Origin of the sequence: Dactylosporangium maewongense, from assembly GCF_039531485.1 — a bacterium.
Taxonomy (GTDB): Bacteria; Actinomycetota; Actinomycetes; order Mycobacteriales; family Micromonosporaceae; genus Dactylosporangium; species Dactylosporangium maewongense.
Genome location: NZ_BAAAQD010000030.1, coordinates 1 through 56,040 on the forward strand (window position 1 = coordinate 1; position 56,040 = coordinate 56,040).

Below are 56,040 nucleotides of genomic sequence, written 5' to 3' on the forward strand. Positions count from 1 at the left end.
CGACCTCGGCTACCGCAGCCCCGACGAATACGAGACCGCCTGGCAGACCCACACCGGGCCAGACAACCTCACCCCTGCCCCGACCGGAGGCAGGTAACCACCGCTCCATCAAAGCGGGGGAAGCTCACTGGTCCCGGGCGCTTGATCGAAGGACAACCCTGGCCGCCCACACCGCCAGATCCGTCCTTGGATCATGCGGTCCGGTGCACATCGCGGCGGCGCGGTCGCCGGTCTTGAGCGCTTGATCGAAGGACGGTCATGGCCGTGGGCCTGCTCAGCGCCGCCGGTCCATCCGGATGCCGACGGTCACGGCCGTTGCAACATCCGGCATCGACAGCACCACGGCGGCTCGGCCAGGACCCCGCGACAGACCCGAGCTCGAAGCGCGGCCCAGCCCTACCCGGCCCGGCTCGGCCAGGACCCCGCGACAGACCCGAGCCCGGAGCACGGTCCAGCCCCACCCAGCTCGGCCCGACCCGGAAACTGCACCACCCAAGCCGCGCCGCCCGAAGGCCACACCATCCGCAACCACACCGCCCGAAGTCGCACAGCATAGAGCCGCACAGCGTGGAGCCAGACAGCCCGAAGGCCCCGATGCCCCGCTGCCATGCCTCAGCGGCGGCGGGCAAACTCCCACCAAGGCGGAGCCGTCAGCCGGCTGGACGACGCGGGTCGCTCACTTCAGCAGCAGGGTGCCCATCCGGCGGCTGGCCATCGTCAGGCCGACCGCGGCCAGCGCGGCCAGGTACGCCACGTGCCACAGCAGCGTCCAGTCCGGCGAGCCCGTCGTGATCGCCCGGAGCAGGGCGACGCCGTGATACAGCGGCGTCAGCTCGATCAGGACCTGCAGCGGCGCGGGGAAGTCCGACGGTGGGGAGAACGTGCCGCTGAACAGGAACAGCCCGAACTGGGTCACGTTGATGTAGTCGAAGTCCTGCCAGGAGCGCAGCAGCGTCGACAGCCCCATCCCGAGCGCCCCGAACGCGAACCCCACCAGCAGCGTCACGGGTAAGGCCACCAGCGCCCACCCCCACGTGGTGAGGTCCAGCGCCGCCATGACCAGGAGGAAGACGGCGGAATACATGCCGCCGCGGCACATCGCCCAGACGAGCTCGCCGACGGAGACCTGCATGGGCGTGATCGGGGTGGCGAGCGTCGCATCATAGATGCGCATGAACTTGAGCTTGCCGTAGAAGTTCATGGTGGTCTCCGCGAGCGCCCCGTTCATCGCGGAGGCGGCCAGCATCGCCGGCGCGACGAACTGCGCATAGGTCACGAGCCGGCCGTCGGGCAGCGCGATGTCCCCGACGAGCCGCCCGACGCCGACGCCGATCGACAGCAGGTACAGCAGCGGCTCGACGAAACCGGACAGCAGCACCCACCAGTACGCCGCATGTCGGGCCGCCGCGAGGTTACGCGCGGTGACGGAGAGGGCCCCGGAGGCGCGGTGGTCGAGACGGGACATCGCCCGCGGGAAGATCAGTGTCGTGACCATCAGTCGCCCAGCTTCCGGGTGAACGAACGCACCGCCAGCACATAGCCCACCGCGCACCACACCGCCAGGACCGCGACATGGGCCGGCATCCCCCAGGCGGTCGTGGTGCCGAGCGTCGCGGCCCGGGAAAGCTCCACGCCGTGCCACAGCGGCGACACGTACGCCAGCAGCCGAGCCGCCACAGGCAGGCTCTCCACGGGGAAGAACACGCCGGCGAAGAGCGTCATGGGCACCACCGCCACGCGGAACAGCACCGCGAACGCCCCATCGGTCTCGGTCCGCGCCGCGAACGCGAAGCACGGCGCCGCGCACGCCACGCCCAGCAGCATGGAGACCAGCGGGGTCGTGAGCGCCCACCACGAGTGCAGCGCGCCGAACAGCGCCAGCACCACCAGGAACCCGATGCTCGACAGCGCGACCCGCAGCGTGACGAACGCCAGATGCCCCCGCAGCACGTCACCCACCGTGAGCGGCGACGCCCGCATCGCGTGGTAGACCCGTGTCCAGTTGAACCCGCCGAACACCGGCCACGTCGAGTCGGCGACCGCGACCTGCAGGGCGGTCGAGGCGAGCAGCCCGGGCCCGAGATAGTCCAGGTACGGCACGCCGATCGACGTCGACCGCTCGTCGATGTAGTGCCCGACGGTGATCCCCATCGCGACCAGAAACATCGCCGGCAGCGCGAACGAGCTGAACACGCTCGCCCGCCAGGTGCGTTTGTAGGACACCAGGTGGTATTCGAGCGCCAGGGCGGTGCGGTGTGCCATCAGTCCACCAGCGTCCGGCCGGTGAGCTGCAGGAACACGTCTTCGAGCGACCCGCGCCGGACCAGCACGCTCGACGGCGTCAGCCCCCGCGCGTGGACCTGCGCGGCGGCCGCGTCGCCGTCGCCGGTGTAGACCAGGATGCGGTCGGGCAGCACCTCGGTGCGCTCACCGATGCCCTCCAGCTTGCCGGCCAACCCGTCGAGCGGCTCGTTGCCGAACCGCACCTCGAGCACCTCCCGCGTCGAGTGCCGCTCGATCAGCTCGCGCGGCGAGCCCTCCGCGACGATCCGGCCGCCGTCCATGACGACCAGGCGGTCGCACAGCTGCTCCGCCTCGTCCATGTAGTGCGTGGTGAGCACCAGCGTGACGCCGCGCTGCTTGAGCCGGAACAGCCGCTCCCACACCAGGTGCCGCGCCTGCGGGTCGAGGCCGGTGGTCGGCTCGTCGAGCAGCACGATCTCGGGCTCGTTGACCAGGGCCCGCGCGATCGTCAGGCGGCGCTTCATGCCGCCCGACAGCGGCTCGACCTTGTCGCCGGCGCGGTCCGCCAGCTGCACGAACTCCAGCAGCTCCATCGCCCGCGCCCGCGCGACCCGGCGCGGGATGTTGAAATACCGCGCATACACCGTCAGGTTTTCCAGCACGGTCAGCTCGAGGTCGAGCGAGTCCTGCTGCGGGCACACCCCGAGCCGCGCCCGGATCGCCGAACCGTCCCGCGCCGCGTCCATGCCCAGGATCCGCAGCGAGCCGCCGGTCGGTCGCGACACGCAGCCGATCATGCGCATCGTGGAGGACTTGCCCGCCCCGTTGGGCCCGAGGAACCCGAACGCCTCCCCCGCCCGCACCCGCACGTCGATCCCGCCGACCGCGGTGAAGGCACCGAACTGTTTCACCAGCCCGGTCGCCGCGATCAGCGCTCCGTCATCAGCCACGTGGCGACACTAACCCGGGGGTCTGACAAAAATCGGTCCGATTTGCCGCCGGCGACGGCCGGTTGGCACCATGTGCTGGTGAGCGTCAACCCGCGCTGGCTCGGGCTGGCCGCTTCCGTCCTCCTCGCCACCAGCGGTTTCCTGGCCGGCAAGCCGGTGCCGCGCGACGGGGCGTGGCTGCTCGGTGTGATCGTGTGGTTCGTCGCCCTCGCGATGCTGATCCGCGCCTGGTGGACGCTGCGCGACGCGACCGACCAGCGCGGCCTGCTGGTCACCGCCGCGCTCTGGAGCGTCCCGCTGCTGGTCGCGCCGCCGCTGGGCAGCCACGACATTTACGCGTACGCCTGCCAGGGCCAGCTCTTCGACGCCGGCTCCGACCTCTACGAGGTGGGGCCCGCCGCACTGCCCTGCACGTGGCTGTCCGACGTGCCCGAGCTGTGGCGCGAGACCCCCACGCCCTACGGTCCACTGTGGATCGCCGTGGAGGGCGCCGCGGCCTGGCTCGCGCACGGCAGCCTGCCCGCCGCCGTGCTGTTGCTGCGCCTCGCCGCCGTGCTCGGCCTGGTGCTGTGCGTCGCCGCCGTGCACCGCCTCTCCCGCGGCAACGCACTGCTCGCCGCCAGCCCGCTCGTCCTCGTCCACGTCGTGTCCGGCGCTCACAACGACGTCGTCCTCGCAGGCCTGGTCCTGGCCGGTTTCGTCGCCGCGAGACGGCCCGGCTTCGCGGCGGCCGCCGCGTCCGGGCTCGCCTTCGGCCTCGCCGTCGCCGTCAAGGTCACCGCGCTCGGCGCCGTGCCGTTCGCCCTCCTGTTGGTGTTTTTCGCCGGTACGACCAGAGCCCGCTGGACGAGCACCCTCACCTTCGGCGTGACGATCGGAGCGACCTACGCCCTCCTCGCGGTGCTCACCGGCCACGGCCTCGGCTTCCTGCACGCCCTCGGCTCGACCAGCACCATGGTCCAGTGGCTCTCCATCCCCACCGGCGTGGGCATGGCCGTGGGTTACGTGCTGCGCTTGCTCGGTCACCCAGAGTCGTTCGCGACGGCGGTGGCGGTCGCGCGGGCCGTGGGACTGCTAGCGTTGGCGGTGATCCTGCTGGGGCTGTGGTGGCGGACCGCGACCACCTTGGCCTCGCTCAAACGCGCCGCCCACCCCGGCGGCGCACCGATCAACAGCGGCAGCGCGACGGGCCCCGAGCCAGGGGGCAGCGTCACCACAGGCCGCGATGCCACGGCCGACCGCGCGACGGCCAGCAGCGCGACGGGCGGCGTGACCGGCGGCGACGCGGCTGACGGCGTGACCGGCGGCGCGGCTGACGGCGGCGCGACGGGGCGGCGGGCGCAGGACGTGGTGCTGACCGCGGCGGGGTGCGGCATGCTCGCGGCCGCGGTGCTCGGCCCGGTGTTCTACGCCTGGTACGCGATCGCCGGCATCGCCCTGCTCGCGGGCACGACGCTCACCGGCCGGCTGCGCACGGTCGTGCTGGTCGCCGCGGCCGGGTTGCCGCTGCTGACGCTGCCCGACAGCCTGGGGCTGGCGACGAAGACGAAGGTGCCCGGGGCGTTCCTGGACGTCGCGCTCGTCACGGCCGCCGCCGTCCACCTGGTCCGCCGCCGTCGCCGATCCGCGCCCCCGCCTACCGCACACTCGACCCAGGGCACACCCGCCGTCAGCGGGCCGGCCACCGACTGACCGACCCAACCAGCCAGCACCGCAGCCACCCCTCACCGCAGTCCGCCCAAGCGACACTCCCACCCTCAGCGGACCAGGCTCCCGACCGCCCACACAGCGTGGCAACCGCCCCCGTCGCGAGCCACCCAGATGGCACCCCACCGTCGGCGGACCAAGCTCCCGACCGCCCACACAGCGTGGCAACCGCCCCCCTTCGCGAGCCACCCAGATGGCACCCCACCGTCGGCGGACCAAGCTCCCGACCGCCCACACAGCGTGGCAACCGCCCCTCGTCGCGAGCCGCCAAAATGGCACTCCACCGTCGGCGGACCAGGCTCCCGACCGACCGACCGACCAGCCAGCGCGGCAACCATCCCACGTCGCGAGCCGCCCAAACGGCACCCCACCGTCGGCGGACCAGGCTCCCGACCGACCAGCCAGCGCGGCAACCACCCCACATAGCGAGCCGCCCATGCAGCATCCCACCATCAGCAGACCAGGCTCCCGACCTGCCACTCCGACCAGCCAGCGTGGCAACCACCCCACGTCGCGGGCGGCTCAGCGGCACCGCCGTCAGCGGACCAGAGGACTCTCCCAACCGTTCAGCGGCGCGGGCGACCCACGTTGTGAGCTGCCCGGTGGTATCGGCGACAACGGGCCGGGGTTCGGGTCGGGTGCTGGGTGGCGGACCGTCCACCCGAAGGGCCGGCCGGGGCGAAACGTTGCGGGCGCGGGCGCCGTCGGGGGCAGGTGGGTGGGGTCAGGCAGGGGTGCCGATCGACTGGCGGGCGGCGGCGACCAGGGCGGCGGTCTGTTCGGTGACGGCAGGGGCGGTGGGGTCGACGCCTTCGTCGTAGCGGACGGTCCAGCGCAGGCCGTCGACGCCGCTGACGCGGCGGGCGACGACGCGGACGCCGAAGCCGGTGGTGAGCGGGTGGTGCGAGGTGTGCGCGATGGACTTGTTGACCCGGGTGCGGACCTGATCAGGCACCCTGTCGGGGTCGAGCAGCGTGATGACCAGCGGCGTCAGGTCCTCCATGACGACGTACCCACCAGGGCCGTCGACGGGCAGCTCCCGGGCGGCGATGAGGGCCAGCTGCCGGCCCGACCACGTGGCCTTGTGGATCTCGTGCCAGCCGAGCCGCTCGCCCGCGCCGGGGAGCCAGAGGCCGAGGTTGGTGACGACGACCACCGTGTCGCCGGTCGCGCCCGCCCACGACACGACGCGCTCGTCGGCGGCGAGGGCGGGCCGCTGCGCGGGCGGCAGCCGGCGCTTCTTCAGGAAGCCGAACACGACGCTCTCCTTCTGTCGGACGACCGCAGGACCAGACCCCGGCCGCACCCCACCGACCTGCTACCCACCACGAACCGGCCACGCACCACCGCCGGCAACCCGCCGCCGACCACCGGACCCCCGCCGCGAGCCGACCCCGAGCCGGCCACCACAAACCCGTCGCAAGCCGACACCGCACCGACCACCAGCGGCGACCGCCCGCCTGCGCCGAAGCGGCCACGAGCGCCAGAACGGCCACGAACGCCGGAGCGGCCAGGGGCTCCGGGACACCCGCCCAGCACGCGCACGGTCACCAGCGGCTGGCACTGCGGTCGCGCAGCGCCCTCGCGTGCTGCTCCAGGGAGACGAGCTCGCTGAAGAGGCGCAGGTACTCGTCGGCGTGGGTGACCGGGTTGATGCGCTGCTGCTTGGACTTGAGGTCGGCGATCCGGCGGTTGAGGGCGGGCAGCTGCAGCCGGACGATCGTGGCCTCGACATAGCGGGGGTCGGGCTCGCCGTCGAGGCGGAGCGGCTCGACGGCCAGCTCGGTGACGAGGGCCGCGGCGGCCGGGTCGGGGCACGCCTCGCGGACCCGCTCGATCCAGACGGCCCCGCCGGTCGCGGACGAGGCGCCGCCGGCGTCGGCGATCGCGGCGCGCAGCGCCGTGTAGGTGGGGTGGGCGTAGATGTCGGCGCCGATGACGTCGAACATGGGGCCGGCGAGGGCGGGCTGCTGGAGGGCGAGCTTCAGCGCCTCGCGCTCGACAAGGGCCTCGGCGCTGTCCGGCGCGAGGATCTTGCGGGTGGAGGCGGCGGGTGGGGGCTCGACGACGCCCTTCGCGGCGGCGCCGACGGCGCGCTGGACCGTCTCCAGCTCCATGCCCAGGTCGCCGGCGAGCTTGCGGGCGTACTCGGGGCGCAGGGTGCGGTCCTTGATCTTCGCGACCAGCGGGGCGGTGGCCTTGAGGGCGCCGACGCGGCCCTCGGCGGTGTCGAGGTCGAAGCGCTGGATGACGGAGCGGAGGGCGAAGTCGAGCAGCGGCTGGCGGTCGGCGACGAGGTCGCGGACGGCGACGGGGCCCTTCGCCATGCGCAGCTCGCACGGGTCCATGCCGTTGGGGCCGACGGCGATGAACGTCTGCGCGACGAACCGCTGGTCGTCCTCGAAGGCGCGCAGCGCGGCCTTCTGCCCGGCGGCGTCACCGTCGAAGGTGAAGATGATCTCGCCGCCGTAGCCGTCGGCGTCCAGCAGCAGGCGGCGCAGGACCGCGATGTGGTCGGCGCCGAACGCGGTGCCGCACGTGGCGACCGCCACGGGCACGTCGGACAGGTGGCAGGCCATCACGTCGGTGTAGCCCTCGACGATGACCACCTTGCTCTGCTTGGCGATCTCGCGCTTGGCCTGGTCCACCCCATACAGGACGTGGGACTTCTTGTAGAGCGGGGTCTCGGGCGTGTTCAGGTACTTCGGGCCGTCGTCGTCGTCGAACAGCTTCCGCGCGCCGAAGCCGATCACGTCGCCGGAGATGTCCTTGATCGGCCACAGCAGGCGGCGGCGGAACCGGTCGATGAGGCTGCCCGAGCGGGCCTCCTTCGACAGCCCGGCGGTGATCAGCTCCTGCGCGGAGAAACCCTTCAGCCGCAGGTGCTTGCTCAGCGGGTCCCAGCCCTCGGGCGCGAAGCCGCAGCCATAGCGCTCCGCCTCCTCGCGGCCGAAGCCGCGCTGCGCGAGGAACTCGCGGGCCAGCCGGGCGCCGGGCGAGCCGAGCTGCTCGGCATAGAAGCGGGCCGCCTCGGCGTGCGCGGCGATGAGCCGCTGCTTCTGGCCCGTCTGGCGGACCGGCGCGCTGCCCGCCTCGACATACTGCAGCTGCAGGCCGGCGCGGCCGGCGAGCCGCTCGACCGATTCGACGAACGTCAGGTGGTCGTGGTCCATCAGGAACTTGATGGCGTCGCCGCCGGCGCCGCAGCCGTGGCAGAAATACACGTTGCGCGCGGGCGAGACGTTGAACGAGGCGGTCTTCTCGTCGTGGAACGGGCAGAGCCCTTTCAGGTTGCCGCCCCCGGCCGACTTCAGCGTCACGTGCTCGGAGATCACATCCGCGATCGCGGTGCGCTCCCGTACCAAGGCGATGTCCTCGTCCTTGATCTTGCCGGCCACCCGACGCCACCTCCCCAACCCGAGGCCTACATCCTGCCTCGCGCCTACGACAATTTACGACCTCACCCGTGCAACACCACACCGGCCACGGCCTCGCCCGGACAAAACCACACAGCCACGGCTTCACACGGCCAACACCACACGGGCACCATGGGCGCACATCACCGTGCGATGCTGGCCGCCATGCCGAAACTGCGGGACGAGCGGGTCGCCTGGCTGGCCGTACAGGACCAGCTGCGGCGGCGCAGTCGGCGGCTGGGGCCGTGGGGCTGGCTGCTGACGATCGCCACGCTGGGCGCGTGGGCGGTGCTGCGGTCCCAGAGGCGCGGGTCGGCGCGGATGGCGGCGTATTCGCTCGCCGTCGACCACGTCACCGGCTACCTCGACGACGACGAGCGCGAGACGCTGCGCACGCACGGCACGGTGCCGCCGTGGTTCCTGTTCGAGGTCGAGCGGGCCAGGTGGGCGGCGCGCGACAAGCAGTCGCTCCCCGCCGGCCGCGAGACCCGGCTGGAGCGGCGCCGCCGGATCCTGCTCAGGGTCGTCCTCACGGGGACCGTCGCGGCCACCGTCCTCGTGTTGTCACCGACCGTGTGGGTACGGGCGGCCTCCCTCGGCCGTATCGGTCCCGCCTCGACGGCCCCGGAGGCGGGCGTCGCGATCGTGTTCGGGGCCCAGGTCGCGCCGGGCGGGCAGGAGCCGATGCCGTTCCTCAAGGGGCGGCTCGACGTCGCCGCGCAGCTGCTCACGTCCGGCAAGGTGAAGGCGCTGCTCATCTCCGGTGACGCGCAGGGCGGATCCGGAGATGAGGTCCGGGTGATGCGCGACTACCTGGCGGGCAAGGGCGTCGATCCGGCCAGGATGGTCGTCGACCCGCACGGACTCGACACCTATGACACGTGCCGCCGTGCCCGCGACGTGTACGGCGTGACGAAGGCCATACTCGTCAGCCAGGAGCTGCACCTGCACCGTGCGGTGACGCTGTGCCGGCGGCTGGGCGTCGACGCGTACGGGGTGCCCGCCCTCTGCGAGGGATGCCAGCAGGTGACGATCTGGTACAACACGGCCAGGGACGTCGCGGCCGGGCCGAAGGCCGCCTGGGAGGCCCTCCGGCACCGACAGGCCGCAGTCGTGTCACCACCGGATCCATCCCTGCTGCAGGCGATGCGCTGACCCGCCCACCATCGTGGTTTTGGGCACGTCCGGCAGGCACCGGCGGCATACTTGACCCGTCCACGGCGCCGACATCAGATCGGCGCTTGTCCATGCCTGGCCCGATGGGTGGTGCGTTACCGGTGATGATCCCGCGTCCGGGGGTTTCCGGCTGATGGTCACCGTGCTGCGCACCGTCGACGACGTCCTCGCATGGGCGGAGCTGCTGGTCGGGCCGCCGCTGCGCACCGCCGTCGGGCGCCTCCCGGAGCCGTCGCGCGAGGTGGCCGAGCTGCAGCTCGGCGGGCTCGACGAGGATCCGCCCGCCGCCCGTACGCGCGCCGCACTGACACTCGTCTGCGCGGGCGCCGTCGGTGGTGACCCGCACGACGCGGTGGCGGGCGCCGTCGCGGTGGAGCTGGTGCACCACTGGTCGGGGCTGCAACGGGACCTGTTCGACGGCGACCTGACCCGCCTGCACCGGCCGACCGCCTGGAGCGTGGTGGGGCCGCACCCGGCGACGCTGGGCGGGCAGGCCATGCTGGCGCTCGCGTTCGACGTGGCGGCGACCGGCGACCCGACCAGACGCGTGCCACGCCCGCTGCGCCAGGCCAGCCGCGCCACGCCCGACACCGCGCCGTCCGCGCCCTCCAGGGAGCCGGTGCGGCAGGACCGGGCGACCCGGGACAGGTTCACCGAGCAGCACGGCACCCCCGACCCGTGCGCCGACGCGCGGCGGCAGTCCGGGGCGGCATCCGTCGACCGGGCCGGCGTCCGCATCCTCGGCGACACCGTCCAGCAGCTCCTGCACGGCCAACACACCGACCTCAGCACGGCCCTGGACCCCGTGCTGCCCCGGCACCGCTCCGGCAACGACCTGCTCCGCACGTGCATCTCCGCGGTCGAGCAGCGCAGCGGCGCCCTCTTCGGCTGCGCGTGCGCCCTCGGCGCGCTCGCCGGCGGCGGCGACCCGGCACGGGTCGAGCAGCTGCGGCTGTTCGGGGTGCGGCTCGGGCTGGCCGTCCGGTTCGCCGAGGACCTGCAGGGCATCTGGGGCGACCCGGCCGTGACGGGCCGCCCGGCGTTCGCCGACCTGCGCGGCCGCCGCCGCTCGCTGCCGGTCGCCGCCGCCCTCGCCGCGGGCGCCGACGAGCTGGCCGACCTGCTGCACCGCGAGACCCGCCTCAGCGAGGCCGACCTGGAGCGCGCCGCGAAGGTCGTCGAACGCTCCGGCGCCCGCTCCTGGTGCGCCCAGCAGGCCGACGACCTCCTCGCGCAGGCCCTGGTCGCCCTCGACCTGGCGATCCCCGAGCCGGCCGCGGTCGCCGAGCTCGTCGCCCTGGCCCGCTGGGCGACCCGCCACCCGGCCTGACCAACACCCCCGCCGGCGATCCACAAACCCGCGCCTGACCGGCGGCCCATGAACCCGGCGCCTGACCGGCGCGACCCGAGAAGGCGCGCCGGCCGGGTGCGGGTGAGCGTCAGGAGAGGGCGGCGACCACCTGCTCCGCGCGGGTGGCGTGCTTCTGGTACGCGCCGGGGAACGCCGACCGCTGCACCGCCTGGGCCGCGGCGGTCACGCTCATCCGCTGCCAGCCCTCGACCCGGTTGAGGGCGTTGTAGAAGAGCATCGCGGAGTGGGCGGGGTTCATCAGCTCGGCGACGGTGCCCCAGCCCTGGCTGGCCCGCTGCTGGAAGAGCCCGACCGAGTCGTGGTCGGTCGAGGTGCCGTCGTGCGGCAGCCCGAGGGACGCGGGCACGGCGGAGCTGGCGACGTTGTACAGGTCGCTCTCCTGCATCGCCGTCGCGATCGCCACGACCAGGGCCCGGTCGGGCATGCCCTGCGCCCGGCCCTGCTTGACGATGATCGCGGCGTTGTCCATCTGCCGCTGGTCGAGGCCGGCGACGGGCTTGACGACCGGCGGCGCCGGCGGCACGGGCGCGGCGGGCACCGCGACGGCCAGGGGCCCCGTCGCGGGCGCCGGCGCCGCGTCGGCGGAGGGCGCGGACGACGGCCCCGAAGCGGACAGGGACGACGGCGACGGCCAGGACCAGGCGGCCGCGGACTCGGCATACGCGGGGCCGGTGAACATCGACGCCGGCGAGTCAGCCGGCAGGGTGCCCAGCAGCGTGGCGGACAGGACGGCGACCGAGACGGTGCCGGCCCTGGCGCCGAGCACGGGCACCAGTCGGCGATGTCGCGGGTGGAACTGGCGTGGCAACACCTTCAATATGGGCTTCACTACTGATGTTTTCCTTCGTTGGCAGGCAGAAGACATGCGGCATCGGCACGCCGCCTGAGGACGGCATGCTGGAAGGGGGGAACCAGTGGTGAGGTGTTACGAGGGCGCGCGGGCGGCCGGCATCGACGCAGACTCCTTCCGGTGCCGCCTACCGGGTTAGCTGACGGGTTCGGGCGGGAAGTTTCGCCCTACCGCGGCCAGGCCGCGGATACACCCCAGAGGACGCGCATGGGTCCCCGGCTCGCGAAGATCGCGACTCGACGGCGCCCGCCCGGCAGCACCGATGCGGTGCAGGTCGACCGGAGCGGACTCAACGACCCTACTGGGCCGTCTCGGGCCGGGCCAACCGCAGCAACGGCAATCCACCCTGAGCACCCGGACGCTCACCGAACGCCGTCACCCGTCTGGTCACCTCACCGGCGTGACGACCGCCCTTGACCAGGTACATCGCGCGGTCGGCGGCCCGCAGCGCGGCGCCCGCGTCCTCGACCGTGTCATCGATCACGGCCACGCCGACGCTGACCCTGACCCGCATGATCTGCCCCTGGTGCGTGACGGGTGCGCAGACGGCGCGTTCGAGGCGGTCGACCAGCACGCCGAGGTCGCCGGCGGCGACGTTGCCCATGAGGACGACGAACTCGTCGCCGCCGAGGCGCGCGACGGTGTCGGTGGGCCGCACCAGCGACTGGAGGCGCTGCGCGACGGCGACGAGGACCGCGTCGCCGGCCTCGTGGCCGAGGGTGTCGTTGACGATTTTGAAGTCGTCGAGATCGCAGAAGAACAGCGCGCTGATCACCTGCTCGGTGCGGGCCCGCCGGATCGCGGCCGCGAGGGGTTCGGCGACGGCCTCGCGGTTGGCCAGGCCGGTCAGCGGGTCGCGGGAGGCCCTGCGCACCAGGTCGGCCTCGGTGGCCTTGCGGCTGGTGATGTCCTGCACCTGCGTGATCGCGAACGCGGGCGACCCGGCGACCACCGACATCGTCGCGGAGATCCAGATCGTCTCGCCGTCGCCGCGGACGCAGCGCACCTCGTAGTCGCGGATCGTGCCGGCGCCGCCGGCGAACACCTCCCGGCTGCGCTCGAAGTCGTCAGGGTGGATGAAGTCGCCGAAGCGCATCGAGACGAGCACGTCCTCGTCCCGCCCGAGCAGCTCGCACAGCGCGGGGTTGACCCGGACGAGGCGGGTCATGTCGGCTCCCGCCAGGCCGATCATGCACATGCCGGTGCCGGCGCCGTTGAACGCGAGCCGGAACGCGGCCTCGCTCGCCTCCAGGTGCTGCCGCTCCCGGCGCAGCGCCTCGACCAGGTTGGCGTTGTTGATCGCGATGCCGGCCTGCGCGGCGAGCATCTCCAGCAGCTCGCGCTGGAACGCGCCGGGCCGCCTGCCGTCGGCGGGCAGGTCGACGCTGAGCACGCCGACGAGCGAGCCGTCGGGCGCGCACAGCGGCGCGAACAGGGCGTCGAGGGGGTGCCAGCGCTCCTCCTCCGGGATGCCGTCCGCGCCGTCGGGGGCGGCGGGGATCCAGGACTGGATGCCGTCGTTGTGCCGCTCGTGCGGCAGGAACCGCAGCTGCCCCCACTCGTCGGCGGCGGCGAGGTGCGCGTCGAACTCCGCCGCCGGGTACCGGACGCCGAGCAGCTCCGCCCGCGCCTCCTCGGACCCGGCGATGGCGACCGCCTCGTACACACCCTCCGGATGCAGGTAGTTGACCACGGCGGCGCCGAACCCGACGTGCTCGACGACGGCGTCGGCGATCCGGTTCAGCGTCTCGACGACGGTGCTGCCGGTGTTGATCCGCCCCGTGATCCGGTAGACGGAACGGATGGCGGCCATCGCCATGTCCCGATCTCGATCCACGGCTCGCCTACCCCGATCCGGCCGACCCTGCAGCCCTCACATCGACGCAACGCCTCCGATCCTAAGCAATTGCGGGCGCGGTCCGCCGCCACGCGGACCCGGGTCAGCGCCGCGGCTGACGACGGCACGGCGGCGGCCGGCTTACGGTTCCGGCTCGACATCCCGTCGAGCCACACAAAATCGCCTGAAAGGTCGCTATGCCACACAAACTCCGCCGCCTCGTCGCCGGGGGCTGCCTGGTCGCCGCCCCGCTGGTGTACGTGGCGGGCCTGCTCACCGACCCCGCGCTGCGCGCCGGCGACGCCGCGGACGGCGCATACGGCCGCCACCCCGGTCAGGTCTCGGTGAGCGCCGCGCTGCTGCACTGGAGCTGGGTCCTGCTCGTGCCCGGCATCATCGGCATGATCCACCTGGTCCGCCGGCGCGCCGTGCTCTTCGGGCACATCGCCGGGCTCGTCGCGCTGCTGGGCGTCGTCAACTTCTCCGCGCTGATGCTCGGCGACTTCTTCTACGCCCGGCTCGAGGCGGACCTCGGCACCGCGGCGGGCGACCGCCTCGCCGACGCCGCCTTCGCCGCCGGCGGGGCACAGTGGGGGTTCCAGGTGCCGGGCTTCCTCGGGCTGCTCGGGGTGCTCCTGCTGGGGTTGGCGCTCGCGTACGACCGGCGCGTCCCCTGGTGGGCACCGCCGGCGATGCTGGCCGGGATGCTGGCCGGCCCCGTCTACCCGATCGCCATGATCGCCGGCAGCCTGCTCTACATCGCGGGCTCGGGTGTGATCGGCGTACGGATGCTGCGGATGACCGACGCCGAGTGGGCTCAGGAGCCGGTGGCGGGCGGGACCGCCGCGGCGCCGCCGAGCGGGAACGTGGCCGCGACGGTGTAGCCACCGCCGGGCCGGGGCCCCGCGTGGAGGGTGCCGCCGTGCAGGGCGGCCCGCTCCCGCATCCCGGCGAGCCCGTGCCCCGTGCCGGCGACCGTGGCCGACCCGTCGTCGCTGACCTCGACGGTCAGCGCGGGCGGCGGGAAGCCGATCGTCACCTCCACCGTCGCGGCCCGGGCGTGCTTGAGCGTGTTGGTCAGCGCCTCCTGGACCACGCGGTAGGCGGCCAGCCCGAGCGCCGGCGGCACCGGGCGCGGCGTGCCGGTCGTGCCGATCCTGACCTCGAGGCCGGCGGCGCGCAGCGGCGCGGCGAGCCGGTCCAGCTGGTCGAGGCCGACCGGCGCCCGCCCGTCACGCAGGACGCCGAGCAGCATCCGCAGCTCCTCGACCGTCTCCCGGCCGGCCCGCTCGACGCTGTGCAGCAGGTCGCGTTCCCGTTCGCGGGCGGGGTCGCCGGCCAGCAGCATCCGCACCCCGCCGGCCTGCAACGTCATCAGGCTGACGTGGTGGGAGATGACGTCGTGCAGCTCCCGCGCGATGCGGGTGCGCTCCTGCGCGGCGGCGACCGCGGCCCGCTCGGCCATCCGGATCGTCCGCTCCGTCTGGCGCCGCAGCAGGACGCCGCTGCCGTACGCGACGCCCATGAAGATCGCGCCGATCAGTCCCTCCGCGAGGTCCTGCCCCGGCAGCGTCTGCAGCAGGGCGTAGGCGGCCAGGACGGTGGCGGCGCCGGCGGCCCGGGCCCGCCGCCCTGACGCCGCGCTGCCCACGGTGTGCACGAGGATGAGATTGGAGTAGAACTGCCAGGCGGTGAGCGGGTAGTCGTCGTCCAGGACCGCGAACCGGAACAGGGCCGACAGCACCGTCAGCACGGCGAGGGTCGCGACCGGGAACCGGCGGCGCGGCAGCAGGATCACGCCGGCGAGCAGCGCCCCGGCGGCGACGAGCCCGGGCCGGTGCACCTGCCCCGGGCCGGCACCGGCCCGCCCGTACGCCTCGACGACACCGGCCCCGGCGACCGCGAGCGCCAGCACGGCGTCGAGCCAGGACGGCCGCGACGGCCCGGGAGCGCCGGTCATCCGCCCGGCCGGACGAGGCCCGCCTCGTAGCCGTACACCACGGCCTGAATCCGGTCGCGCAGCCCGAGCTTGGTGAAGATCCGGCCGACGTGGGTGCGGACCGTCGCCTCCCCCATCAGCAGCCGCGCGCCGATCTCGGCGTTGGACAGCCCGCGGACGAGCTGCTCGAGGACCTCCCGCTCCCGCCCGGTCAGCGTGTCCAGCGCGGGCGGCGCCACGGGCTCGGGGCGGGCGGCGAACGACGCGATCACCCGGGTGGTCACCGCCGGGTCGATGAGCGCGTCGCCGGCCGCCGCGATCCTGACCGCGTCGACGAGCTGCTCCGGCGGTGACACCTTCAGCAGGAACCCGCTGACCCCGAGCCGCAGCGCCGCGTGCAGGTGCTCGTCGGTGTCGAACATGGTGAGCAGCACGACCTTCGGCGGCCGCGGCCCGGCGAGCACCTCCCGGGCCGCGGCCAGCCCGTCCAGCCGCGGCATGGCGATGTCCATCACGAGCACGTCGGGCCGCAGCCGCTGGACGGCCGCGACCGCCTCCACGCCGTCGGACGCCTCGCCGACGACGGTGATCGATCCGGCGGCCGCCGTCTCCACGACCAGCCGCAGGCCGGCCCGGATCATCGCCTGATCATCGGCGATGACCAGCCTGACCTGCTCAGACATACCTGCAGGATAGCCAGCGCGGGCTAGCCCAGCAGCTCGCCCAGCGGCACCTTCGGGTCCTCGAGGCGGACCAGGTCGACGGTGGTGCCGGCCCAGCCGGCGCGGACGAGGGCCTGGATGTCGTCGGTGACGTCCCAGACGTTGACGTTCATGCCGGCGAGGACGCGGCCGTCCTGGACCCAGAAGGCGATGAACCCGTCCGCGACCGAGGTGCCGCCGCGGAAGACGACCCGGTCGTAGCCGCCGGGTGCGACGAAGCCGGAGTACTCCATGCCGAGTTCGAACTGGTCGGAGTAGAAGTACGGCACCCGGTCGTAGGTGGCGTCGCCGAGCAGGGACTTCGCCGCGACCTTGCCGCCGTTGAGGGCGTTGGCCCAGTGCTCGACGCGGATGCGCCGGCGCAGGCCGGGGTGGTCGAGGTTGACGACGTCACCGGCGGCGTAGATGTCGGGGTCGGAGGTGCGCAGGGCGGCGTCGACGAGGATGCCGTTGTCGACCTCGAGTCCGGCGTCGACGGCGAGCTCGGTGTTGGGCTGGATGCCGACCCCGACGACGGCGACGTCCGCGGGCAGCTCCGTGCCGTCGGCGAGCACGACCGACCGCAGCTTGCCGTCGGCGCCGCGGAACTCCGCCACGGAGGCGCCGAAGCGGAACTCGACGCCGTTGGCGCGGTGCAGGTCGGCGAAGACGGTGGCGACCTCGTCGCCGAGGACCCGCTGCAGGGGCAGGTCGGCGACCTCGACGACGGTGACGGTCGCGCCGTGCTTGCGGGCCGCGGCGGCGGTCTCCAGGCCGATCCAGCCGGCGCCGACCACGACCACGCGCTCGGCGCTGCCCAGGTGCGCCAGCAGCGCGTCGGACTCGTCGACGGTGCGCAGGTAGCGCACGCCGGTCAGGTCGGCGCCCGGCACGTCGAGGGTGCGGACCCGGGAGCCGGTGGTGAGCAGCAGCTTGTCGTAGTGCAGCTCGTCGACGCCGTCGAGGGTGACGGTGTGCGCGGACGGGTCGACGCGGGTGACCCGGGTGGCGAGGCGCAGGTCGACGCCGTTCTCGGCGTACCACGACTCGGGGTGGACGAACGCCTTCTCACGGGCGTCCTTGTCGCCCTGGAGGTAACCCTTGGACAGCGGGGGCCGCTCGTAGGGGCGCTCGGTCTCCTCGCCGATCAGCACGATCCGGCCGGTGAAGCCCTCGGCGCGCAGCGTCTCCGCCGCCTTCGCCCCCGCGAGGCTCGCGCCCACGATCACAAATGTCCGCTCGTCAGCCATACGTCCCAGCCTTCCCTACCGGTCCGCGATCCGCCAAGGGTTCACACGCCCGCGGAGCCCGCCGGATCCAGCAGCCGCTGGTGCCAGGCCGTGGCGGACAGGTCGGTGAGGCTGGCCACCTGGTCGATGACGACCCGCAGCCGGGCCGCGTCGTCGGGGGCCGCCCGCCACATCGGGGCGAAGACTGCGTCGAGGCCGTCCGGCGCACGGTCCGCCAGTGCGGCCACGAGTTCCTGGAGGACCGTGACCTCCTGCGCGTAACGCTGCTTCGAGCCCGGGCGGCGCATCACGTACCGCAGTGCCATCCCCTTCAGCAGCGCGCACTGCGCCCGCACGACGGGCGGGACGACCAGGTCGGCCTCGTAGCGGCGGACCGGCGCGTCGCCGTGCGCGGCCCGGGTGGCGGACACGGCGGCCGCCGCGAAGCGCCCGGTGAGCACGCTCGTCACCCGCTTGAGGGCGACCTGCGCGGCGTGGCTGCCGTCGTAGTGGCCCAGCGGCACGAGGACCGGGTCGGCGAGCAGGTCGAGCAGGACGGTCTCCAGGTCCGCGGCGCGCTCGGAGGAGTACGCGGCGGCGACGTCCTCGCACAGCGCGGCCCGCTCGCCGCCGTCGGCGCGCAGCGTGGCGAGGTTGACGTAGCCGCCGTGGACGCCGTCCTCGACATCGTGCACCGAGTAGGCGACGTCGTCGGCCCAGTCCATGACCTGCGCCTCGAGGCATCGTCCGGCATCGGTGCGGCCCGCGCGCAGCCATTCGAAGACGGCCGCGTCGTCGGCGTACACGCCGAACTTGCGGTAGCCGTCGCGCCGCGGCCACGGGTACTTCGACACCGCGTCGAGCGAGGCCCGGGTGAGGTTGAGCCCGGCGGAGGCGCCGTCCGGCGCGAGGACCTTGGCCTCCAGCCGGGTGAGGACCCGCAGGGTCTGCGCGTTGCCCTCGAAGCCGCCGCATGCCTGGGCGACCTCGTCGAGGGCGTCCTCGCCGTTGTGCCCGAACGGCGGGTGGCCGAGGTCGTGGGCGAGCCCGGCGGTGTCGACCACGTCGGGGTCGCAGCCGAGCCGGGCGCCCATCTCCCGGGCGATCTGCGCGACCTCCAGGGAGTGGGTGAGCCTGGTGCGCAGGAACGCGTCGGCGCCCGCCGTGTGCACCTGGGTCTTCGCGGCGAGGCGGCGGAACCCGGCGGAGTGCAGCACGCGGGCCCGGTCCCGCTGAAACGGGCTGCGGCCGTTGTCCGCGCTGGTCGTGGTGCGGTCCTTCTGCGGCTCGTGCACGTAGCGTTCCGCGTCCGGGTTCACGTGTCGAGCTTAGAGGTCTTCCCGGGTTCTTCGTCCCGCGCCGCAGGAACCGGATCGGACGGCGACGCGGGCGCCTCGCGACCGGCAGACGCCTCGCCGGCGGCGGGTGTGGCACGACCGGCAGGCGCCTCGCCGGCGGCGGGTGGGGCACGGCCGGCGGGTGGCTCGTCGAGGGCGTCGACCATCGGCGTCATCAGCACCTTGATCGCCGCGACGACCGGGATCGCCATGAGTGCGCCGACGACGCCGAGGACCGCGCCGCCGGCGAGCGCCGCCAGCAGCACGGCGATCGGCGACAGGTCGACGGTGCCGCGCAGGACCCGCGGGGCGATCAGGTAGTTCTCCAGCTGCTGGTACAGCAGGAAGAACACGACCACGACGACGGCGGCCGGCCAGAGCCCACGGGTCACCAGCGCGACGACCGTGCAGCCGACCGCGCCGACGGTGGCGCCGATGAGCGGGATCAGGTCGGTGACCGCGACGAAGAAGGCGAGCGGCAGCGCGAACGGCACGTCCAGCAGGAACAGGCAGGCGAACGACGACACCCCGGCGAACAGCGAGATGATCAGGTTGCCGATCATGTAGCCGCCGACCTTGTCGATCACGACGTCGATCGCCTGCGCCGCGTGGGGGCGGCCCCGCCGGGGCACGAGCCGCACGACGCCGCGCCGGATCCGGGGCAGGTCGGCCATGAAGTAGACCGTGAGCACGGTGACCAGCAGGACGTTGAGGACGGCGCTGAAGATGCCGGTGATCACGCCGAGCGCGCCGCCGCCGATCCTGCCCGGCAGGGTCCTGGCGAGCTCGGTGAGCTTCGCCGTCAGTCCGTAGCGGTCGGCCACCTCGCGATAGGCCCGTGACCGTTCGGGCAGCTCCCGCAGGTACTGCGGGACGTTGCGCAACAGGTCGCCGGCCTGCCCGACCAGCGGCGGGGCCAGCGACCAGACGAACCCGGCCAGCAGCGCCACGGCGAGCACCATGATCACGGCGACCGCGACCGGGCGGCGCACCCCGCGGCGGACCAGCAGCCGCACCGCCGGGTCGAGGCTGACGGCGACGAAGACGGCGACCGCGACCTGCACGAGGATCTGCCGGACGTTGTACAGCGCGAACGCGCCGGCCGCGACGGTCAGCAGGCCGAGCCCGGTGGCGACGGCCCGGCGGTACGCCCGGCCGAAGTCCGTTACCGGGGGTGGCGCAGGATGCAGAACTCGTTGCCTTCCGGGTCGGCGAGGACGAGCCATTCGGCGTCCTCGTGCTGACCGACGTCCACGTGGCGGGCGCCCATGTTGACCAGGCGCTCGATCTCGGCGTCGAGGTCGTCGGGGCGCAGGTCGAGGTGGAGCCGGTTCTTGGCGTGCTTGGGGTCCTGGTGGCGCAGGAAGATCAGCCGTGGGTGGCCGTCGGCGCCGGGGCCGACCACGACCTCCCGCGCGGACACGCTCTCGACCCGCTGGTCGAGGACCTCGGCCCACCATCGGCCGAGCCGCTCGGGGTCGAGCGCATCGACGATCAAGGCATCCCACCGGCTCCCCATGCGCACCTCCGTGGACGGCGTGGGGACCCACCATACGCCGCGCCGTCGGGCGTCGCAGCCATGCCGGAACGCGTGGGGGGACGGCACTTTAGTCGCTTCCCGACCCCCATGTCCCGTAAACGTGCAAATTGCAAAAAGCAGTAACCGATCGGATCAGCGTTATCGCCCGAACGCACGGAGTAGATGATCAAGTGGCTTGGGGTAATTTGCCGGAAGCGCATCGTTACGGCCTCTCCCTCACTTTCTGCCGCTGTGCGCCACTTCCTCCTGCCCGCCGGGCTTGTACCGGCCCCGCCCGCGAACGGGAGACTCCGTGCCTGCTATCGATGACTGCCTGCGACGCGCCATGACGATCCGGGGGGCGATCGGGGCCAGCCTCATCGACTACACGACCGGACAGTCGCTGGGCATGCAGGGCGGACAGGAGCAGGTCGCGCCGCACGCCGACCCGGCCGCGGCGGCGCTGGGCACCGCGAGCGTCATCCACGCCGCGATGCAGACCGCCGCGTACGCCCCGGCGGTGCCCGGCGACACGGTCGAGGACGTCATCATCAGCACCTCGGCGGCATATCACCTGATCAGGCCCGTCCGGACCGGCTTCGACTCGCGGCTGGTGCTCTACGTGTGGCTCGACCGGGCAGAAGGCAACCTGGCCATCGCAAGGCGCCGGATCCGCGCCCTCGCCGAGGAACTTGCATGATGACAAGTATGTCGGAGGTGGCGGCGTGACCAGTCGGGGCAGGGCGACCGTGAAGGACGGGCGGCAGCAGCCCAAGCTCGGCCGTGGCGTCACCCCGGTGAAGGCGCTCCAGCAGCTCGCCGGCCTCGGCGTGACCGGCGCGATGACCGTCGTCGGCCAGCCCGGCGGCGTGATCTTCCTCCGCGACGGCCTGGTCAACGGCGTCGAGTCGCCGGCCGCGCCGAGCGTCGACCGGCTGCTCACCGCCGCCGGGGTGGTCGACGAGCGGGTGTGGGAGACGATCCCGTCCCGGCCGGCCAGAGCCCTCGTGGAGGGCGGGCACCTCAGCGCGGCCGAGGTCGAGCTGTGCGCGATCAACGCGTTGTACGACGCGGCCTGGTTCGTGCTGTCCACCGAGCGGGCCGAGCTGCGCTTCGCCCCGGACATCGAGCACTGGCTCGGCGCCGAGAGCACCGTGACGGCGGACCAGTTGTGCGACCATGTCGCCCGGCAACGGCGCATCCTCGACGAGGTGCACCCCTCTGACGTCACTGACACAGCCGCGGTCAGGCCGGTCCTGCGACCGGGCCTGGACCGTGTGCTGCTGTCCGGGCTGCAGTGGGAGATCGTGCTGCACGCCGATGGGCAGCGCACCCCGCAGGACCTGGCCGGCCTGCTGGGGCGCTCCGCGTACGCGGTGACCCTCGACGTGCGGCGGCTCGCGGCGGCGGGCCTGATCGAGTCGCCGCCGCCCACCGGGGACGAGCTCCCGTCGTCGTCAGCGCCGTCGTCGACGCCGTCCTCGTCGGTGGTTGCGGCGTCGGTACCGGCGGCGCCGGCGTCTTCCCCGTCGGCGGATCCGGCGTCGGTACCGGCGGCGCGGGCGGCAACGGCGTCGCCTCCGGCCTCGTCGTCATCGGCGCCATCGCCATCGGCCGCGACGGGATCGGCCGCGGCGGGGCAGCCGGCCGGCTCGGCACCGGTCAGCGGCGGCGGCGAGGAGTTCCTGCCGCAGCGGGTGCCGGGGACGTTCACGTTCGAGGATCCGGCGACCGACACCCGCAGGCACCTGCCGGCGGGGGTCACCGCCCTGGCGGTGCTGCCGGGCGCGATCGACAAGGCACCCGACGACACGCTGCTCAAACGCATCCGCTCGGCGCTGCAGTCCCTGCGATGAGCCGACCGGGAGATGGAGGTAACGCGACGATGACCACCGATGCGGAACTGCGCGGCGCGCTCCTGCTGGAGCTCGGTCGCCTGCGCCGGGCCGTGCCGGAGCTCACCGGGTGCCTGGTCGCCAGCACCGACGGCCTGCTGATCGTCGACGAGGCCGAGACGGTCGTCGCCGAGGGGATCGCCGCGCTCGCGGCGGCGTGCCTCGGCGTCAGCCAGCGGATCGCCGACAGCGCCGGCCAGGACGACTTCCAGGAGGTGTTGATCAGCAGCATGGGCGGGCACGTCGCCATGTACATGGCCGGCCACGGCGCCGTGCTGGTGCTGCTGGCCGCCGCCGACGCGAACGTCGGGAGGCTGCACCACGAGGCGCGACGGTCGATCAGCGTGGTGTCCCACGTGGTGGCCACCGCCGCGCTCACCTTCGCGCAGGCGATCCCGGAGCCGGCCCGGTGGTAGGCCGCAACGGCGGGGCGCACCGGCGACCCAGGCGAACGAACGAACCAACCCCCCAGACCATCGACAGTCCCCCCACGAACAAGCTCACGGAGGTAGCCATGGCGGACATGGAAACGGCGCTCAAGGAACTCATGACCATCGACGGCGCAATCGGCGTCGCGCTGGTGGACTACAACAGCGGCATGGCGCTCGGCGTGCTCGGCGGTTCGAAGGACCTGGACCTGACCGTGGCGGCGGCCGGCAACACCGACGTGGTCCGCGCCAAGATGCGCACCATCGAGATGCTGAACCTCAAGGACGGCATCGAGGACATCCTCATCACGCTGAACAACCAGTACCACCTGATCAGGCCCCTCACCGGGCGCTCCGGCAAGGGGCTGTTCCTGTACCTGGCGGTGCTGCGGTCCCGGGCCAACCTCGCGCTGGCCCGGCACCAGCTGGCCCGCGTCGAGGAGGACCTCGACGTCTGACCTCAGCGCAGCGGTTCCGCCCTAACGGGTGTCGGAGGTCGACTGCTCGGCGACAGCCGCGCGGCCGGCCTCCAACCGCGCCACGGGCACGCGGAACGGTGAACACGACACGTAGTCCAGGCCCACCTCGTGGAAGAAGTGCACCGACTCCGGGTCGCCGCCGTGCTCGCCGCAGACCCCGAAGTGCAGCTCCGGCCGGGCCGCCCGGCCCTCGTCGACCGCGATCCGCACGAGCCGGCCGACGCCGTCACGGTCGATGGACTCGAACGGCGACACACCGAAGATGCCGAGCTCCAGGTACCGCCAGAAGAACGCCCCCTCGACGTCGTCGCGGGAGAAGCCCCACCCCATCTGGGTGAGGTCGTTGGTCCCGAACGAGAAGAAGTCGGCGGCCTGGGCGATGTCCCCCGCGGTCAGCGCGGCCCTCGGCACCTCGATCATCGTGCCGATCTTCACGTCGACGTCGTGCTCACCGATGATCTTCTCGGCCTCGGCGCGGATCGTCTCCAGCTCCTGCACCGCACCGACCAGCGGCACCATGATCTCCGGGTGCGCGCCGTCGACCTGCGCGGCGGCCTCGACGATCGCCCGCACCTGCATCGCGAACAGGCCGGGGATGACCAGCCCGAGCCGCACGCCGCGCAGCCCCAGCATCGGGTTCTCCTCGTGCATGCGGCGCACCGCGTCCAGCAGGTCCTTGTCGTGCCCCGGGTCCTGGCCGCGCTCCTCCGCGACGGCGACCTTCACCGCGAGGTCCTCCAGCGGCGGCAGGAACTCGTGCAGCGGCGGGTCGATGAGCCGCACCGTCACCGGCAGGTCCCGCATCTCGCGGAAGAGCTCGACGAAGTCGGCCCGTTGCAGCGGCAGCAGCTCCTCCAGCGCCGCGTCGCGGTCCTCCGCGGTGCGGGCCAGGATGAGCCGCTCGACGAGGGACCGGCGCTCGCCGAGGAACATGTGCTCGGTGCGGCACAGCCCGATGCCCTGCGCCCCGAACCGGCGGGCCCGCGCCGCGTCCTCGCCCGTGTCGGCGTTGGTGCGCACCCTCAGCCTTCTGCTGCCGTCCGCGTGGGTGAGGACCCGGTGCACCGCGCTGACGAGCGGGTCGGCCTCGGCGTCGAGGGTGCCTTCGAAGTACTGCACGACCGGCGACGGCTGGACGGGCACCTCGCCGAGGTAGACGCGGCCGGTGGTGCCGTCGACGGAGATGACGTCCCCCTCGGACACCACGTGACCGTCCACCGTGAACTGTCCCTTGTGGAGGTTCACGTCGAGGTCGTCGGCGCCGCACACGCACGTCTTGCCCATGCCGCGGGCGACCACCGCCGCGTGCGACGTCTTGCCGCCGCGGCTGGTCAGGATCCCCTGCGCGGCGATCATGCCGGGCAGGTCGTCGGGGTTGGTCTCCCGGCGCACCAGGATGACCTGCTCCCCCTCCTTCGCCATGGCCACCGCGTGCTTGGCGTCGAACACGGCCTTGCCGACCGCCGCGCCCGGCGACGCGCCGACCCCGCGGGTGAGCTGCTCGGGCTCCCCGTTCGGACCTCCTGAGAGGTCGAACGTCGGGAACATCAGCTGCGCCAGCTGGGCGCCGTTGACCCGGCGCAGCGCCTCGTCGAGGTCGATGACGCCCTCGTCGACGAGCTGCGTGGCGATGACGAACGCGGCCGCCGCGGTCCGCTTGCCGACGCGCGTCTGCAGCATCCACAGCTTGCCGCGCTCGATGGTGAACTCGATGTCGCACAGGTCGCGGTAGTGCTCCTCGAGCTTCGCCATGATCTTCAGGAGTTCGTCGTACGACTTCTCGTCCTTGTTGGCGAGCTCCTGCAGCGGGATCGTGTTGCGGATGCCGGCGACGACGTCCTCACCCTGGGCGTTGGCGAGGTAGTCGCCGTAGACGCCCGGCTCACCCGTCGCGGGGTCCCGGGTGAAGGCCACGCCCGTGCCGGAGTCGGCGCCCAGGTTGCCGAAGACCATCGCGACCACGTTGACGGCGGTGCCGAGGTCGGTCGGGATCCGCTCCTGCCGCCGGTACAGCACGGCGCGGTCGGCGTTCCAGGACCGGAAGACGGCGCTGACGGCGAGGTCGAGCTGCTCGCGCGGGTCTTGCGGGAAGTCGCGGCCGGTGTGCTCGCGGAAGATCTCCTTGTACGTCCGCACCAGCGCCTTCAGCGCGGCGGCGTCGAGGCCCAGGTCGTCCTTCGTCTTCGCGGCGTGCTTCGCGTCGTCGAGCGCGTGCTCGAACTCCTCGCCGGGCACCTCACACACGGTCTTGCCGAACATCTGGATCAGCCGCCGGTAGGAGTCCCAGGCGAACCGCTCGTCCCCGCCGGCCTGCGCGGCGAGCCCGTCGACGCTGCGGTCGGTGAGCCCGACGTTGAGCACCGTCTCCATCATGCCGGGCATGGAGAACTTCGCCCCCGACCGCACACTCACCAGCAGCGGGTCGTGCTGGTCGCCGAGCCGGCGGCCCATCTTCGCCTCGAGGGCGGCGAGGTGCTCGCCCACCTGCGGGTCCATGCCCTCCGGCGGACGGCCGGTCTTCAGGAACTCCCGGCACGCGTCGGTGGTGATCGTGAACCCCGGCGGCACCGGCAGGCCGAGGTTGGTCATCTCGGCGAGGTTGGCTCCCTTGCCGCCGAGAAGGTCCTTGAGATCCCGGTTACCCTCTTCGAAGTCATAGACGAACTTCTCCACTGAAGCCTCCATGGTTGACTGATCCATCGTTAGGGTTCCCGTGTGCGGGACACCGTAAAGCGGCGTTCCGAGCTTTGGCATGGCCTTGAGACAAGTCGCACAAGGAACGGCACATTCGCCTCTTACGGGTGCAGTTGGGAGCGCTCCACCAAGCACCTTCGCGCATCGTTGCGTTTCGTGTCCGTTTTACGGCTTCCGCATTCCCGCACGTCGCAACGCTTGGACCTGCTCCATCTCCCCGCTTTTCGATCACGTCCGAGCATCATTTGTGCGCGCTGCCATCGGCTATCTGAGTAGCCCGGCATGGCATGCTCGAAGGCGTGACGTTGAAGCTCGGTCCCTATGTCGTCGACCCGCCCGTGGTGCTCGCCCCCATGGCGGGCATCACCAACGTCGCCTTCCGGCAACTCTGCCGCGAGCAGGGTGCCGGCCTCTACGTCTGCGAGATGATCACCACCCGCGCCCTGGTCGAGCGCAACCCCAAGACCATGAGCATGATCCAGTTCGGCGCCCTGGAGAAGCCGCGGAGCCTGCAGCTGTACGGCGTGGACCCCGCCACCATCCGCAAGGCCGTCGAGATGGTCGTCGAGCAGGACCTCGCCGACCACATCGACATGAACTTCGGCTGCTCCGTCCCCAAGGTGACCCGCCGCGGCGGCGGCTCAGCGCTTCCTTGGAAACGGCGCTTGTTCCGCGACATCGTGACGTCGGCCGTCGAAGGCGCCCAGGGCCTACCGGTGACCATCAAGATGCGCATCGGCATCGACGACGACCACCAGACCATGCTCGACGCAGGCCGCATCGCCCAGGACGCGGGCGTGGCATGGGTGGCCCTGCACGCCCGCACCGCCGCCCAGCGCTACTCCGGAACAGCCAACTGGGACGCGATCGCTTCGCTGAAGTCCTCTTTGGACATCCCGGTCCTGGGCAACGGCGACATCTGGGAAGCTTCGGATGCGCTGGACATGATGTCCCAGACAGGCTGCGACGGCGTGGTCATCGGCCGCGGCTGCCTCGGCCGCCCCTGGCTCTTCGCCGACCTGGCCGCCGCCTTCGCCGGCCGCACCGACCGCGTCCTACCCACCCAGGGCGAGGTCGCCGCCCTGATGCTCCGCCACGCCACCCTCCTCGTCGAATGGTGGGGTCGCGAAAAGGAAGGCGTGACAGACTTCCGCAAACACGTCGCCTGGTACCTGAAGGGCTTCCCGGCAGGCGGCGAACTCCGTGCCGCCATGGCCACGTCCTCATCCCTGACCGAACTCGGCGCCCTCCTGTCCCAGCTGGACCCCGACGTCCCGTTCCCCCGCGAGATCCTCGGCCAACCGAGAGGCCGCACCGGCACCCCGGCAAAGGTCATCCTCCCCCAGAACTGGCTCGACAACCCCGACGACGACACCATCCCCGAAGGCGCCGAACTCGACGACTCCGGCGGCTGAGGGACCATTCGCCGGGGGTGGCGGTGGGCGGGCGTGGATGGGCCGAGCATGGGGGCATGGCGCGGGACAAGGTGCTGGTCACCGGGGCGGCGGGTGGGGTCGGGTCCGTCGGGCGGACGGTTGTGGAGCTGCTGCGGGAGCGCGGTGTGCCGGTCAGGGCGATGGTGCACCGGGAGGACGGGCGGGCCGAGGCGCTGCGGGCGACCGGGGCCGAGGTCGTGGCCGGGGACCTCACCGACGCGGGTGACGTCGTGCGGGCGCTCGACGGCTGTGGGCGGGTGTACTTCGGGATGGGCGTGTCGGCGGGGTACCTGCAGGCGACCGTCACCGTCGCGGCCGCGGCGCGGGAGGTGGGGCGGCTCGCGGTGCTGGTCAACATGTCGCAGATGACGGTGTCGGAGATGACGCTCACCAGTACCGCGGAGTCGGCGCAACAGCGGATGCACCTGCTGGGTGAGCGGGTGCTGGACTGGTCGGGGCTGCCGGTCGTGCAGGTGCGGCCGACCGTGTTCCTCGAGAACCCGCTCTTCAGGGTCACCGGTGGGGAGCTGCGGCTGCCGTTCGGGCAGGCGCGGACCTCGCCGGTCGCGGCGCGTGACGTCGCGGGGGTCGTCGCCGCGGTTCTGGGCGAGCCCGGGCCGCACGTGGGGAAGGTGTACGAGCTGACGGGGCCGCGGTCGCAGGACATGACCGCGATGGCGGCGGAGATCGCGGCCGCGGTGGGGCGGCCGGTCGCCTACGTCGACGTGCCGATGCGGCAGTGGATCGACGAGACGCTGGCGCCGCTCGGGCTGCCGGAGCACCTGCGCGACCACCTGGTCACCATGGCGAAGCTGCACCGCGAAGGCCGGTACGACCGGCTGACCCACGACGTCGAGGCGATCCTCGGCCGCCCGCCCACCGCCGTCCGCGACGCCGTCGCCGTTGCCGGCGCCGGAGTCTGACCGGGCTCAGCCGGAGAACCCCAGAGTCAGGTCGGCGGTGGTCACGGCTTGCGGCCCACCGCCGCGTACATGGCGACGTCCGCGGGGGTGGCGTCGGGGTAGGCGTCGCGCCAGTCGCTGACCGCGACGATCCCCGGCGGCACGAGGTCGAGCCCCTCGAAGAAGGCGCCGAACTCCGCCGCGGTGCGGGCGTAGCCGTCGGTGCGTCCCGCGGCGAACATCGCCCGGTACGCGGCCGCGCCCGCCTCGTCGGCGAAGTCCACGGTCGCGTTGGTGGCGACCAGGTAGCTGCCGGAGGGCAGCGCCGACAGCAGGGTCCGCACGATCGGCAGCGCCTCGGCGTCGGTGTGGATGAAGTGCAGGATCGCCACGAGGAGCAGGCCGACCGGCTGGTCCAGGTCGAGGGTGGCGCGCAGGTCCGGGTGGGCCAGGATCGCGGCGGGATCGCGCAGGTCCGCCTCCAGGTAGGCGGTCCTTCCCTCGGGTGTACCGGTGAGCAGCGCCCTCGCGTGGGTCAGCACGATCGGGTCGTTGTCGACGTAGACGACGCGGGACGCGGGGGCGGCGCGCTGCGCGAGCTCGTGCGTGTTGTCCGGGACGGGCAGGCCGGTGCCGATGTCGAGGAACTGCCGGACACCGGCCTCCTGCGCCAGGAACCGCACGGCGCCGCGCAGGAACGCCCGGTTGGCCAGGACGGCGGTGCGCACGGTCGGGAACGCGGCGGCGATCTCGTCGCCGGAGGCGCGGTCGGCGGCGAAGTGGTCCTTGCCGCCGAGCCAGTAGTTGTAGCGGCGGGCAGGGTGCGGCACCGTCGTGTCGATCCGGTCCTGTCCGGTCACGACCGACCCCTCACCGTGAGCGACGTCGAAGCGTCGATGCCGCCGAGATTAGTCGATACGTGCCGCACCCGTGCCCGCCCCCCGTGCAACTTCTAGCAGCCCTCCTGCTTCGGCCCCGGCTGCGCGGCCGGCGCCGTGTCGGCCACGGTCACGGACAGCTGCGCGGTGCCGCCGACCTGGGCGCCGCTCTCGTTGACGGTCCGCGAGCCGAGGAACGCGAACGTGACCGGGTCGAAGATCAGGTCACGGCGCCACCCGTCGGGGCCGACGCGGCCGACGGCGGTGCCGGTGCGGCCCGCGGTGTCCTGCGCGTCGCCGACGAGCGTGGCGCCGGGGATGAGCTTCAGCGCCTGGAACACCGCCGCGTGCTGCGCCGCGGGCATCGGGGCCGCGGCCAGCTCGATGCCGGCCTTCCACAGGTAGTGGTTCTTGTCGGCGCCGCCGCCGGGGAACCGGGCGAAGACCTTCAGCATGCCCTGGGCGTCGGCGGGCAGGGTGCCGTAGTACGCGTAGTCCCGCCGGGTCACGTCGCCCTTCACGGGGCACAGGACGCGCACGTCGACGCTGCCGGCCTTGGGAAGGTCCGCCGGGAGCGGCTGCCCCGGGTACGGGCGGGGCTCCAGCTGCTCGGTCCTGGACACGCCCGGCTTCGAGTTGTCGGACGCGACCCAGGTCGTGACCTTCATCGCGTACAGGAAGCGCCCGCCCTCGCCGAGCTCCGCCATGTCGGACATCAGCGACTCGGTGACGACGAACTGTCCCGGTCCCGGGTTGATCGCACCAGGCGCCGCGGCCGCCAGGTCGAGCAGCTCCGCGACCGAGACGGGCCTGATCTTCACGGCCGGCGGGGCGGACGAGCCGGCGGCCGGCAGCGACCCACCGGCCACCCGCGGCGTGGGCGTGGGGGCCGAGGTCATCATGACGGCCACGGCGACGGCGGCCGCCGCGGTGGCGAGCCCGGCGGCGAAGATGAGCGGCCGGTGCGACCGGGGCCGCGGCGCCGACGCGCGCATCGCCGTCACGAACGCCCGCTCGGCACGCGTCACGTCGGCCATCTCGGGCACCTCGCTGCGGAAGTCGCGCAGTGGTTGCAGGTCGTTCACAGGTCCTCCTGAATGGATGTCGGGTCCGCCCCGCCGAGTGCCGCGCGCATCCTGCTTCGAGCCCGGTTCACCCGGGACCGCACCGTTCCCACGGGCACGCCGAGCGCGACCGCGATCTCCTCGTACGTGAGGTCGCCCCACGCGACCAGCAGCAGCGCGTCGCGGTACACCGGACGCAGCGCCGCCAGCGCCGCGGCGAGCCGCCGGTCGACGGCCCCCGCACCCAGCCGCGCGTCGCTGGACACCTCGAACGCCTCCGTCACCGGGTCGACGCCGGTGCGTTCGAGGGCCTTGAGCGCCCGGATCTCGGCGCGCCGGTGCCGGCCCACCAGGTTGGTGGCGATGCCGAACAGCCACGGCCGGGCGTCGAGCCGGTCCGCGGCGTAGCGGTGCCGCTGCCGGAACGCCGCGAGGAACACGTCGGCGCAGACGTCCTCGGCGACGGACGGGCCGAGGCGGCGGGTCACGTACCGCTGGATCACCGACGCGTGCCGGCGGAAGATCTGTGCGAAGAGCTCGGGCTCATCCTTGGACCGCGCGATGATCACGGCGTCGCCCACCGGTTCGGTGGCCACCGCCGTCTCGGTTGGTCTGGTCATCGGACATCAGGCCTCTCGGCTGTCGGTCAGTACATCTGGTACTTGCCCGACAGCCGAGAGACGGTTCCCGACTTTCTCAGATCACGTGAACGGTCCGCCCAGCCACTGCGGGAGCGCGTTCTGCCAGCGGAAGGACTTGCCGTCGCCGAAGTCGCCGCTGGCGCTCTACACCGGCGACACCGCGACCGGCACCCCAGCCGGCACGGCCGCCCCGGTCGTCTACGCCGCCGGCGGGTTCGACGCCAACGCCGTCCCGGCCGTCACCGGCGCCGACATCAACACTGACGGCAAGCCCGACCTCTGGGCCGACTCGCGCGGCACCGCGCTCGACGCCCGCCTCAACACCGGCGCCAACGCCCTCGCCGCGGCGGTCACCAACCAGCTCGGCAACCAGGGCCTGATGAAGTCGGCGTACGCCGGGTACTGCGTGGACAACAAGGGCAGCGCCACCACCGCCGGCAACCCGATCCAGCTGTACAGCTGCAACGGCGGCCCGCTGTCGCAGTGGTGGACGATGACCAGCGACGGCGCGCTGCGCCTCGGCACGATGTGTCTCGACGTCAAGAGCAGCGGCACCGCCAACAACACGCCGGTGCAGCCTGGTGGCACCCACGATCGCCGCCGGCGCCGGGAACTTTCCGGACGCCGGCGGCGACTACCCGTCCGTGGAGTGCATGCGGTTCCGGGAAGCGCTGTCCGCACGGATGGACGGTGAGGAAGAGCCGGTCGCGCCGGCGCTGGTCGACGCGCACCTGTCGCACTGCGGCGGGTGCCGGCAGTTTCAGCGGGACGCGGTCGCGGCGACGCGGCTGGTCCGGCTCCAGCCCTTGCACGCCGCGCCGATCCCGGCGGAGCGCCTGCTGGCGGGCTTCTCCGACCAGCCTTCCGGGGCACGGTCCTTCGTCCTGCCGTCCTTTCGCGGACGGTCCTTCTTCAAACGGTCGCGTCTGGTGTACGCGCTGCGGGTGCTGCTCGGTGCCTTCGGCGCGGCGCAGTTCCTGCTCGGCATCGCCCAGGCCGCGAACGCCGCGACCACGCACGCGCACCAGGCCGGCCACGTGTTCCACGAGTCGGCGGCCTGGAACGTGGCGATCGGCGCCGGCTTCGCCTGGATCGCGACCCGGCGGGCCACCCCGGCGGGGGCGCTGCCGATGCTGACGGCGTTCGTGGCCCTGCTCGCGCTGCTGTCGGCCAACGACCTGCTCGCCGGGGCGGTCGAGACGGCGCGGCTGGTGAGCCACGGGTTCGTCCTCGCCGGCTACGCCATCGTGCTCGCCCTGTCCCGGCCCGCCCTCGACCCGGCCGGCCCGCCGTCGGACCGGCAGCGCCCGCCGCGCCGCTGGGGGCGCCCGCCCGCGCTCGACGAGGTCCCGCCGCCGCCCGCTCCCGCTCCCGCGCCGCTGCGCCTGGTGCCTGGCCCCGCCTCCCGCCTCGACCGGGCCGCCCCTTCCTGGGACCGGGCCGTCTCTTGCGGGGACCGGGCCGCCTAGACCCGTCGTAGCAGGTACGTGTCCATGATCCAGCCCTTGCGGGCGCGGGCCTCCCGCCGGACCGTCTCGATCTCGTCGATCACCTTCCCGAGCCGCCCGGCGACGAGCAGCTCGTCCGGCGTGCCGAGGTACGCGCCCCAGTAGATGTCGACGTCCTCGTCCCGGTACGCCCGGCAGGCGAGGTCCGCGTCCAGCATGACGACGACGTCGTCGCACCCCTCCGGCCAGCCCGCGCCGAGCCGCCGCCCGGTGGTGATGTGGACCGCCCCGGCGACCCGGTTCAGCATGATCCTGTGCCGGGCGGTGAGCGCCTGCACGCTGGTGATGCCCGGGATGACGTCATAGCCGACCGCCACATTGCCCCGCGCGGCGATCGTGTCCAGGATGCGGATCGTGCCGTCGTACAGCGCCGGGTCACCCCAGGCGAGGATCCCGCCGACCCCGTCCTCACCGAGCTCGGCGAGCAGCGCCTCCTCGATCAGCCTGGCCCGCTCGTCCCGCCAGTCCCGCACCGCCCCCTCGTAGTCGGCCGCGGTCCTGTCCCTGGGCGGATCGGCGATGACCACCGTCCGGAACTCCCGCTCCGTCGCGAACCGGTCGCAGATCTCCCGCCGCGCCTCGGTCAGGTCGGCGGTCGTGTCCCCCTTGTCCAGCACGAAGAACACATCGACCGCGTTCATGGCGTTGATTGCCTGCACGGTCACGTGCTCCGGGTCGCCCGCGCCGATTCCGATGATCAGTACCTTCCGCACCGCCCCATGATGTCAGGCCCCGCCCGCCCCTCTGCATGATGGACCGATGACACAGGACCGCTGGGACGAGGTCATGACCCTCCTCGTGGAGTCCGTCCCCGCCGGCCGCGCGACAGTGGTCGTCGACGGCACGGACGCCACGACCGGCCTGGTGGCCGACCGCCTCGCCGCCGCCCTCCGCGCCGCCGGCCGCCCCACCACCCGCTCATCGACCGCCACCGGTTCACCGGCCGCCGCTGGCTCTGCGGGCGCCGTCGGCGAGGTGCTCGTCGCCGATGGGGCTGAGGCTCGGGCGGGGGCGCCGGACGGGTGGGACGTGGTGGTCTGGTTGCGCACCTCGCGGCGCGAGCACGCCGCCGACGGGGCGCGGGGCGACACGGCGGACGTCGTCGTCGACCTGCACGACCCCGCGTGGCCCGTGATCCGGCACGTCGACCCACGGCTGCTCGACCGGCGCCGCTGGCACCTCGTGGAGTCCCGCGCGTTCTTCGGCGTACGCGCCGGCACGTGGGACGCGAAGTTCGGCGACGACCTGCCCGCGTACGCCGCGGCCGTCGAGGCCGCCGGCCTGCCACCGGGCGGGGTCGTCGTCGACGCCGGCTGCGGCACCGGCCGCGCCCTGCCCGCCCTGCGCACCGCGGTCGGCCCGTCCGGCACGGTCATCGGCCTCGACCACACGCCGCAGATGCTCGCCAAGGCCCAGGAGAAGGGCAACACCGGACTGGTCCTCGCCGACGCCAGCAGGCTGCCCTTCGCCGACGGAAGCATCGACGCCGTGTTCGCCGCGGGTCTCGTCATGCACCTGCCGGACCCCGTCGACGGCCTGCGCGAACTCGCCCGGGTCACCAGGCCCGGCGGCCGCCTCGTGCTCTTTCACCCAACGGGCCGCGCAGCCCTCGCCGCCCGCCACGGCCGCGTCCTCCGCCCTGACGACCCCCTCGCCGAAGCCCCCTTGGCCGCGACGGCCACCCTGTCCGGCTGGCGCCTCACCACCTACGACGACGCCGCCGACCACTTCCTCGCCCTGGCCGACCGCCTCCCCTGACGTTGCCCCGCCGGTCGGTCAGTGCCGACGGGCGGACGGCCGTGTTACGAGGTGGGGGTGTGACGGACGGCGAGGAGGCCGCGGGCCACCAGGAACTCCCTAGCCTCGGCGGCGGCGGCCGGAGGCAGCTCCGTCCATGGCAGGACCAACGGGTTGATCTTTGCGACGGTCAGGATCCAGAACTCGGGTGTCTCCTTGACCGCCTGGACCGACTCCCAGGTGTACCCGACGTTGAGGCTCTTGGTGTGCGCCTGCACGTCGACGTCGGTCAGGTCGTACGTCACCGTCTCGCCGAGCAGGCCGGTCTTCGCCTGCGCCGCGGCGCGCGAGACGAGCCACGGGAAGCAGAACACCCCGGCGCCGATCGCGGCCGGCGCGGCACCCGACGCGACGTCATTGGCGAACATGACGATCCCGACAGCGGCGAGGACCGCCCCCAGGACGTACAGGCGCAGCAGCTTGCCGCCCATGGTGGCCCTGATGGCTCGACGCGCCCGACCCGGCTCCGGCTCGACCGTGAAGCTGATTCGCATCTTTCCCCCATCGACGCGCACACGGTACACCGGCGTGATCGGCACTGGGGGGCCTCACATCCCGTCGGTGGCGGAGCCGACCGTCCAGTAGACCCGGTTGTAGTCCTCCAGCTCCAGCCGGTCGCCGGACTCCGCCACCCGGTAGGTCGTGACGCCGCAGTTCGCCGGCGTCTGACCCTCCGGCCAGCGCTGCGCCTCCTGGTAGCCCCACCGCTCCAGCAGGAACCGGAAGCACCGCAGCGTCCCGCCGTGCGTGACCACCATGACCTTCTGCCCCGCCCGGTCGCGGAACAGCGTGTCCAGGAACGTGTGCACCCGCCCCGTCACGTCCGCGAGGCTCTCCCCGCCAGGTGGCCGCGCCATGAACCCGCCGAACGTCTGCCAGTACTCGTTCAGCCACGGGAACGCCGCTTCCGCCTCCGCCGTCGTCATGTCGTAGGCGAAGCCCGGATCCCGCTCCCGCACGAAGATGTTGGTCCGGACCCGCATCCGCTCCAGCTCCGCCGCCGGATACGCCGCGAGCAGGCCCTCAGCGGTCTGCACCGTCCGCGCGTACCCGCTGGTGTACACGTAGTCGAACACCCCGAACCGCTCCCGGATCGCGTGCCCCGTCTGCTCCGCCTGCTTGCGCCCGTCGGCCGTCAGCTCGATCAGGTGATCCGGCACGCCCCGCACCACCTGCCGCGCCGCGTCGTCGGCGAAGTAGACGCTGCCCTTCTTCGCCTGGTTACGCGCCGATTCGGCATGCCGCACGAGCACCAGCAACGCCGGCCGTTTCGCTTCCATCTCCGGATGCCTCTTCTCTGAACGTCGGCTCGGTCAGGACTCGTACTGCTCGGCGGGCGCCTGGATCACGGTCGAACCCGACACCTCGATGAACGGAATGGTCTCGCCGTTGACGGTGTCCTTCAGCTGGCGGTCGGTGTACGTGCCGGTGAGCCGCAGCCACTGCTCCTCGCGCAGCCCGTCGGGCAACTGGCCCGCCAGGGCGACCTTGACGGGACGGGCGTCGGCGGCGCAGCAGCTGACCATCATCCGGGCCAGGAGCCAGGTGCCGCCGGGGCCACGCATCGCGAAGCCGGTCAGCTCGACCCGCCGGTCACCCAGCGACGTACCCCGGTCGAACACGGCCCTGGACGCATAGTCGAGCATGGTCAGCTTGACCGGGTCACCGGCCGGCAGCGGCGCGAAGTCGGACTTCGCGACCAGTGCCGCCCCCGACCGACCGGCCGCATACGAGCCGAGCGCGGGCGGCGCGACCAGCAACAGCCCGAACACCGGAAGCAGCAGCAGCCACGCGACCTTCGGCCCACCGCTGCCATGCCCGTGCCCGTCGTCATCCTGCTCGTGCTCGTGCCCGTGTCCGTCGTGCGCCGAGACGCCGGCCGCACCCTCCGGAACACCGGCGGACCCTCCCGACGCGCCGGCAGCGCTCTCAGCGACGGCGAGCCTGGCGGGGCGCAGCTCGTACCAGAGCGAGAAGAGCCCGGCGAGCACCAGGATCGCCCCCGACAGGATCAGGTACGGCTGCAACCCCGGCTTCACATAGTTCAGGTACTGGTCGGTGAGGCTGGCCCGCAGCACCGCACCACCGACGAGCAGCAGAATGACCGCCTGCGCCTGCCTGTTCACACCAGCACCGTCCCGCCCGTCGCCGACATTCTCTCCGCATTCATGACCGCTCCCACAGACCGCCCCACGACCCGCCCACCGCCGATCCTCCCGCCGCGCCCATCACGCCACCCCACCCGCAAGCCCCACCGCACCCACCACAGCGGCCTTGAAGGGCGTGGTCCCAACAGCACCGCCCCGACCAACCCGGACCCGACGACCACAACCCCCACCGCGAGCATCACAGCGAACACCACCGCAGGCATCACAGCGGAGCGCGGCAGAGTCGTCGGCAGCACCACCCCGACCGGAGCGGACACGGCGACCGCCACCCCAGACGCACGCATCACGCCAGGCACCACCGCGAGCCGCACAGCGAGCGCCGACGCGGGCGCCACGGCGAATCGCGGCAGCATGGGTCAGCGGGACCGCCCCGACCAGAGCAGACCCAGCGACCTCAACCCCGGATACGAGCGTCACGCCAGACGCCACCGCGAGCGACCCAGCGGACGCCGGGGCGGACCTCGACAGGGTGGTCACAGCAGCACCGCCGCGACCAAGACAGACACGAGCGCCGCGACCTTCGTCCACAGGCAGCAGCGCGGGTGGCGCGGCGGGTGGCGACGAAGGTGGTGCGGTGGAGCGGGCGGGCGCGGTCATAGCAGGACTGTCCCGACCAGGGCGGACACGGCGATCGCAAGGACGAACGTGGCCGGGGCGAAGCGGATGGCGAAGCCGCGGCCGAAGATGCCGGCCTGCATGGCGAACAGCTTCAGGTCGATCATCGGGCCGACGACCATGAAGGCGAGGCGGGCCGTCAGCGAGAACTGGGTCAGCGAGGCGGCGACGAAGGCGTCGGCCTCCGAGCAGATCGACAGCAGGACGGCGAGCAGGCCGAGCACCAGGATCGCGACGAACGGGTCGGCGGCGAGGCCGGCGAGCCAGGACTTGGGCACGGCGACGGCGATGACGGCGGCCGCGGCGGCGCCGATGACCAGGAAACCCCCGGCGTGCAGGACGTCGTGGCGGACGCTGGCCCAGAACGCCGGCCACTTCCGCATCCCGTCGAGGTGCGCCCGCGAGGGCATGCGCAGCCAGCTGCCCTTGCCGAACGCCTGCCACAGCCAGCCCATCAGGCACGCCACGACGAGGCTGGCGAGGGCGCGGGCGACGACGACCCGCGGCTGGCCCGGGAACGCGACGGCGGTCGAGACGAGCACGATCGGGTTGACCGCGGGCGAGGCGAGCAGGAACGCGAACGCGGCCGCCGGGGTCACGCCGCGGCGGACCAGGGCGCCGGCGACCGGCACGGACGCGCACTCGCAGCCGGGCAGGACGACGCCGGCGACGCTCGCGGTCGGCACGGCCAGGGCGGGGTGCTTCGGCAGCGCCTTCGCGAAGAACGACGGCGGCACGAAGACGGCGATGACGCCCGACAGCACGACTCCGAAGACGAGGAACGGGATCGCCTGGGTCATCACGGACACGAACACGGTCAGCCAGGTCTGCAGCGCCGGCGCCGACAGCGACTCGGTGAGCGGGTCGCGGAGCAGGACGACCAGCACGAGCAGCGCGGCGAGCACCTCGACCGAGCCGACCCTCCGCCGCGGCCTGGTGGCGGCGGTGGGGGGCGGCGGAGAAGTCACGGTCACGCCTGGAGGCTACCGTCCAGGTATGACAGTTCGGCGAACCGCATGAACACAACACGGGCACTGGTGGCGGTGTTCGACACCCCGGTCGCCGCGCACCTGCTGGACTTCGCGACGACGCTCGGCTTCCGGGTCGCCCTGGCCGATCCCGACCTCGAGGGCGTGGTCGTCGACGCCGACACCGACGTCGTGGTCACCGATCACGACCGGCCGGAGCTGGGTGCCGTACTGCGCGACGCCCTCGCCTCGCCGGCCCGCTGGATCGGCGTGATGGGCAACCCGAGGCACCCCGGACCACACGTCGAAGCCCTGCGTGGTCTCGGTGTCCCCGACGATGAGATCGCCAGGGTGCACCGCCCGATCGGCCTGAACATCGGCTCGAGGACGCCGCCGGAGATCGCGCTCGCGACCCTCGCCGGGCTCGTCGCCGACCGTAACGGCCGACCGGGCGGAACCGACTTCCAATAAGCGCTAGCAGCCGGGCAGGCGCTCGATCAGGTAGGTCTCGACCTGGTCGAGCGACACCCGCTCCTGCGTCATCGTGTCGCGGTCGCGGACGGTGACGGCGTTGTCGTTGAGCGTCTCGAAGTCCACGGTCAGGCAGAACGGCGTGCCGATCTCGTCCTGCCGCCGGTACCGGCGACCGATGCCCTGCGCGTCGTCGAAGTCCACGGTCCAGCGCTTCCGCAGCTGGGCGGCGAGGTCGCGCGCCTTCGGCGACAGGTCCGCGTTGCGCGACAGCGGCAGCACGGCCGCCTTGACCGGGGCGAGCCGCCGGTCGAAGCGCATGACCGTGCGCTTGTCGACGCTGCCGCTGGTGTTGGGCGCCTCGTCCTCGTCGTACGCCTCGAGCAGGAACGCGAGGACGGCCCGGGTGAGGCCGGCGGCGGGCTCGATGACGTAGGGGACCCAGCGCTCCTTCTTCTCCTGGTCGAAGTAGGACAGGTCGACGCCGGAGTGCTTGGAGTGCGTGGTCAGGTCGAAGTCGGTGCGGTTGGCGATGCCTTCGAGCTCGGAGAACTCCTGGCCACCGAAGCGGAAGCGGTACTCGATGTCGACGGTGCGCTTCGAGTAGTGCGACAGCTTCTCCTTCGGGTGCTCGTAGAAGCGCAGGTTGTCGGCGGAGAGGCCGAGGTCGATGTACCAGTTCCAGCGCTCCTGGAGCCAGTACTCGTGCGCCTCCTCGTCCTTGCCCGGCTCGACGAAGTACTCCATCTCCATCTGCTCGAACTCGCGCGTGCGGAAGATGAAGTTGCCGGGGGTGATCTCGTTGCGGAAGCTCTTGCCGACCTGCGCGATGCCGAACGGCGGCTTCTTGCGCGCGGCGCCCTCGATGTTCTTGTAGTTGATGAAGATGCCCTGGGCGGTCTCGGGGCGCAGGTAGTGCAGGCCCTCGTCGTTCTCGACGGCGCCCAGGTAGGTCTTCATCAGGCCGTTGAACATGCGCGGCTCACTGAAGGTGCCCTTGTTGCCGCAGTTCGGGCAGTTGATCTCGCTGAGGACGAACGGCTTGCCCTCGCCGTGCTTCTCGACGAACGCCTCTTCGAGGTGGTCGGCCCGGAAGCGCTTGTGGCACGACGCGCACTCGGTCAGCGGGTCGACGAACGCGTCGACGTGGCCGGAGGCGGCCCACACGTCGCGGGACAGGATGACGGCGGAGTCCAGGCCGACGATGTCGTCGCGCTGCTGGACCATGGTGCGCCACCACTGCCGGCGGACGTTGTCCTTGAGCTCGACACCGAGTGGGCCGTAGTCCCAGGCGGACCGGGTGCCCCCGTAGATCTCGCTGGACGGGAAGACAAAGCCGCGGCGCTTCGCGAGGCTGACGACGGAATCGATGCGATCGGCGGCCATGGTTCCTCCTCGGCCTCACGGCGACTGGCTGTCGGCAAGGCATGCTGAAAGTTGGTCAAGACGGGTAAACCGTCAACGTCCACGTCGACGGTACGGTTACGCCCGGGCGAGCCGCACCAGATTAACCGCAGGGCCACGGGGCGGGATCAGTCGACCCCTCCGCAGATCACCCACCGCGTCGTCTGCTGCTCCATGGTGAAGGTCATCAGGGTCTCGGGCAGCCCGCGACGCTTGACGGTCGCAGGGACCTGCACGAGGTTCACGTCGACCCGGTCCTCGTGCACGACGTAGGCGATGACCTCGGAGCCCTTGTAGTGCTCCTCGTACCAGGCGACGCTGTGGCTGCGCTGCAGCTCGGGGCACAGGTGCCCGCGGGCGGTCTCGTACTCGGTCGCCTGGACGGCGCCCAGGTAGTCGTCGACGACGCTGGTCAGCTGGGAGCGGGCGACGCCCTCCAGGCCGGAGAGCAGGAACCCGCCGCCGAGGACGCCGCCGACGCAGCACAGGACGAGCACGAGCCCGCCCACGCCGAGGCCGATCCACAGGCCGCGCAGGTCCCGGTCACGGGGCGGCGCCGCGAACGGCGTCACCACACCGGGGCCGGGTGGCGGCGCCGGCACCTCGGTCGGCGAGGGCATCATGCCCCCAACAGTAGCCAACTACCCCATCACCTACGCGCGGTCGCTCGCGGTGACCGTGAGCGCGCCGCCGGGGGCGACCTCGGCGAGTTCCTCGAACGCCGACGGCTCGTCGAGCGACTGCGCGAGCAGCGGCGTCGCGTGCATCTTCACGTCGAAGTTGGACAATGCCCGCCGGTACGCGCCGACCGACTGCCACTCCGTGACGATGCTCCAGTGCGCCGGGTCGTCGAACGCGCGGGCCAGGCGTCCGCGGAGATACCCTGGGCAGGCCGCGAGCGCACCGAGCGCGGCGTGGGCCCGCTCGACGAAGCCTTCGTCGTCGCCGTCCAGCACGAACCTTGTCACCACCAGCATGACGCGAGCATACGGACGCGCATTCGGACCCTGAGGAGCTGCCCGAGATGACCCAGCGTGTTCTGTCCCGGCTGGGCCGGATCGGCCCGACCGCGGCGTTCCTCGGCGTCGGCGCGCTCACGTTCCTGGGGCTGGTCCTGCCGGGCGCGCTCGGTGCCGCGGTGCTGCTCGCCCTGGCCGCCGGCGCCGGGTGGCTGCTCGCCCAGACGTGGCACCTGCACCCGTCCCGCGCACGGGTGATGCGGCTGGTGGTCCTCGGGCTCGTGGTGGCCGTGGCCGTCGTGAAGCTCACCTGAAGTTGACAACGATTCCCATTATCAGGCACGCTCGGCAGCGTGGTACTTGAGGTGGACCGGGCCGTCGTCGCCTACGACGGCCGACCAGTGCTCGACGGGGTGACGCTGAGCGTCGCCGCCGGCGAGGTCGTGGCGATCCTCGGCGCCAACGGCTCCGGCAAGTCCACCCTCGTGAAGTCGGCACTGGGTCTGGTACCCCTCGCGAAGGGCGAGATCCGCCTCTTCGGCACCCCGCTCAAACGGTTCCGGTCCTGGCACCGACTCGGCTACGTCCCGCAGCGCGTCGGCGCCGGCAGCGGCGTCCCGGCCACGGTCGGTGAGGTCGTCGCGGAGGGACGGCTCGCGCGGCGGGGGTTCCTGCGCTTCCCGTCCCGCGCCGACCGGCGCGCGGTCGAGGAGGCGCTCACCGCGGTCGGGCTCGCCGACCGCGCCCGCGAGCCCGTGTCGGTGCTGTCCGGCGGGCAGCAGCAGCGGGTGCTCATCGCCCGCGCCCTCGCCGGCGCCCCCGAGCTGCTGGTCCTCGACGAGCCGACGGCCGGCGTGGACGCCGGCAGCCAGGAGGCGTTCGCGGCCTGCCTGCACCGCTTCGCCGATCAGGGCGGCACCGTCGTCTTCGTGGCGCACGAGCTCGGCCCGCTGCGGCCGCTGATCACCCGCGCGGTCGTCGTGCACCACGGCGAGATCATCCACGACGGGGCACCCCCGGAGCCCGCCGGCCATCACGCCGAACCCGGCCACGACCACGTCCACCCCCACGCCGCCGTCGAGGCGCCCGGCCTCCTGGGCAGCGCATGAGCCTGTTCACGTACGACTTCATGATCCGCGCCCTCGTCGGCGCGCTGATCACGGGTGCGTCGGCGCCCGCCATCGGCATCTACCTCGTCCAGCGGCGGCTGTCGCTGATCGGCGACGGCCTCGGCCACGTGGCGCTCACCGGCGTCGGGTTCGGCCTGCTGCTGCACCAGTCGCCGGTGCTGATGGCGGTCGTCGCGGCGGCCCTCGGCGCCGTCGTCATCGAGCTCGTCCGCGAGCGCGGCAAGACCTCCGGCGACGTCGCCCTCGCCATGCTGTTCTACGGCGGCATCTCCGGCGGCGTCGTCCTGGTCAACCTGTCCGACGAGCAGGGCAGTCGCAGCCTTGTCACGTACCTCTTCGGCTCACCGCTGACGACGAGCCGGCAGGACCTGTCGGTGATGCTCGTCCTGGGCTGCGCGGTGCTCGCCGTCGCCGTTCTGCTCCGCCCGTGGCTCTTCGCCGTCTGCCACGACGAGGAGTACGCGCGGGTGTCCGGCCTGCCGGTCCGCGCCCTCAACCTCATCCTCGCCGTCACGACCGCCGTCACCGTCACCGTGGCCATGCGGGCCGTCGGGCTCCTGCTGGTCAGCGCCCTCATGGTCGTGCCAGTGGCGACCGCGCAGCAGATCACCCGCGGCTTCAAGGCGACGATGCTCGTCGCGGTGCTGCTCGGCCTGACCGTCTCCGGCGGCGGCATCTGGATCTCCACCGAGGCCGACACCGGCCCCGGCGCCACCGTCGTCCTGCTCGCCATCGCCGGCTTCTTCGTCGTGACGGTCGGGGCCGCGGCCTGGAGGGCGGCGCGCCGTCGTACAACAGCCGGAAACGCCACCGAGGAGCGCTCCACACCTGAGGTGGTGCTCGACCGTGGTTACTGACAACGGTTACCGTTGCGCACATGTCGAGCATTGAGGGTTACGAGGCGGCCGGCGAGCTGTTGCGTGCCCTCGCCGCCCCGCTGCGCATCCGCATCGTGACCGAGCTCGCCGGCGGCCCCCGCTGCGTCCACGAGCTCGTCGACACCCTCGGCGCGCCGCAGCCGCTCGTCTCGCAGCACCTGCGCGTCCTGCGCGGCGCGGGCGTGGTGCGGGGCTCCCGCCGGGGCCGCGAGATCGCGTACGCGCTGACCGACGACCACATCGCCCACATCGTCGCCGACGCCGTCTCCCACGCCCGGGAGTCGACCGGCTCCTGACCGCCACACAGTGCGGTCACAGCGCCTGTCCGTCAGGCTGGAACGGTGAAGCTCTATGCCGACCGTGCCCCCACCGCCCTGCGGCAGTTCCTCACCGACGTGTTCGTGGTCGCGTGGGTCTATGTCTGGGTCAGGCTGGGGATGACGCTGTTCGACCTCATCCAGAAGCTGGCGGTGCCCGGGCAGAAGCTCGAGAGCGCCGGGACCGGGCTGGCCGACAACCTCAAGAACGCCGGCGACAAGATCAATGGTGTGCCCGGCGTACCCGACTCGGTCGCCGCCCCCTTCACGAGCGCCGCGAACGCCGCCCGCTCCCTCGCCGACGCCGGCCACCAGCAGCAGGAGATCGTCAACGACCTGGCCTGGATCCTGTCGGTCCTGATGATCGCGGTGCCGGTCGCGATGCTGGTCCTGGTGTGGCTGCCGCTGCGGATCCGCTGGATCCGCCGGGCCGGCTCGGCGGCCCGGCTGCGCAACGCCACCGCCGGCCGCGACCTGCTGGCCCTGCGCGCCCTGGCCACCCAGCCGCTGGGCAAACTGGTGAGGATCGACCCGGAGATCGCCGCCCTGTGGCGCAGGGGCGACAAGCAGGCGGTCGAGGCCCTCGCCACCCTGGAGCTCCGCAGCCTCGGCCTGCGACCTGCGGTGACATCGCTCGGTGAGCGCCCTGCTACCCGCCTGGAGATCAATTAGGCGCGGTGGAGTAGCGTGTTGGTGAAGCGGAACGCCGACGCGCCGCCCGGCTCGATGCCAGCCTCGGGTCGCCTCGAGCCGGGGCTAGGTGGAGCGACGACGCCCCGCTCGCAAGCAGCCCGCCCGCGCGCGGGACACGGGCGTGGCGGCCCGCCCCGTGTGCGGCCTGATCGCAAGCAACCCGGCCGCACACGCGAGGCACGGGCGTGGGTGGCGGCCTGCCTCGGCGCGGCTTGATCGCAAGCGGCCCGCCCACGCACGCGAGACACGGGCGGCCAGCCGGGTCTCCGGCTGACCGCCGCACGCGGGGGACGCCCGCACACGTGGGACGCCCGCACACGTGGGACGCCCGCACACGTGGGACGCCCGCACACGTGGGACGCCCGCACACGCAGGACGCCCCCACGCGTGGAGGTCAGAAGCGGCGGCGGACGTCCTCCGCGGCCGACGCGCCCGGCTCCCAGTCCGCGAGCCACGGGCCCGCGGCCGCGGGCGGGATGATCCCCTCCTCCAGGGACAGGTAGCGGCCCGCGATGACCCGCTTCGCGGCGGCGGACTCGATGGCGTCGGCGTTGTCCCACAGCTCGCGGAAGAGGGCCTCGGCGCGCAGGGTGGCCTGGCGGCAGAACAGGTCGGCGAGCTCGACCCCTTCGGGCCGGGTCGCGCGCTCGCTGCGGGCCTTCACGCACGCCGCGGACATCGCGAACAGCTCGGCGCCGATGTCCACGACGCGGCCCAGGAAGCCCTGCTTGTGTTCGAGTTTGCCCTGCCAGCGGGCCATGCCGTAGAAGGTCTCGCGGGCCAGGCGGCGAGAAGCGCGCTCGACGTAACGCAGGTGCTGGGCGAGCAGGCCGAACTCGCTGTAGCCGGACGGCAGCTGGCCCTTGCCGGCGACCAGGGTCGGCAGCCACCTGGCGTAGAAGCCGCCGGCCCGGCCCGCGGCCTTGGCCTTCGCGCCCAGGCCGGCGTCGGGGTCGATGATGTCGCCGGCGACGGAGAGGTGGGCGTCGACGGCCTCGCGGGCGATCGCCAGGTGCATGATCTCCGTCGAGCCCTCGAAGATGCGGTTGATCCGCACGTCGCGGAGGATCTGCTCGGCCGGGATGGGGCGTTCGCCGCGGGCGGCCAGGGAGTCGGCGGTCTCGTAGCCGCGGCCGCCGCGGATCTGGACCAGCTCGTCGGCGACCTTCCAGGCCAGCTCGCTCGCGTACAGCTTGACCAGCGCGGCCTCGATGCGGATGTCGTTCTGGTCGTCGTCGGCGAGGCGGCAGGACAGCTCCAGCATCGCCTCCATGCCGTACGTGGAGCCGGCGATGAACGCGATCTTCTTCGCGATCGCCTCGTACGAGCCGATCGGGCGGCCCATCTGGACCCGTTCGGCGGCCCACTCGCGGGCGACGTTGAGGCACCACTTGCCGGCGCCGACGCACATGGCGGGCAGCGACAGCCGGCCGGTGTTCAGGGTGCTCAGCGCGATCCGCAGGCCCTGCCCCTCACCACCGATGACGTTGGCGGCGGACACCCGCACGTCGTGGAAGCGCGTCACGCTGTTCTCCAGGCCGCGCAGGCCCATGAACGCGTTGCGCCGCTCGATCGTGACCCCGGGCGCGTCACCCTCGACCACGAACGCCGTGATGCCGCCCCGGTGCCCCTCGGAACGGGGTACCAGCGCCATCACCACGAACAGGGTCGCGAGGGTGCCGTTGGTGGCCCACAGCTTGACCCCGTTGAGCAGGTAGTCGCCGTCCCCGGTCGGCACGGCGGAGGTGCGCAGGTTCGCCGGGTAGGAGCCGACCTCGGGCTCGGTCAGCAGGAACGCGGACACCTCACCGCCGGCGAGCCGGGGCAGGAAGCGGGACTTCTGCTCATCGGTGCCGACCAGCTTCAGCGGCTGCGGCACGCCGATCGACTGGTGCGCCGACAGCAGCGCGCCGATCGACGGGTTGACCGACCCGACCAGCGCGAGGGCGCGGCAGTAGTCGAGGTTCGACAGCCCCAGGCCGCCGTACCTGGTGTCGATCTTCATCCCGAAGGCGCCGAGCGAGCCCAGGTCGCGGAGCACCTCATCGGGGATGCGCGCGTCGCGTTCGATCTGCTGCCCGTCGACGCTGCTGATGTACGAGTGGAGCTTCGCCAGGAACTCCTGGCCTTCGGTGGTCTGCTTGTCGGCCGGCGGTGGGTCGATCAGGTCGAGGCGGAAGCGGCCGAGGAACAGCTCCTTGCCGAAGCTCGGCTTGCGCCATTCCTGCTCGCGGCTGGCCTCGATGACCTTGCGCGCCTGTTTCTCCGTGTGCGTACTGCTAGCGGTTGGCGAGGAAGCGACCTGCGTCATTGCGGCACCCCCAGGTGTCAGTCCAGTACCGACCAGGCTATTACCCGCCAGTAGCGAAGGCCATGCCTCGCCGGAGAGGATCAAGCGCCGTGATTTTCATGACGGGAACCTACGAGTGGGAAACGTTCACTGTTACCGTCGGGAAACAACTTCACATCCGACAGGGGAGCGCACAGCGCTGAGAGTGCGGCGAGCAAGCCGCAGACCCTCGAACCTGATCTGGGTAATGCCAGCGCAGGAAGCTCGGTCACCTCAGGCCACGCGCCACGTCCGCACCCGCGGGCGTGGCGTCGCGTCTCCTTCTGGCTCACCCCCGGACCAGGAGGCACCGAAATGGAAACCCGTTGGCGGACCGTCGACATCATCGTCGCGTCGGTCATCGCGGTGGCGTTCGCCGCCGTGTTCTACGCATGGAACAACCTGTGGAACGCCATGGAGAGCGTCGCCCTGCCGTGGCGCGCGTTCATCTACGGCGTGTGGCTGATCCCGGGCGTGCTCGGCCCGCTGGTCATCCGCAAGCCGGGCGCCGGGCTCTACACCGAGTTCGTCGCGGCGCTGGTCTCGGCCCTGTTCGGCTCGACCTGGGGCCTCGGCGTGCTGCTGTCCGGCCTCGTGCAGGGCGTCGGCGGCGAGTTCGGCTTCGCGTTCACCGGCTACCGCAGCTTCAAGCTCGGCAACGCGCTCGTCGCCGGCGCCCTCGCCGGGGGTGGCGCGGCCCTGCTGGACCTCAACATCTACTACGGCGCGTTCAGCAACACCGACAAGGCCCTGTACGCGGCGATCGTCATGGCCAGCGGCGCGGTCATCGCCGGCGCCGGCTCGTGGGCGCTGCAGCGCTCGCTCGCCACGACCGGCGTCCTGGACCGCTTCCCCTCGGGCCGCGAGCGGGCCGCCGTCTGAGCACGTCCCAGCAACAGTGAGCACCGTCGAGTTCAAGGGATTCGGGTGGCGGCACGCCGGGCGCAAGGCCTGGGCGGTCCGCCACTTCGACCTGCGGATCGAGCACGGCGAGCGGGTCCTCCTGGCGGGTGCCTCCGGCGCCGGCAAGAGCACCCTGCTCGCCGCGCTCGCCGGCCTGCTCGCCGAGGACTCCGGCGAGCAGGAGGGCGAGGTGCTCGTCGACGGAGCGCCGGCCCGGCAGCGCAGGGCGGGCACCGGCATCGTCTTCCAGGACCCGCAGACCCAGCTCGTCATGAGCCGCTGCGGCGACGACGTCGCGTTCGGCCTGGAGAACCGGGGTGTGGCCCGCGACGAGATCTGGCCGCGGGTCGACGCCGCCCTCGCCGCCGTCGGCTTCCCGTACGACCGCGACCGCGACACGGCTCAGCTGTCCGGCGGTGAGCAGCAGCGGCTCGCGATCGCCGGCGTGCTCGTGTCGCAGCCGCGGCTGCTCCTGCTCGACGAGCCGACCGCCAACCTCGATCCGGCGGGTGCGCAGCTGGTACGGGCAGCGCTCGCGAAAGCTCTGCACGACGTCGACGCCACCATGATCCTCGTCGAACACCGCCTCGAGGACGCGCTGACCCTGGTCGACCGGGTGGTCACGCTGGGCGAGGAGCAGGAGCCGGTCGTCGTGCCGCACCGTCCCGGCTCCGGCCCCGGCCCGGTCCTGCTGACCGCGGAGCGGCTGGCGCTGCGGCACACCGGCAACGTCGTCGACGAGGTCGTCCGCGCCGGCGAGGCCCTCGTCGTCGAAGGCCCCAACGGCGCCGGCAAGTCGACCCTGGCGCTGCTGCTCGGCGGGCTGACGAAGCCGGCGAAGCCCGGCCGGGTGCACGCTCCCGGCGAGCGGCGGCCGCCGCACCGCTGGCGGGCCTCGAAGCTCGCCGGCCGGATCGGCTCGGTCTTCCAGAACCCGGAGCACCAGTTCGTCACCTCGACCGTCCGCGACGAGCTGCTCCTCGGCGGCCGCGACCCGAAGGTCGTCGACGACCTGCTGAGCCGGCTGCGCCTCGACAGGCTCGCCCTCGCCAACCCGTACACCCTGAGCGGCGGCGAACAGCGCAGACTCAGCGTCGCCACGGCCCTCGCCGCCGCCCCGGACCTGCTGATCCTCGACGAACCGACGTTCGGCCAGGACCCGCGGACGTGGCGGGAGCTGGTCGACCTCCTCGCGGACCTGCGGGACGAGGGCCGCGGCCTGGTGATCGTCACCCACGACCGTGACCTCGTGCGGGCGCTCGGCGACCGCCGGCTGCGGCTGGACCGCGCATGACCGCCTGGCTGCGCCGTCGCGACGCGACCGCGAAACTGCTCGCGGCGGCCCTGCTGACCGCCGCCGTGCTGTCGACCGTCGACCCGTTCGTCACCGCGGTCGCGATCGGCGTGGAGCTGGCGCTGCTGCCGCTCACCGGCCTGAGCGCGGCGCAGCTGTGGCGGCGCGGGTGGCCGCTGCTGCTGTCCGCGACCGTCGTGCTCGTCTTCACGGTGCTGCTCGGCGCCCGTACGGGACCGGTCGTCGGCACCGTCGCCGGCTTCGAGGTACACGAGCCGGCGCTCGGCTACGCGCTGCGGCTCGTCGCGATCGGCCTGCCCGGGTTCGTGATGTTCGCGACGATCGACCCCACCGACCTCGCCGACTCGCTCATCGCGCACGCGAAGGTGCCGCCCCGGTTCGCGATCGGCGCGCTCGCCGCGTTCCGGCTCGTGCCGCTGCTCACCGACGAGTACCGGTTGATCCGCCTCGCCCGGCGGGCCCGCGGCATCGACGCCGGTTGGAACCCGGTCGCGCACCTGCGGCTCGCGGCGTCGGCGACGTTCGGGTTGCTCGTCGGCGCGATCCGGCGCGGCATCCGGCTCGCGACCGCGATGGAGGCCCGCGGTTTCGACCGGGGGCAGCCCCGCACCAGCGCCCGCGAGACCCGTTTCGGCTGGTCCGACGGATCGGTCGTGCTCGCCGGCGCGACCCTCGCGGCGGCATTGATCTTGCTGAAGTTCGTGCATACATAGCCACGTCGCTACCTGATGTTCGTTCAGGCGGTCGAGATTCCCCGGTGAGGACCATCGACTCTGAACGGAGCCCCCAACATGGGCCACGGCCACCACCATCACCACGAGGACATGCCGCAGGCTGCCGGCGACGTCCCCGCGGTGCTCGACGCCTCGATCCCCGACAGCGAGCTCTCCCCCGGCGATGTCTCCCGCCGCGGCTTCCTGCGCCGCGCCGGCCTGCTCGGTGCCGCGGCCGCGGCCGGCGGTGCCCTCGCCGGCGCCGGGACCGCGCACGCCCACGGCGACGACGACGACCACGCCGGCTTCGACGGCTACGACCGGCACGGGCACGGCCGCCCGCTGGGCAACGGCTACAAGTGGCTCGCCGGCGACCACCACATCCACACCCAGTTCTCCAGCGACGGCATGTACCGGGTCTCCGACCACGTGCGGCACGCCTCCGCGTACGGGCTGGACTGGATGGTCATCACCGACCACGGCAGCACCGGCCACGTGAAGATCGGCGTCGACAAGGTCAACCCCGACATCCGGGCGGCCCGCGACGACTACAAGGACGTCCTCGTCTTCCAGGGCCTGGAGTGGAACATCCCGGCCGCCGAGCACGGCACCGTCTTCGTGCACCCCGGCGCCAACGAGGTCGCGGTCCTGAAGGAGTTCGAGAACACGTTCGACGGCTCCGTCGTCGGCGCCGTCGACCCGTCCCTGGTCACCGAGGCTCTCGCCATCGCCGGCGTGAAGTTCCTCGGCGAGCAGGTCACGAAGCGGCGGGTGCAGGACGCGCTGTTCCTGGCCAACCACCCCGCCCGTAACGGCATCGACTCGCCGCACGAGATCCGCGGCTGGCGCGACGCCAACCCGCGCATCGCGATCGGCTTCGAGGGCGCCCCCGGCCACCAGGCCGCCGGCATCGCCAAGCCGACCGGCGGCGGCTCCGCCCGCGGCTTCTACGGCAATGCGCCCGGCGCCGCCTCGTTCCCCGGCTACCCGCTGGAGAGCTACCGCACCTGGGGCGGCTTCGACTGGATGACCTCCACCGTCGGCGGTCTCTGGGACAGCCTCCTCGCCGAGGGCAAGGCGTGGTGGATCACCGCGAACTCGGACTCCCACGTCGTCTACGAGGAGACCGCGAAGCGCCCCGACAACACCGACTTCAACGCCAACGGCTACCACTTCGACCCGGTGTACGGCCAGCCGGCCAGCCTCACCCCCGGTGACTTCTGGCCCGGCTACTACAGCCGTACCCACGTCGGCGCGCGCAACTTCGGCTACGCCGCCGTCATGGAGGCCCTGCGGGCCGGCCGCGTCTGGGTCGACCACGGCGGCCTGATCAGCGCCCTCGACGTCCAGGTCCGCGCGGGCGGCTCCGGCGTCACCCTGGGCGACTCGCTGGTGGTCCGCCGCGGTCAGCGCGCCGAGCTCACCATCCGCATCAAGCTGGCGAACACGCCGAACTGGGCGAACTTCGTGCCGACCCTCGCCCGCGTCGACGTGATCCGCGGCGCCGTCACGGGCGCCGTCTCCGACAAGGACACGTTCAAGGCCCCCGACACGAAGGTCGTGAAGTCCTTCGAGGTCAACAAGTCCACGGGCACGGTCGCGTTCACCTACGACCTCGGCCCCGTCGACCAGCCCTTCTACGTCCGGCTGCGCGGCACCGACGGCAACCGCACCGCCCCCGGCTACCACGGCCCGGCGGTCGACCCGGCGGGCCCCGCGATCGACGTCGTCGGCGACGCCGACCCGTGGAAGGACCTCTGGTTCTACGCGAACCCGATCTGGGTCTACCCCCGGTAATGGGATTTCCCGACGTCACGGCGGCCGACCACCACATCCTGGTGGGCGGCCGCCCCGCGTTCACGTACTTCGAGGGCGGCGAGGTCCAGGTCGGCACGGGCACTGCGCCGGAGGGCGCCCGCGCCGTGCTCTTCCCAGGCTGGGAGAAGCTCACCGGCGTGCTGGCGGTCTCGACCGTACTGGCGGACTCCGCCATCGACCGCGTCGTCATCCTCGGCGGCCTGACCGCCGTCCCGGAGATGCTGATCGACACCGGCGACTTCGTCCGCCCCATCTGGCGCGACGGCGTGCTGACCCTGGTGACCCAGTTCGCCCGCGGCGGCGTCCTCGTCCCGTTCGAGTCCGCCTCCCAGCGCCCCTGCTGCCAGGACCACTGATCGCCGCCGGCGGTGCCGTCTCCGGCCCTGCCTGGAACCGCACCGCCGGCGAGCGCCGCCAGTTTCAGCTGGTCAAGGTTGGTACGACGGGGTTGGGGATGGCGCCGCCGAAGCGGCGGTCGCGCTTCGCGTAGACCTCGCAGGCGTACCAGAGGTGGCGGCGGTCGAAGTCGGGCCAGAGGGTGTCGACGGAGACGAACTCCGCGTACGCCGCCTGCCAGATCATGAAGTTGCTGGTGCGCATCTCGCCGGAGCTGCGCACCAGCAGGTCGACGTCGGGCAGGTCGGGCTCGTCGAGGTAGCGGGCGAAGGTCTTCTCCGTGATGCGGTCGGGCTTGAGCCGGCCCGCCTGCACGTCCGCAGCGATGCGGGCGGCGGCGTCGGCGACCTCGGCCCGGCCGCCGTAGTTGACGCACATGGTGAAGGTGAGCTTGTCGTTGCGCTTCGTGAGCTCCTCGGCGTACTCGAGCTCGTTGATGACGCTGCGCCACAGCTTGGGGCGGCGGCCCGCCCAGCGGACGCGGATGCCCATCTCGTGGAACTCGTCGCGACGGCGGTGGATGGTGTCGCGGTTGAAGTTCATGAGGAAGCGGACCTCCTCGGGGGACCGTTTCCAGTTCTCGGTCGAGAAGGCGTAGGCGCTGACGTACTTGACGCCGAGCTCGAGCGCGCCTTCGATGACGTCGAAGAGGGCGGCCTCGCCGGCGGTGTGGCCGGCGGTGCGGGGCAGGCCGCGTTGCTTCGCCCAGCGGCCGTTGCCGTCCATGATGATCGCCACGTGCTGCGGCACGGCCTCTTTCGGCAGCGCCGGCGGGCGGGCGCCGGTGGGGTGCTGCGACGGCGGACGGAATCTGCTCACGAACTGTCCTTTCGATCCCGGGCGCGGCCACGGGTGGTGTCGTCCCGGTCTACCAGCGGGAGCGAGCGTAGCGCCCGCTCCAGGTGCCACTGCAGATGCGCCGCGACCAGCCCGCTGGCCTCGCGCCGATGGTTGGGCTCGCTGGCGTCGGCGACCAGCCAGTCCGACGAAGCGAGCGCCGCCATCAGTTCGATCGTCGCAGGCGCCGGGTGCGACGCGCCGGGCGGGCGGCAGTCGGGACACACGGCGCCGCCGGCGGGCACGGAGAACCCGCGGTGCGGGCCGGCGGTGCCGCAGACGGCGCACTCCCGCAGCGCGGGTGCCCAGCCGGCGATGCCCATCGCGCGCAGCAGGTAGGCGTCCAGGACGAGGCTGCTGCCGTGCTCGCCGAGGGCGAGGGCCTTGATGGCGCCGAGGGTCAGCTGAAACAGGCGCAGCGCCGGCTCCTGCTCGACGGGGGTGAGCCGTTCGGCGGTCTCGGCGATCGCGGAGGCGACCGTGTACCGGGGGTAGTCGTCCATGATGCGGCGGCCGTACAGGTCGACGCCCTCCACCTGGCTGATCACGTCGAGGCTGCGGCCTTCGAGGAGCTGCACGTCGACGTGGCCGAAGGGTTCGAGGCGGCCGCCGAACTTCGACATGGTCTTCCGGACACCCTTCGCGACGGCGCGGATGCGGCCGTGCCGGCGGGTGAAGAGGGTGATGATCCGGTCGGACTCGCCCAGTTTCTGCACCCGCAGGATGACCGCGTCGTCGCGGTACAGCTTCCCCTTGAACCCGGCCCCGGACACCGAAGAACCCTCAGAAGCCCAGGCGGCGCAGCTGCTTCGGGTCCCGCTGCCAGTCCTTGGCGACCCGGACGTGCAGGTCGAGGTAGACGCGGCCGCCGACGAGGTCCTCGATCGCCCGGCGGGCGCGGGTGCCGACGTCCTTGAGGCGGCTCGCCTGGTGGCCGATGACGATCGCCTTCTGGCTGGAGCGCTCCACGTAGACGTCGGCGAAGACCCTGGTCAGGCCGCCTTCCTCAACCAGCACCTCCTCGACCAGGACGGCGATCGAGTGCGGGAGCTCGTCGCGTACGCCTTCGAGGGCGGCCTCACGGATGAGCTCGGCCATGAGGACGTGCTCGGGTTCGTCGGTGAGCATGCCGTCCGGGTACAGCTGCGGCGACTCCGGCAGGTGTTTGATCATGACGTCGACGAGGGTCTGGACCTGCGCGCCGGAGACGGCGCTGACCGGCACGATGTCGGCGAAGTCGCCGAGCTCCTGCACGGCGAGGAGCCGCTCGGCGAGCTTGCCGCGGTCGACGAGGTCGGTCTTGGTGACGACCGCGACGAGGGTGGCCTTCAGCTCGGCGATCTCGCCGGTGATGAAGCGGTCACCGCGGCCGATCTCCTCATCGGCGGGCAGGCAGAGGCCGATCACGTCGACCTCGCTCCAGGTGGCCCGGACGAGGTCGTTGAGCCGCTCCCCCAGCAGGGTCCGCGGCCGGTGCAGCCCGGGGGTGTCCACGAGCACGAGCTGCGAGTCCGGCCGGTGTACGACACCGCGGACGGTGTGCCTGGTGGTCTGCGGCTTCGCCGACGTGATCGCGATCTTCTGGCCGACGATCGCGTTGGTGAGCGTCGACTTGCCCGCGTTGGGCCGGCCGACGAAGCACGCGAAGCCTGCGTGGTAGTTGTGCTGCACGGTGGTTCAGCGTACTCAGACCTCGAGCTGCAACTGGCGGGGGCGTTGTGCAGGTGTTGTGACGGTGCGTGCGTCGGGTGGTGTGGCGAGGGCCGTCTGCAGCTCGATCGTGCCCTCGACGAGGCCCCGGCCGGCGGATCGGAGCACGATCCGGCCGGGCATGAGCCGGGACAGGGCCGTCGGCACGGCGCTGCGCTGCTCGGTCGCGAGGACCAGGTGCACGCCGACCGCTTTGCCGTCGCCGGCGAGCCGGATGAGGGCGTCGTTGAGCCGTACGTCGTGGCCGTCGACGAGGACGAGGACGCGGGCGCCGGCGTGCTCGGCGAGCGCGGCCCGCTCCACGACCAGCTTGTCGATGGTGGCGAGCAGCGCCTCGGCCTGCTCGACGGCGGTGCCGTCGACGCGGTACACGCGCAGCCTGGTCCCGTCGAACCGGGCCGAGAACGAGGCGGCGACCGTGTCGAGCAGGCTGCTCTTGCCGCCGCCGGTGGGTCCGAAGACGAGCAGGTGGCCGAGCTCGTCGAGGTCGAGCTGCCAGACCTGGCGGGCCTGCGAGTTGGGCAGGTCGACCATGCCGATCGCGGCGGAGAACCCCGACCCGTGACCTGCCGTCTCCGGCTGGGTCAGCTCGTCGAGGGTGTACGACTGGGCGAGCGGCGGCTGCCAGGGCCGCGGCTGGTCGGGGACGCGGGCCTCGCGGTGCGCGGCGCTGATGGCCTCCACGAGCCGCTGTAGGTCCGTCGGCGCGGACTCGTCGCCGCCGACGGGTGCGTCGAGCGCTTCGCGGTCGATGAGCCCGGACTCGAAGCGGACCTCGGTGACCGTGGTCGGGGTGGCGCGGCGGCCGGCTGGGGACCGGAACCCGCCGTAGGCGACCTGGACGGCCTGGAAGCCGCCCTCGGTGGTCCGCACGAACGCCCGCCCGGCGAGCAGCGGCGACAGGTGCGCCGCGTCGGGGCGTTCGAGCACCTCGAGGCTGTCGGCCTCCTCCTCGACGCGCAGCGCGATGCGCAGGTCGGCCTCGGCGCGCAGGTCGTCGTCGACGGCGCCGTGCGGTTTCGCGGTCGCCAGCAGCAGGTGGACGCCGGCGTGCCGGCCGCGGCGGGCGAGCTCCCGCAGGGCGGGCACGAAGTCGGCGGGGGCGTCGACGAACTCGGCGACGACGACGAGCAGGTTCGCCGGGGCCGCCGCCGGGAACTTGCGTTCCATCTCGACGATGTCCTTGACCGAGTGCCGGCGCAGGACGGCCTCGCGGCGGCGCAGCTCCGCGTTGAGCGACACGAGGACCCGGCGGGCCTGGTGCGGGTCGGTGTCGGTGAAGACGCCGACGGTGTGCGGCAGCGAGACACATTCAGCGAAGGTGCCGACGGGCGCGGAACCCGGGTCGGCGTCGGCGGCCGGATCCGACCCGGAAACGGCACCGGAGGCGGGCGGGAAGTCCATGAGGACGAACGTGAGACGGTTCGCCGGGTAGGTGGCGGCCAGCGCGGCCAGGTAGGACCGCAGCAGCCACGAGCGGCCCGAGCCGCCCACCCCCGCGACGAGCCCGTGCGGCCCGTCCCGGCGCAGGTCCACGCGGACCGGCCCGACCCCGCCGGCTGCCATGCCGCCGAGCCCGATCGGCGCGGCCAGCCCGCGGTCGCGGGTCGACGGCACCCAGCGCTTCACGATCGCGCTCGGGCTCAGCTCGGTCAGGTTCAGCACCTCGGCGAGGGGCGCAACCCGCGGCGCGGCGCTGCCGGCGGCGTCGGGCGTGGCGGCGAGCGCGTGCGCGACCCGTGTCGCGACGTCCGCCGGCAGCGGCTCGCCGTCCTGCACGGAGACGCCCGGGGGCAGCTCGTCGCGGGTCGGCGCGCCGACCAGCAGGCTGATCCCGCAGCGCGGGCCCTCCTCGACGAGGCGGGTCAGGGACGCCGGCGGCACCAGCGACGGATCGGGCAGCACGACGACGACGTGCGGCACGAACGACTCGGCGATCGCGTGCCGGCCCCGGCGCCGCTGGCGCAGCAGCGCCTCGACGAGCGCCAGGACCTGCAGCCGGTCCTCCTCGCCCGCGGCGATCGTGCGTGCGCCGGGGGCGATCGCGGCGGTCAGCGTCCGGGTGTGCGGCAGCCAGCCGGTCCAGGTCCACTCCGGCGCGTCGCTGAGCACGACGACGGCGAGGTCGGTGGGGTTGGCGAGGGTCGCCAGCTGGGTCAGCCAGGAGCGCAGCACCCCGTCGGTGACGCCGGTGGGGCCGGCGACGCCGAGCGCGCCGAGGACCCGCAGGTCGGCCTCGACGGGCACGTCCCGGTCGACGGCGTGCCGGGCCCGCAGCGTCTCGGTCCGCTCGACGTGGGCCGGGTCGGCGTCGGGGCCCGGCGGCGGCTGTTCGAAGCGGAGCCGGCCCGGCAGGTCGGCGGTCCGCAGCCGCAGCGTGAGGAAGTCGCGGTCGTCGGGGCGGCGGGCCCAGAGGC

General features: G+C 72.6%; 54 protein-coding genes and 2 riboswitches (1 of these 56 only partly in view). Of the genes, 24 read left to right on the forward strand and 30 right to left on the reverse strand.

The features are described 5' to 3' along the window. Positions 1–676 precede the first annotated feature (676 nt). From ABD332_RS48450 to ABD332_RS48460, 3 genes are read right to left on the reverse strand one after another with little or no spacing between them, the layout of a single operon-like run. The gene (locus ABD332_RS48450; RefSeq protein WP_344511867.1) at positions 677–1,495 is read right to left on the reverse strand and encodes an ABC transporter permease; all 819 of its coding nucleotides are present in this window, start codon (positions 1,493–1,495) and stop codon (positions 677–679) included. After that, positions 1,495–2,262: an ABC transporter permease gene (locus ABD332_RS48455; RefSeq protein WP_344511869.1), complete on the reverse strand. Its 768-nt coding sequence runs from the start codon at positions 2,260–2,262 to the stop codon at positions 1,495–1,497. Before ABD332_RS48455 ends, ABD332_RS48450 begins: the two co-directional genes overlap by 1 nt. Next, positions 2,262–3,194 (reverse strand): ABC transporter ATP-binding protein, encoded by a 933-nt coding sequence (locus ABD332_RS48460; protein ID WP_344511871.1) that lies wholly within the window; start codon positions 3,192–3,194, stop codon positions 2,262–2,264. The genes ABD332_RS48455 and ABD332_RS48460 overlap by 1 nt, the downstream gene beginning before the upstream one ends. A gap of 78 nt (positions 3,195–3,272) precedes the next feature. Between ABD332_RS48460 and mptB the strand changes: the two genes are divergently transcribed. After that, positions 3,273–4,886: a polyprenol phosphomannose-dependent alpha 1,6 mannosyltransferase MptB gene (gene mptB / locus ABD332_RS48465; RefSeq protein ID WP_344511872.1), complete on the forward strand. Its 1,614-nt coding sequence runs from the start codon at positions 3,273–3,275 to the stop codon at positions 4,884–4,886. A 739-nt stretch (positions 4,887–5,625) separates the two neighbouring features. Here the strand turns inward: mptB and ABD332_RS48470 are convergent. Next, positions 5,626–6,159: a hypothetical protein gene (locus tag ABD332_RS48470; RefSeq protein WP_344511873.1), complete on the reverse strand. Its 534-nt coding sequence runs from the start codon at positions 6,157–6,159 to the stop codon at positions 5,626–5,628. A 289-nt stretch (positions 6,160–6,448) separates the two neighbouring features. Beyond that, the gene (gene dnaG, locus ABD332_RS48475) at positions 6,449–8,299 is read right to left on the reverse strand and encodes a DNA primase (RefSeq protein ID WP_344511874.1); all 1,851 of its coding nucleotides are present in this window, start codon (positions 8,297–8,299) and stop codon (positions 6,449–6,451) included. Positions 8,300–8,482: 183 nt separating this feature from the next. Here dnaG and ABD332_RS48480 point away from each other — a divergent pair, with 183 nt between their 5' ends. Both ABD332_RS48480 and ABD332_RS48485 read left to right on the forward strand, forming a co-directional pair. Next, positions 8,483–9,472 (forward strand): SanA/YdcF family protein, encoded by a 990-nt coding sequence (locus ABD332_RS48480; RefSeq protein WP_344511875.1) that lies wholly within the window; start codon positions 8,483–8,485, stop codon positions 9,470–9,472. A gap of 154 nt (positions 9,473–9,626) precedes the next feature. Then, a complete protein-coding gene (locus tag ABD332_RS48485; protein WP_344511876.1) occupies positions 9,627–10,823 on the forward strand; it encodes a polyprenyl synthetase family protein in 1,197 nt (398 codons plus the stop codon). A 109-nt stretch (positions 10,824–10,932) separates the two neighbouring features. On the opposite strand, the gene ABD332_RS48490 is transcribed toward ABD332_RS48485, so the two are convergent. Both ABD332_RS48490 and ABD332_RS48495 read right to left on the reverse strand, forming a co-directional pair. After that, positions 10,933–11,637: a hypothetical protein gene (locus ABD332_RS48490; RefSeq protein ID WP_344511877.1), complete on the reverse strand. Its 705-nt coding sequence runs from the start codon at positions 11,635–11,637 to the stop codon at positions 10,933–10,935. A gap of 187 nt (positions 11,638–11,824) precedes the next feature. Then, positions 11,825–11,967, reverse strand: a riboswitch (cyclic di-AMP (ydaO/yuaA leader). Positions 11,968–12,013: 46 nt separating this feature from the next. Further along, positions 12,014–13,528: a diguanylate cyclase domain-containing protein gene (locus ABD332_RS48495; RefSeq protein WP_344511878.1), complete on the reverse strand. Its 1,515-nt coding sequence runs from the start codon at positions 13,526–13,528 to the stop codon at positions 12,014–12,016. Positions 13,529–13,749: 221 nt separating this feature from the next. Between ABD332_RS48495 and ABD332_RS48500 the strand changes: the two genes are divergently transcribed. Next, entirely contained in the window at positions 13,750–14,436 is a 687-nt protein-coding gene (locus ABD332_RS48500; RefSeq protein WP_344511879.1) for a hypothetical protein, read from the forward strand. Here ABD332_RS48500 and ABD332_RS48505 read toward each other — a convergent pair. The 6 genes from ABD332_RS48505 to ABD332_RS48530 are packed head-to-tail and all read right to left on the reverse strand — an operon-like array spanning position 14,370 to position 20,277. Beyond that, the gene (locus tag ABD332_RS48505) at positions 14,370–15,512 is read right to left on the reverse strand and encodes a sensor histidine kinase (RefSeq protein ID WP_344511880.1); all 1,143 of its coding nucleotides are present in this window, start codon (positions 15,510–15,512) and stop codon (positions 14,370–14,372) included. The genes ABD332_RS48500 and ABD332_RS48505 overlap by 67 nt on opposite strands. Next, positions 15,509–16,174, reverse strand: coding sequence for a response regulator (locus ABD332_RS48510; protein ID WP_344511881.1), 666 nt, complete (start codon positions 16,172–16,174; stop codon positions 15,509–15,511). Before ABD332_RS48510 ends, ABD332_RS48505 begins: the two co-directional genes overlap by 4 nt. Positions 16,175–16,197: 23 nt before the next feature. Next, positions 16,198–17,442 (reverse strand): NAD(P)/FAD-dependent oxidoreductase, encoded by a 1,245-nt coding sequence (locus ABD332_RS48515; protein WP_344511882.1) that lies wholly within the window; start codon positions 17,440–17,442, stop codon positions 16,198–16,200. A gap of 41 nt (positions 17,443–17,483) precedes the next feature. Continuing rightward, a complete protein-coding gene (locus ABD332_RS48520) occupies positions 17,484–18,740 on the reverse strand; it encodes a deoxyguanosinetriphosphate triphosphohydrolase (protein ID WP_344511883.1) in 1,257 nt (418 codons plus the stop codon). Next, a complete protein-coding gene (locus tag ABD332_RS48525) occupies positions 18,737–19,984 on the reverse strand; it encodes an AI-2E family transporter (RefSeq protein ID WP_344511884.1) in 1,248 nt (415 codons plus the stop codon). The genes ABD332_RS48520 and ABD332_RS48525 overlap by 4 nt, the downstream gene beginning before the upstream one ends. Next, complete coding sequence (locus tag ABD332_RS48530) at positions 19,924–20,277, reverse strand: VOC family protein (protein ID WP_344511885.1); 354 nt, start codon at positions 20,275–20,277, stop codon at positions 19,924–19,926. The genes ABD332_RS48525 and ABD332_RS48530 overlap by 61 nt, the downstream gene beginning before the upstream one ends. A 346-nt stretch (positions 20,278–20,623) precedes the next feature. Between ABD332_RS48530 and ABD332_RS48535 the strand changes: the two genes are divergently transcribed. The 4 genes from ABD332_RS48535 (at position 20,624) to ABD332_RS48550 (ending at position 23,058) form a co-directional block, all read left to right on the forward strand. After that, the gene (locus ABD332_RS48535; RefSeq protein WP_344511886.1) at positions 20,624–20,977 is read left to right on the forward strand and encodes a hypothetical protein; all 354 of its coding nucleotides are present in this window, start codon (positions 20,624–20,626) and stop codon (positions 20,975–20,977) included. 25 nt (positions 20,978–21,002) lie between these two features. After that, positions 21,003–22,133 carry a hypothetical protein gene (locus ABD332_RS48540; protein ID WP_344511887.1) on the forward strand — a complete coding sequence of 377 codons (1,131 nt, stop codon included), beginning with the start codon at positions 21,003–21,005 and terminating at the stop codon, positions 22,131–22,133. Between the two features lie 29 nt (positions 22,134–22,162). After that, positions 22,163–22,588, forward strand: coding sequence for a roadblock/LC7 domain-containing protein (locus ABD332_RS48545; RefSeq protein ID WP_344511888.1), 426 nt, complete (start codon positions 22,163–22,165; stop codon positions 22,586–22,588). A 98-nt stretch (positions 22,589–22,686) separates the two neighbouring features. Further along, positions 22,687–23,058: a hypothetical protein gene (locus ABD332_RS48550; RefSeq protein ID WP_344511889.1), complete on the forward strand. Its 372-nt coding sequence runs from the start codon at positions 22,687–22,689 to the stop codon at positions 23,056–23,058. A 21-nt stretch (positions 23,059–23,079) separates the two neighbouring features. Here ABD332_RS48550 and ppdK read toward each other — a convergent pair whose 3' ends face one another. Further along, on the reverse strand, positions 23,080–25,764 hold the full coding sequence (gene ppdK, locus ABD332_RS48555) for a pyruvate, phosphate dikinase (RefSeq protein ID WP_344511890.1): 2,685 nt from the start codon (positions 25,762–25,764) through the stop codon (positions 23,080–23,082). 296 nt (positions 25,765–26,060) lie between these two features. Between ppdK and dusB the strand changes: the two genes are divergently transcribed. Beyond that, complete coding sequence (gene dusB, locus ABD332_RS48560; RefSeq protein ID WP_344511891.1) at positions 26,061–27,188, forward strand: tRNA dihydrouridine synthase DusB; 1,128 nt, start codon at positions 26,061–26,063, stop codon at positions 27,186–27,188. Between the two features lie 56 nt (positions 27,189–27,244). After that, a complete protein-coding gene (locus ABD332_RS48565; RefSeq protein ID WP_344511892.1) occupies positions 27,245–28,132 on the forward strand; it encodes an NAD(P)H-binding protein in 888 nt (295 codons plus the stop codon). Positions 28,133–28,173: 41 nt separating this feature from the next. Here ABD332_RS48565 and ABD332_RS48570 read toward each other — a convergent pair whose 3' ends face one another. From ABD332_RS48570 to ABD332_RS48580, 3 genes are all read right to left on the reverse strand, one after another. Then, the gene (locus ABD332_RS48570; protein WP_344511894.1) at positions 28,174–28,971 is read right to left on the reverse strand and encodes an SAM-dependent methyltransferase; all 798 of its coding nucleotides are present in this window, start codon (positions 28,969–28,971) and stop codon (positions 28,174–28,176) included. A gap of 92 nt (positions 28,972–29,063) precedes the next feature. Further along, the gene (locus tag ABD332_RS48575) at positions 29,064–30,074 is read right to left on the reverse strand and encodes a CU044_5270 family protein (RefSeq protein WP_344511896.1); all 1,011 of its coding nucleotides are present in this window, start codon (positions 30,072–30,074) and stop codon (positions 29,064–29,066) included. Next, the gene (locus ABD332_RS48580) at positions 30,071–30,673 is read right to left on the reverse strand and encodes an RNA polymerase sigma factor (RefSeq protein ID WP_344511898.1); all 603 of its coding nucleotides are present in this window, start codon (positions 30,671–30,673) and stop codon (positions 30,071–30,073) included. Before ABD332_RS48580 ends, ABD332_RS48575 begins: the two co-directional genes overlap by 4 nt. 136 nt (positions 30,674–30,809) lie before the next feature. Between ABD332_RS48580 and ABD332_RS48585 the strand changes: the two genes are divergently transcribed. Beyond that, positions 30,810–31,388 carry a ricin-type beta-trefoil lectin domain protein gene (locus ABD332_RS48585; protein ID WP_344511900.1) on the forward strand — a complete coding sequence of 193 codons (579 nt, stop codon included), beginning with the start codon at positions 30,810–30,812 and terminating at the stop codon, positions 31,386–31,388. Next, positions 31,348–32,163: a zf-HC2 domain-containing protein gene (locus ABD332_RS48590; protein WP_344511902.1), complete on the forward strand. Its 816-nt coding sequence runs from the start codon at positions 31,348–31,350 to the stop codon at positions 32,161–32,163. The genes ABD332_RS48585 and ABD332_RS48590 overlap by 41 nt, the downstream gene beginning before the upstream one ends. On the opposite strand, the gene cobF is transcribed toward ABD332_RS48590, so the two are convergent. Continuing rightward, a complete protein-coding gene (gene cobF / locus ABD332_RS48595) occupies positions 32,160–32,915 on the reverse strand; it encodes a precorrin-6A synthase (deacetylating) (RefSeq protein ID WP_344511904.1) in 756 nt (251 codons plus the stop codon). The two genes, ABD332_RS48590 and cobF, sit on opposite strands and share 4 nt — an antisense overlap. 46 nt (positions 32,916–32,961) lie before the next feature. Here cobF and ABD332_RS48600 point away from each other — a divergent pair, with 46 nt between their 5' ends. Then, positions 32,962–33,960 carry a class I SAM-dependent methyltransferase gene (locus ABD332_RS48600; protein WP_344511906.1) on the forward strand — a complete coding sequence of 333 codons (999 nt, stop codon included), beginning with the start codon at positions 32,962–32,964 and terminating at the stop codon, positions 33,958–33,960. Between the two features lie 44 nt (positions 33,961–34,004). Here the strand turns inward: ABD332_RS48600 and ABD332_RS48605 are convergent, their stop codons facing one another. The 4 genes from ABD332_RS48605 to ABD332_RS48620 all read right to left on the reverse strand — a co-directional run bounded on the left by ABD332_RS48605 (position 34,005) and on the right by ABD332_RS48620 (position 37,756). Next, the gene (locus ABD332_RS48605) at positions 34,005–34,493 is read right to left on the reverse strand and encodes a hypothetical protein (protein WP_344511908.1); all 489 of its coding nucleotides are present in this window, start codon (positions 34,491–34,493) and stop codon (positions 34,005–34,007) included. Positions 34,494–34,547: 54 nt separating this feature from the next. Continuing rightward, complete coding sequence (locus ABD332_RS48610; RefSeq protein WP_344511910.1) at positions 34,548–35,279, reverse strand: histidine phosphatase family protein; 732 nt, start codon at positions 35,277–35,279, stop codon at positions 34,548–34,550. A 33-nt stretch (positions 35,280–35,312) separates the two neighbouring features. Next, entirely contained in the window at positions 35,313–36,125 is an 813-nt protein-coding gene (locus ABD332_RS48615; protein WP_344511912.1) for a TIGR03943 family putative permease subunit, read from the reverse strand. A gap of 635 nt (positions 36,126–36,760) precedes the next feature. Then, the gene (locus ABD332_RS48620; RefSeq protein ID WP_344511913.1) at positions 36,761–37,756 is read right to left on the reverse strand and encodes a permease; all 996 of its coding nucleotides are present in this window, start codon (positions 37,754–37,756) and stop codon (positions 36,761–36,763) included. Positions 37,757–37,798: 42 nt separating this feature from the next. Here ABD332_RS48620 and ABD332_RS48625 point away from each other — a divergent pair, with 42 nt between their 5' ends. Then, positions 37,799–38,221, forward strand: coding sequence for an XdhC family protein (locus ABD332_RS48625; protein WP_344511915.1), 423 nt, complete (start codon positions 37,799–37,801; stop codon positions 38,219–38,221). Positions 38,222–38,224: 3 nt separating this feature from the next. On the opposite strand, the gene ABD332_RS48630 is transcribed toward ABD332_RS48625, so the two are convergent. The 3 genes from ABD332_RS48630 to ABD332_RS48640 all read right to left on the reverse strand — a co-directional run bounded on the left by ABD332_RS48630 (position 38,225) and on the right by ABD332_RS48640 (position 40,602). Then, entirely contained in the window at positions 38,225–39,607 is a 1,383-nt protein-coding gene (locus ABD332_RS48630) for a glycine--tRNA ligase (RefSeq protein ID WP_344511917.1), read from the reverse strand. A 146-nt stretch (positions 39,608–39,753) separates the two neighbouring features. After that, complete coding sequence (locus ABD332_RS48635) at positions 39,754–40,248, reverse strand: Rv0361 family membrane protein (protein WP_344511919.1); 495 nt, start codon at positions 40,246–40,248, stop codon at positions 39,754–39,756. 30 nt (positions 40,249–40,278) lie between these two features. Next, positions 40,279–40,602, reverse strand: coding sequence for an antibiotic biosynthesis monooxygenase family protein (locus tag ABD332_RS48640; protein WP_344511921.1), 324 nt, complete (start codon positions 40,600–40,602; stop codon positions 40,279–40,281). Between the two features lie 47 nt (positions 40,603–40,649). Here ABD332_RS48640 and ABD332_RS48645 point away from each other — a divergent pair, with 47 nt between their 5' ends. Genes ABD332_RS48645 through ABD332_RS48665 form a run of 5 tightly spaced genes read left to right on the forward strand, consistent with a single transcriptional unit; the run spans position 40,650 to position 43,581 of the window. Further along, on the forward strand, positions 40,650–40,898 hold the full coding sequence (locus ABD332_RS48645) for a DUF6703 family protein (RefSeq protein ID WP_344511923.1): 249 nt from the start codon (positions 40,650–40,652) through the stop codon (positions 40,896–40,898). A 39-nt stretch (positions 40,899–40,937) separates the two neighbouring features. Continuing rightward, positions 40,938–41,693 (forward strand): metal ABC transporter ATP-binding protein, encoded by a 756-nt coding sequence (locus ABD332_RS48650; protein WP_344511925.1) that lies wholly within the window; start codon positions 40,938–40,940, stop codon positions 41,691–41,693. After that, positions 41,690–42,571, forward strand: coding sequence for a metal ABC transporter permease (locus ABD332_RS48655; protein WP_344511927.1), 882 nt, complete (start codon positions 41,690–41,692; stop codon positions 42,569–42,571). The genes ABD332_RS48650 and ABD332_RS48655 overlap by 4 nt, the downstream gene beginning before the upstream one ends. A 20-nt stretch (positions 42,572–42,591) precedes the next feature. After that, positions 42,592–42,888 (forward strand): ArsR/SmtB family transcription factor, encoded by a 297-nt coding sequence (locus ABD332_RS48660; RefSeq protein WP_344511929.1) that lies wholly within the window; start codon positions 42,592–42,594, stop codon positions 42,886–42,888. A 45-nt stretch (positions 42,889–42,933) separates the two neighbouring features. After that, on the forward strand, positions 42,934–43,581 hold the full coding sequence (locus ABD332_RS48665; protein ID WP_344511931.1) for a hypothetical protein: 648 nt from the start codon (positions 42,934–42,936) through the stop codon (positions 43,579–43,581). Between the two features lie 415 nt (positions 43,582–43,996). Here the strand turns inward: ABD332_RS48665 and ABD332_RS48670 are convergent, their stop codons facing one another. Next, positions 43,997–45,913: an acyl-CoA dehydrogenase family protein gene (locus ABD332_RS48670; protein WP_344511933.1), complete on the reverse strand. Its 1,917-nt coding sequence runs from the start codon at positions 45,911–45,913 to the stop codon at positions 43,997–43,999. Between the two features lie 152 nt (positions 45,914–46,065). Next, positions 46,066–46,172: riboswitch (TPP riboswitch) on the forward strand. A 74-nt stretch (positions 46,173–46,246) separates the two neighbouring features. On the opposite strand from ABD332_RS48670, the gene ABD332_RS48675 reads away from it, so the two are divergent. The 5 genes from ABD332_RS48675 to ABD332_RS48695 all read left to right on the forward strand — a co-directional run bounded on the left by ABD332_RS48675 (position 46,247) and on the right by ABD332_RS48695 (position 51,036). Next, positions 46,247–46,813: an ECF transporter S component gene (locus ABD332_RS48675; RefSeq protein ID WP_344511935.1), complete on the forward strand. Its 567-nt coding sequence runs from the start codon at positions 46,247–46,249 to the stop codon at positions 46,811–46,813. Positions 46,814–46,829: 16 nt separating this feature from the next. Next, complete coding sequence (locus tag ABD332_RS48680; protein ID WP_344511937.1) at positions 46,830–48,128, forward strand: ABC transporter ATP-binding protein; 1,299 nt, start codon at positions 46,830–46,832, stop codon at positions 48,126–48,128. Beyond that, the gene (locus ABD332_RS48685) at positions 48,125–48,862 is read left to right on the forward strand and encodes an energy-coupling factor transporter transmembrane component T family protein (RefSeq protein WP_344511939.1); all 738 of its coding nucleotides are present in this window, start codon (positions 48,125–48,127) and stop codon (positions 48,860–48,862) included. Before ABD332_RS48680 ends, ABD332_RS48685 begins: the two co-directional genes overlap by 4 nt. Positions 48,863–48,973: 111 nt before the next feature. Next, a complete protein-coding gene (locus ABD332_RS48690; RefSeq protein WP_344511941.1) occupies positions 48,974–50,659 on the forward strand; it encodes a PHP domain-containing protein in 1,686 nt (561 codons plus the stop codon). Next, the gene (locus tag ABD332_RS48695) at positions 50,659–51,036 is read left to right on the forward strand and encodes a hypothetical protein (RefSeq protein WP_344511943.1); all 378 of its coding nucleotides are present in this window, start codon (positions 50,659–50,661) and stop codon (positions 51,034–51,036) included. The genes ABD332_RS48690 and ABD332_RS48695 overlap by 1 nt, the downstream gene beginning before the upstream one ends. Positions 51,037–51,100: 64 nt before the next feature. On the opposite strand, the gene ABD332_RS48700 is transcribed toward ABD332_RS48695, so the two are convergent. The 4 genes in view from ABD332_RS48700 to ABD332_RS48715 are tightly spaced (at most 15 nt apart) and all read right to left on the reverse strand, a layout consistent with a single transcriptional unit that may run on beyond the window. Further along, the gene (locus ABD332_RS48700) at positions 51,101–51,895 is read right to left on the reverse strand and encodes an isoprenyl transferase (RefSeq protein ID WP_344511945.1); all 795 of its coding nucleotides are present in this window, start codon (positions 51,893–51,895) and stop codon (positions 51,101–51,103) included. Beyond that, on the reverse strand, positions 51,892–52,686 hold the full coding sequence (recO, locus tag ABD332_RS48705) for a DNA repair protein RecO (RefSeq protein WP_344511947.1): 795 nt from the start codon (positions 52,684–52,686) through the stop codon (positions 51,892–51,894). Before recO ends, ABD332_RS48700 begins: the two co-directional genes overlap by 4 nt. A 10-nt stretch (positions 52,687–52,696) precedes the next feature. After that, positions 52,697–53,584 (reverse strand): GTPase Era, encoded by an 888-nt coding sequence (gene era, locus ABD332_RS48710; RefSeq protein ID WP_344511949.1) that lies wholly within the window; start codon positions 53,582–53,584, stop codon positions 52,697–52,699. Between the two features lie 15 nt (positions 53,585–53,599). Continuing rightward, on the reverse strand, positions 53,600–56,040 hold the 3' portion of the coding sequence (locus ABD332_RS48715) for a type VII secretion EssC family protein (RefSeq protein ID WP_344511951.1). 886 nt of this gene lie beyond the right edge of the window; the window shows 2,441 of its 3,327 coding nt (coding positions 887–3,327); its start codon lies off the right edge, out of view; the stop codon is at positions 53,600–53,602.

Bases quoted from the DNA above. Each gene is read 5' to 3' on its own strand.
- ABD332_RS48450 (WP_344511867.1), bottom strand. From the start codon at position 1,495: ATGGTCACGACACTGATCTTCCCGCGGGCGATGTCCCGTCTCGACCAC.
- ABD332_RS48455 (WP_344511869.1), bottom strand. From the start codon at position 2,262: ATGGCACACCGCACCGCCCTGGCGCTCGAATACCACCTGGTGTCCTAC.
- ABD332_RS48480 (WP_344511875.1), top strand. From the start codon at position 8,483: ATGCCGAAACTGCGGGACGAGCGGGTCGCCTGGCTGGCCGTACAGGAC.
- ABD332_RS48485 (WP_344511876.1), top strand. From the start codon at position 9,627: ATGGTCACCGTGCTGCGCACCGTCGACGACGTCCTCGCATGGGCGGAG.
- ABD332_RS48495 (WP_344511878.1), bottom strand. From the start codon at position 13,528: ATGGCCGCCATCCGTTCCGTCTACCGGATCACGGGGCGGATCAACACC.
- ABD332_RS48500 (WP_344511879.1), top strand. From the start codon at position 13,750: ATGCCACACAAACTCCGCCGCCTCGTCGCCGGGGGCTGCCTGGTCGCC.
- ABD332_RS48505 (WP_344511880.1), bottom strand. From the start codon at position 15,512: ATGACCGGCGCTCCCGGGCCGTCGCGGCCGTCCTGGCTCGACGCCGTG.
- ABD332_RS48510 (WP_344511881.1), bottom strand. From the start codon at position 16,174: ATGTCTGAGCAGGTCAGGCTGGTCATCGCCGATGATCAGGCGATGATC.
- ABD332_RS48515 (WP_344511882.1), bottom strand. From the start codon at position 17,442: ATGGCTGACGAGCGGACATTTGTGATCGTGGGCGCGAGCCTCGCGGGG.
- ABD332_RS48525 (WP_344511884.1), bottom strand. From the start codon at position 19,984: ATGGCTCGTCCTCGCCGACCCGGAAGGCAACGAGTTCTGCATCCTGCG.
- ABD332_RS48530 (WP_344511885.1), bottom strand. From the start codon at position 20,277: ATGGGGAGCCGGTGGGATGCCTTGATCGTCGATGCGCTCGACCCCGAG.
- ABD332_RS48535 (WP_344511886.1), top strand. From the start codon at position 20,624: ATGACGATCCGGGGGGCGATCGGGGCCAGCCTCATCGACTACACGACC.
- ABD332_RS48545 (WP_344511888.1), top strand. From the start codon at position 22,163: ATGACCACCGATGCGGAACTGCGCGGCGCGCTCCTGCTGGAGCTCGGT.
- ABD332_RS48550 (WP_344511889.1), top strand. From the start codon at position 22,687: ATGGCGGACATGGAAACGGCGCTCAAGGAACTCATGACCATCGACGGC.
- ppdK (WP_344511890.1), bottom strand. From the start codon at position 25,764: ATGGAGGCTTCAGTGGAGAAGTTCGTCTATGACTTCGAAGAGGGTAAC.
- dusB (WP_344511891.1), top strand. From the start codon at position 26,061: ATGCTCGAAGGCGTGACGTTGAAGCTCGGTCCCTATGTCGTCGACCCG.
- ABD332_RS48565 (WP_344511892.1), top strand. From the start codon at position 27,245: ATGGCGCGGGACAAGGTGCTGGTCACCGGGGCGGCGGGTGGGGTCGGG.
- ABD332_RS48580 (WP_344511898.1), bottom strand. From the start codon at position 30,673: ATGACCAGACCAACCGAGACGGCGGTGGCCACCGAACCGGTGGGCGAC.
- ABD332_RS48590 (WP_344511902.1), top strand. From the start codon at position 31,348: ATGCGGTTCCGGGAAGCGCTGTCCGCACGGATGGACGGTGAGGAAGAG.
- ABD332_RS48600 (WP_344511906.1), top strand. From the start codon at position 32,962: ATGACACAGGACCGCTGGGACGAGGTCATGACCCTCCTCGTGGAGTCC.
- ABD332_RS48605 (WP_344511908.1), bottom strand. From the start codon at position 34,493: ATGCGAATCAGCTTCACGGTCGAGCCGGAGCCGGGTCGGGCGCGTCGA.
- ABD332_RS48610 (WP_344511910.1), bottom strand. From the start codon at position 35,279: ATGGAAGCGAAACGGCCGGCGTTGCTGGTGCTCGTGCGGCATGCCGAA.
- ABD332_RS48625 (WP_344511915.1), top strand. From the start codon at position 37,799: ATGAACACAACACGGGCACTGGTGGCGGTGTTCGACACCCCGGTCGCC.
- ABD332_RS48630 (WP_344511917.1), bottom strand. From the start codon at position 39,607: ATGGCCGCCGATCGCATCGATTCCGTCGTCAGCCTCGCGAAGCGCCGC.
- ABD332_RS48635 (WP_344511919.1), bottom strand. From the start codon at position 40,248: ATGATGCCCTCGCCGACCGAGGTGCCGGCGCCGCCACCCGGCCCCGGT.
- ABD332_RS48640 (WP_344511921.1), bottom strand. From the start codon at position 40,602: ATGCTGGTGGTGACAAGGTTCGTGCTGGACGGCGACGACGAAGGCTTC.
- ABD332_RS48645 (WP_344511923.1), top strand. From the start codon at position 40,650: ATGACCCAGCGTGTTCTGTCCCGGCTGGGCCGGATCGGCCCGACCGCG.
- ABD332_RS48655 (WP_344511927.1), top strand. From the start codon at position 41,690: ATGAGCCTGTTCACGTACGACTTCATGATCCGCGCCCTCGTCGGCGCG.
- ABD332_RS48660 (WP_344511929.1), top strand. From the start codon at position 42,592: ATGTCGAGCATTGAGGGTTACGAGGCGGCCGGCGAGCTGTTGCGTGCC.
- ABD332_RS48670 (WP_344511933.1), bottom strand. From the start codon at position 45,913: ATGACGCAGGTCGCTTCCTCGCCAACCGCTAGCAGTACGCACACGGAG.
- ABD332_RS48675 (WP_344511935.1), top strand. From the start codon at position 46,247: ATGGAAACCCGTTGGCGGACCGTCGACATCATCGTCGCGTCGGTCATC.
- ABD332_RS48685 (WP_344511939.1), top strand. From the start codon at position 48,125: ATGACCGCCTGGCTGCGCCGTCGCGACGCGACCGCGAAACTGCTCGCG.
- ABD332_RS48690 (WP_344511941.1), top strand. From the start codon at position 48,974: ATGCCGCAGGCTGCCGGCGACGTCCCCGCGGTGCTCGACGCCTCGATC.
- ABD332_RS48695 (WP_344511943.1), top strand. From the start codon at position 50,659: ATGGGATTTCCCGACGTCACGGCGGCCGACCACCACATCCTGGTGGGC.